This window comes from Pedobacter sp. PF22-3, assembly GCF_026239555.1.
GTDB lineage: Bacteria > Bacteroidota > Bacteroidia > Sphingobacteriales > Sphingobacteriaceae > Pedobacter.
Genome location: NZ_JAPIVP010000002.1, coordinates 1 through 57671, shown reverse-complemented (window position 1 = coordinate 57671; position 57671 = coordinate 1). Strand labels below are relative to the sequence as shown.

General features: G+C 38.5%; 54 protein-coding genes and 1 tRNA gene. 26 read left to right on the top strand and 29 right to left on the bottom strand.

Annotation, left to right across the window (positions count from 1 at the left end; translation table 11 throughout):
- Positions 1-29: 29 nt before the first annotated feature.
- From OQX63_RS03390 to OQX63_RS03375, 4 genes are all read left to right on the top strand, one after another.
- Positions 30-326 carry a hypothetical protein gene (locus tag OQX63_RS03390; protein WP_090499133.1) on the top strand — a complete coding sequence of 99 codons (297 nt, stop codon included), beginning with the start codon at positions 30-32 and terminating at the stop codon, positions 324-326.
- Positions 327-339: 13 nt separating this feature from the next.
- Entirely contained in the window at positions 340-930 is a 591-nt protein-coding gene (locus tag OQX63_RS03385; protein WP_265849478.1) for a porin family protein, read from the top strand.
- Between the two features lie 159 nt (positions 931-1089).
- Positions 1090-1509, top strand: a complete 420-nt coding sequence (locus tag OQX63_RS03380) for an organic hydroperoxide resistance protein (protein ID WP_265849477.1) — start codon at positions 1090-1092, stop codon at positions 1507-1509.
- 191 nt (positions 1510-1700) lie between these two features.
- On the top strand, positions 1701-2135 hold the full coding sequence (locus OQX63_RS03375) for a MarR family winged helix-turn-helix transcriptional regulator (RefSeq protein WP_265849476.1): 435 nt from the start codon (positions 1701-1703) through the stop codon (positions 2133-2135).
- 6 nt (positions 2136-2141) lie between these two features.
- Here OQX63_RS03375 and OQX63_RS03370 read toward each other — a convergent pair whose 3' ends face one another.
- The 4 genes from OQX63_RS03370 to OQX63_RS03355 all read right to left on the bottom strand — a co-directional run bounded on the left by OQX63_RS03370 (position 2142) and on the right by OQX63_RS03355 (position 4139).
- The gene (locus OQX63_RS03370; protein ID WP_265849475.1) at positions 2142-3068 is read right to left on the bottom strand and encodes a YihY/virulence factor BrkB family protein; all 927 of its coding nucleotides are present in this window, start codon (positions 3066-3068) and stop codon (positions 2142-2144) included.
- Between the two features lie 74 nt (positions 3069-3142).
- Positions 3143-3541, bottom strand: a complete 399-nt coding sequence (locus tag OQX63_RS03365; protein ID WP_265849474.1) for an META domain-containing protein — start codon at positions 3539-3541, stop codon at positions 3143-3145.
- 74 nt (positions 3542-3615) lie between these two features.
- Positions 3616-3792 (bottom strand): GNAT family N-acetyltransferase, encoded by a 177-nt coding sequence (locus OQX63_RS03360; RefSeq protein WP_265849804.1) that lies wholly within the window; start codon positions 3790-3792, stop codon positions 3616-3618.
- Positions 3789-4139, bottom strand: a complete 351-nt coding sequence (locus tag OQX63_RS03355) for a GNAT family N-acetyltransferase (RefSeq protein ID WP_265849473.1) — start codon at positions 4137-4139, stop codon at positions 3789-3791. Before OQX63_RS03355 ends, OQX63_RS03360 begins: the two co-directional genes overlap by 4 nt.
- 326 nt (positions 4140-4465) lie before the next feature.
- Between OQX63_RS03355 and OQX63_RS03350 the strand changes: the two genes are divergently transcribed.
- From OQX63_RS03350 to OQX63_RS03325, 6 genes are all read left to right on the top strand, one after another.
- Entirely contained in the window at positions 4466-5143 is a 678-nt protein-coding gene (locus tag OQX63_RS03350) for a TolC family protein (protein ID WP_265849472.1), read from the top strand.
- A gap of 6 nt (positions 5144-5149) precedes the next feature.
- Positions 5150-7297, top strand: coding sequence for a GumC family protein (locus OQX63_RS03345; RefSeq protein ID WP_265849471.1), 2148 nt, complete (start codon positions 5150-5152; stop codon positions 7295-7297).
- 15 nt (positions 7298-7312) lie between these two features.
- Positions 7313-8767 (top strand): O-antigen ligase family protein, encoded by a 1455-nt coding sequence (locus OQX63_RS03340; RefSeq protein ID WP_265849470.1) that lies wholly within the window; start codon positions 7313-7315, stop codon positions 8765-8767.
- Positions 8751-9950: a glycosyltransferase family 2 protein gene (locus OQX63_RS03335; protein ID WP_265849469.1), complete on the top strand. Its 1200-nt coding sequence runs from the start codon at positions 8751-8753 to the stop codon at positions 9948-9950. The genes OQX63_RS03340 and OQX63_RS03335 overlap by 17 nt, the downstream gene beginning before the upstream one ends.
- A gap of 96 nt (positions 9951-10046) precedes the next feature.
- On the top strand, positions 10047-11267 hold the full coding sequence (locus OQX63_RS03330) for a glycosyltransferase (RefSeq protein WP_265849468.1): 1221 nt from the start codon (positions 10047-10049) through the stop codon (positions 11265-11267).
- A 45-nt stretch (positions 11268-11312) separates the two neighbouring features.
- Entirely contained in the window at positions 11313-12227 is a 915-nt protein-coding gene (locus OQX63_RS03325) for a glycosyltransferase family 2 protein (protein WP_265849467.1), read from the top strand.
- 4 nt (positions 12228-12231) lie between these two features.
- Here the strand turns inward: OQX63_RS03325 and OQX63_RS03320 are convergent, their stop codons facing one another.
- The gene (locus OQX63_RS03320) at positions 12232-12981 is read right to left on the bottom strand and encodes a glycosyltransferase family 2 protein (protein WP_265849466.1); all 750 of its coding nucleotides are present in this window, start codon (positions 12979-12981) and stop codon (positions 12232-12234) included.
- Between the two features lie 113 nt (positions 12982-13094).
- On the opposite strand from OQX63_RS03320, the gene OQX63_RS03315 reads away from it, so the two are divergent.
- Positions 13095-14621, top strand: coding sequence for a lipopolysaccharide biosynthesis protein (locus OQX63_RS03315; protein WP_265849465.1), 1527 nt, complete (start codon positions 13095-13097; stop codon positions 14619-14621).
- Positions 14618-15352 carry a glycosyltransferase family 32 protein gene (locus OQX63_RS03310; protein ID WP_265849464.1) on the top strand — a complete coding sequence of 245 codons (735 nt, stop codon included), beginning with the start codon at positions 14618-14620 and terminating at the stop codon, positions 15350-15352. Before OQX63_RS03315 ends, OQX63_RS03310 begins: the two co-directional genes overlap by 4 nt.
- A gap of 10 nt (positions 15353-15362) precedes the next feature.
- Here OQX63_RS03310 and OQX63_RS03305 read toward each other — a convergent pair whose 3' ends face one another.
- Positions 15363-17624 carry an ATP-binding protein gene (locus tag OQX63_RS03305; RefSeq protein ID WP_265849463.1) on the bottom strand — a complete coding sequence of 754 codons (2262 nt, stop codon included), beginning with the start codon at positions 17622-17624 and terminating at the stop codon, positions 15363-15365.
- Between the two features lie 394 nt (positions 17625-18018).
- Here OQX63_RS03305 and OQX63_RS03300 point away from each other — a divergent pair, with 394 nt between their 5' ends.
- The 3 genes from OQX63_RS03300 to OQX63_RS03290 all read left to right on the top strand — a co-directional run bounded on the left by OQX63_RS03300 (position 18019) and on the right by OQX63_RS03290 (position 24194).
- Positions 18019-18423: a response regulator transcription factor gene (locus OQX63_RS03300; RefSeq protein WP_265849462.1), complete on the top strand. Its 405-nt coding sequence runs from the start codon at positions 18019-18021 to the stop codon at positions 18421-18423.
- Entirely contained in the window at positions 18423-19625 is a 1203-nt protein-coding gene (locus OQX63_RS03295; RefSeq protein ID WP_265849461.1) for a sugar transferase, read from the top strand. The genes OQX63_RS03300 and OQX63_RS03295 overlap by 1 nt, the downstream gene beginning before the upstream one ends.
- A 231-nt stretch (positions 19626-19856) precedes the next feature.
- Entirely contained in the window at positions 19857-24194 is a 4338-nt protein-coding gene (locus tag OQX63_RS03290; protein ID WP_265849460.1) for a PAS domain S-box protein, read from the top strand.
- A 39-nt stretch (positions 24195-24233) separates the two neighbouring features.
- On the opposite strand, the gene OQX63_RS03285 is transcribed toward OQX63_RS03290, so the two are convergent.
- A complete protein-coding gene (locus OQX63_RS03285) occupies positions 24234-24602 on the bottom strand; it encodes a hypothetical protein (protein ID WP_265849459.1) in 369 nt (122 codons plus the stop codon).
- A 441-nt stretch (positions 24603-25043) separates the two neighbouring features.
- Between OQX63_RS03285 and OQX63_RS03280 the strand changes: the two genes are divergently transcribed.
- A complete protein-coding gene (locus tag OQX63_RS03280; RefSeq protein ID WP_265849458.1) occupies positions 25044-25835 on the top strand; it encodes a hypothetical protein in 792 nt (263 codons plus the stop codon).
- Between the two features lie 298 nt (positions 25836-26133).
- Here OQX63_RS03280 and OQX63_RS03275 read toward each other — a convergent pair whose 3' ends face one another.
- The 6 genes from OQX63_RS03275 to OQX63_RS03250 all read right to left on the bottom strand — a co-directional run bounded on the left by OQX63_RS03275 (position 26134) and on the right by OQX63_RS03250 (position 29263).
- Positions 26134-26742, bottom strand: coding sequence for an alpha-ketoglutarate-dependent dioxygenase AlkB family protein (locus tag OQX63_RS03275; RefSeq protein WP_265849457.1), 609 nt, complete (start codon positions 26740-26742; stop codon positions 26134-26136).
- A complete protein-coding gene (locus OQX63_RS03270) occupies positions 26718-26966 on the bottom strand; it encodes an Ada metal-binding domain-containing protein (RefSeq protein WP_265849456.1) in 249 nt (82 codons plus the stop codon). The genes OQX63_RS03275 and OQX63_RS03270 overlap by 25 nt, the downstream gene beginning before the upstream one ends.
- Positions 26963-27811 (bottom strand): bifunctional helix-turn-helix domain-containing protein/methylated-DNA--[protein]-cysteine S-methyltransferase, encoded by an 849-nt coding sequence (locus OQX63_RS03265; RefSeq protein ID WP_265849455.1) that lies wholly within the window; start codon positions 27809-27811, stop codon positions 26963-26965. Before OQX63_RS03265 ends, OQX63_RS03270 begins: the two co-directional genes overlap by 4 nt.
- A gap of 92 nt (positions 27812-27903) precedes the next feature.
- On the bottom strand, positions 27904-28437 hold the full coding sequence (locus OQX63_RS03260) for a MepB family protein (RefSeq protein WP_265849454.1): 534 nt from the start codon (positions 28435-28437) through the stop codon (positions 27904-27906).
- 28 nt (positions 28438-28465) lie between these two features.
- A complete protein-coding gene (locus OQX63_RS03255) occupies positions 28466-28804 on the bottom strand; it encodes a n-acetylglutamate synthase (RefSeq protein WP_265849453.1) in 339 nt (112 codons plus the stop codon).
- Positions 28805-28903: 99 nt separating this feature from the next.
- Positions 28904-29263 carry a hypothetical protein gene (locus OQX63_RS03250; RefSeq protein ID WP_265849452.1) on the bottom strand — a complete coding sequence of 120 codons (360 nt, stop codon included), beginning with the start codon at positions 29261-29263 and terminating at the stop codon, positions 28904-28906.
- A gap of 236 nt (positions 29264-29499) precedes the next feature.
- Between OQX63_RS03250 and OQX63_RS03245 the strand changes: the two genes are divergently transcribed.
- Positions 29500-29847, top strand: a complete 348-nt coding sequence (locus OQX63_RS03245) for a single-stranded DNA-binding protein (RefSeq protein ID WP_265849451.1) — start codon at positions 29500-29502, stop codon at positions 29845-29847.
- Between the two features lie 55 nt (positions 29848-29902).
- On the opposite strand, the gene OQX63_RS03240 is transcribed toward OQX63_RS03245, so the two are convergent.
- From OQX63_RS03240 to OQX63_RS03220, 5 genes are all read right to left on the bottom strand, one after another.
- On the bottom strand, positions 29903-31954 hold the full coding sequence (locus OQX63_RS03240; RefSeq protein ID WP_265849450.1) for a TonB-dependent receptor: 2052 nt from the start codon (positions 31952-31954) through the stop codon (positions 29903-29905).
- 80 nt (positions 31955-32034) lie between these two features.
- Positions 32035-33354 (bottom strand): PQQ-dependent sugar dehydrogenase, encoded by a 1320-nt coding sequence (locus OQX63_RS03235; RefSeq protein WP_265849449.1) that lies wholly within the window; start codon positions 33352-33354, stop codon positions 32035-32037.
- 404 nt (positions 33355-33758) lie between these two features.
- Positions 33759-34331, bottom strand: coding sequence for a hypothetical protein (locus OQX63_RS03230; protein ID WP_265849448.1), 573 nt, complete (start codon positions 34329-34331; stop codon positions 33759-33761).
- Between the two features lie 330 nt (positions 34332-34661).
- The gene (locus OQX63_RS03225) at positions 34662-36014 is read right to left on the bottom strand and encodes an ankyrin repeat domain-containing protein (protein WP_265849447.1); all 1353 of its coding nucleotides are present in this window, start codon (positions 36012-36014) and stop codon (positions 34662-34664) included.
- A gap of 2 nt (positions 36015-36016) precedes the next feature.
- On the bottom strand, positions 36017-37261 hold the full coding sequence (locus tag OQX63_RS03220; protein ID WP_265849446.1) for an ankyrin repeat domain-containing protein: 1245 nt from the start codon (positions 37259-37261) through the stop codon (positions 36017-36019).
- 850 nt (positions 37262-38111) lie between these two features.
- Between OQX63_RS03220 and OQX63_RS03215 the strand changes: the two genes are divergently transcribed.
- Complete coding sequence (locus tag OQX63_RS03215) at positions 38112-40331, top strand: NADP-dependent isocitrate dehydrogenase (protein ID WP_265849445.1); 2220 nt, start codon at positions 38112-38114, stop codon at positions 40329-40331.
- Positions 40332-41476: 1145 nt separating this feature from the next.
- Positions 41477-41884, top strand: coding sequence for a hypothetical protein (locus OQX63_RS03210; protein ID WP_265849444.1), 408 nt, complete (start codon positions 41477-41479; stop codon positions 41882-41884).
- Positions 41885-41962: 78 nt separating this feature from the next.
- Here OQX63_RS03210 and OQX63_RS03205 read toward each other — a convergent pair whose 3' ends face one another.
- Positions 41963-43789 (bottom strand): DNA polymerase III subunit gamma/tau, encoded by a 1827-nt coding sequence (locus OQX63_RS03205; protein ID WP_265849443.1) that lies wholly within the window; start codon positions 43787-43789, stop codon positions 41963-41965.
- A gap of 221 nt (positions 43790-44010) precedes the next feature.
- Complete coding sequence (locus OQX63_RS03200) at positions 44011-44874, bottom strand: AraC family transcriptional regulator (RefSeq protein WP_265849442.1); 864 nt, start codon at positions 44872-44874, stop codon at positions 44011-44013.
- A 182-nt stretch (positions 44875-45056) separates the two neighbouring features.
- Here OQX63_RS03200 and OQX63_RS03195 point away from each other — a divergent pair, with 182 nt between their 5' ends.
- From OQX63_RS03195 to rplI, 4 genes are all read left to right on the top strand, one after another.
- Positions 45057-45650, top strand: coding sequence for a hypothetical protein (locus OQX63_RS03195; RefSeq protein ID WP_265849441.1), 594 nt, complete (start codon positions 45057-45059; stop codon positions 45648-45650).
- Positions 45651-45888: 238 nt separating this feature from the next.
- Positions 45889-46245, top strand: a complete 357-nt coding sequence (rpsF, locus tag OQX63_RS03190) for a 30S ribosomal protein S6 (RefSeq protein WP_086545075.1) — start codon at positions 45889-45891, stop codon at positions 46243-46245.
- Positions 46245-46508: a 30S ribosomal protein S18 gene (gene rpsR / locus OQX63_RS03185; RefSeq protein WP_010599582.1), complete on the top strand. Its 264-nt coding sequence runs from the start codon at positions 46245-46247 to the stop codon at positions 46506-46508. The genes rpsF and rpsR overlap by 1 nt, the downstream gene beginning before the upstream one ends.
- Positions 46509-46520: 12 nt before the next feature.
- On the top strand, positions 46521-46964 hold the full coding sequence (gene rplI, locus OQX63_RS03180) for a 50S ribosomal protein L9 (RefSeq protein ID WP_265849440.1): 444 nt from the start codon (positions 46521-46523) through the stop codon (positions 46962-46964).
- A gap of 91 nt (positions 46965-47055) precedes the next feature.
- On the opposite strand, the gene OQX63_RS03175 is transcribed toward rplI, so the two are convergent.
- The 4 genes from OQX63_RS03175 to OQX63_RS03160 all read right to left on the bottom strand — a co-directional run bounded on the left by OQX63_RS03175 (position 47056) and on the right by OQX63_RS03160 (position 49449).
- Positions 47056-47325 (bottom strand): hypothetical protein, encoded by a 270-nt coding sequence (locus OQX63_RS03175; protein WP_265849439.1) that lies wholly within the window; start codon positions 47323-47325, stop codon positions 47056-47058.
- A gap of 238 nt (positions 47326-47563) precedes the next feature.
- Positions 47564-48262, bottom strand: a complete 699-nt coding sequence (locus tag OQX63_RS03170; RefSeq protein ID WP_265849438.1) for an SDR family oxidoreductase — start codon at positions 48260-48262, stop codon at positions 47564-47566.
- A 30-nt stretch (positions 48263-48292) separates the two neighbouring features.
- Positions 48293-49102 carry a 3-keto-disaccharide hydrolase gene (locus OQX63_RS03165; protein ID WP_265849437.1) on the bottom strand — a complete coding sequence of 270 codons (810 nt, stop codon included), beginning with the start codon at positions 49100-49102 and terminating at the stop codon, positions 48293-48295.
- Between the two features lie 122 nt (positions 49103-49224).
- The gene (locus OQX63_RS03160; protein WP_265849807.1) at positions 49225-49449 is read right to left on the bottom strand and encodes a hypothetical protein; all 225 of its coding nucleotides are present in this window, start codon (positions 49447-49449) and stop codon (positions 49225-49227) included.
- On the opposite strand from OQX63_RS03160, the gene mtgA reads away from it, so the two are divergent.
- Positions 49382-50041, top strand: a complete 660-nt coding sequence (mtgA, locus tag OQX63_RS03155) for a monofunctional biosynthetic peptidoglycan transglycosylase (protein WP_265849803.1) — start codon at positions 49382-49384, stop codon at positions 50039-50041. The genes OQX63_RS03160 and mtgA overlap by 68 nt on opposite strands.
- Positions 50042-50115: 74 nt before the next feature.
- Here mtgA and OQX63_RS03150 read toward each other — a convergent pair whose 3' ends face one another.
- The 3 genes from OQX63_RS03150 to OQX63_RS03140 all read right to left on the bottom strand — a co-directional run bounded on the left by OQX63_RS03150 (position 50116) and on the right by OQX63_RS03140 (position 53398).
- Positions 50116-52527: an AsmA family protein gene (locus OQX63_RS03150; RefSeq protein ID WP_265849436.1), complete on the bottom strand. Its 2412-nt coding sequence runs from the start codon at positions 52525-52527 to the stop codon at positions 50116-50118.
- 99 nt (positions 52528-52626) lie between these two features.
- Entirely contained in the window at positions 52627-52914 is a 288-nt protein-coding gene (locus OQX63_RS03145) for a YciI family protein (RefSeq protein ID WP_138820569.1), read from the bottom strand.
- A gap of 4 nt (positions 52915-52918) precedes the next feature.
- Entirely contained in the window at positions 52919-53398 is a 480-nt protein-coding gene (locus tag OQX63_RS03140; protein WP_265849435.1) for an ABC transporter ATPase, read from the bottom strand.
- 50 nt (positions 53399-53448) lie between these two features.
- Between OQX63_RS03140 and OQX63_RS03135 the strand changes: the two genes are divergently transcribed.
- Positions 53449-53910, top strand: coding sequence for a hypothetical protein (locus tag OQX63_RS03135; protein WP_265849434.1), 462 nt, complete (start codon positions 53449-53451; stop codon positions 53908-53910).
- 1183 nt (positions 53911-55093) lie between these two features.
- Here the strand turns inward: OQX63_RS03135 and OQX63_RS03130 are convergent.
- A complete protein-coding gene (locus OQX63_RS03130; RefSeq protein WP_265849433.1) occupies positions 55094-55882 on the bottom strand; it encodes a (Fe-S)-binding protein in 789 nt (262 codons plus the stop codon).
- A 92-nt stretch (positions 55883-55974) separates the two neighbouring features.
- Complete coding sequence (locus OQX63_RS03125; RefSeq protein WP_265849432.1) at positions 55975-57270, bottom strand: (Fe-S)-binding protein; 1296 nt, start codon at positions 57268-57270, stop codon at positions 55975-55977.
- Positions 57271-57497: 227 nt separating this feature from the next.
- On the opposite strand from OQX63_RS03125, the gene OQX63_RS03120 reads away from it, so the two are divergent.
- Positions 57498-57570: transfer RNA gene (locus tag OQX63_RS03120), tRNA-Phe, on the top strand.
- The last annotated feature ends 101 nt before the right edge of the window (positions 57571-57671 follow it).

Genomic DNA, 57671 nt, shown 5'->3' with positions numbered 1-57671 from the left:
AGGAATAGTTTAACTAAAAATAAGAACCTATGAATACTTTAAAGAAGTTTGAATTAATGGAAAAGATTGTGCGTGAATTGGAAGATTTACAAAATTCTAAACAGGCACTTATTCAGAAAATTGCTAAAATTGAAGTAGATAATATCGAATTGGGCGACAGTCGTCTGGAAAAAGATTTACCGGATATTCATCAAAATTTAGCTGATAACTTAGATACTATCTCAGGAATTTTAGATTACTTTGCAGGTAAAACACAAAACTTTGGTGATAAAAACAATGTTGATGCTTTAAAAGAACAGGAAGCCATTAACAATGCCACCAGCTAATATTTAACCGCATATGAAATATTTATCTTTAACCATTGCCTTTTTGCTGGTTGGCTTATTTGCCAGCGCACAGGTACTACCGTCATTCCAGCTGGGTGTTAAAGCTGGTGCAAATTTTTCGAAATTTGATAGTGAAAACACTTTCAACAGTAATAACCGCACTGGTTTTTATGGCGGCCTTTGGGCCAGGGTAGGTGCTGCAGGCGTTTATTTCCAACCCGAACTTTACGTATCAGGAAAAAAAGCAGATTTGGTAAGTGATGCAACAGGAGAGGTAAATAAAGTGCGTTTTACGAGTTTGGATGTACCTTTATTGGTAGGCACAAAATTTGGTGCCGCTGGTGTAGGACTTCGTTTAAACACCGGACCAATGTTCTCATTGATATTGGACGAAAACCAAAGTTTTGGTCAGGCAGCAGGAAACGTTTTCCGTGCCGACTTTAAAAACCAGGCTTTAGCCTGGCAGTTTGGAGCAGGCTTAGACCTTAAAAAACTAAGCTTTGATGCACGTTATGAACTCGGCCTATCAAAGATTAACAAATCTGGTTATCCAGGTACTAAGCTTAATTTATTTACAGTTGGTTTAGGTTATAGGATTTTGTAATAAAAATCAATTAAAACAGAAAGGTGTTCATTTTTAATGAACACCTTTTTTTATGCTTAAGATTTTGTTTTCGAAGATTAATTTGTTTTTTTTAAATAGTTCTCTATATTTGTATCGCTAACGATATAATCGTTTGCGATACAAATTAAATTAAGATATATGAAAACGTTATATGAAACAAGCGCTACAGTAACTGGCGGACGTAATGGAAAAATAACAAGTGAAAATGGTGTTTTAGAACTTGAAGTGAGAATGCCAAAAGAACTGGGCGGTACTGGCGATGGGTTTACCAATCCAGAACAGCTTTTTGCTGCGGGTTATGCAGCTTGCTTTGATAGTGCATTAAACCTGGTGATGCATCAGGATAAGGTTAAACCTGAACAGCCATCTTCGGTTAAAGCGAATGTATCGCTACATGCTAATGAAAAAGGTGGCTTCAAATTAGGCGTATCTTTACAAGTGCACATCCCTGGAATAGAGACCACGCAGGCTCAACAACTGGTAGAGAAAGCACATGCGATATGTCCATACTCAAATGCGACACGTGGTAATATTGATGTTAAATTGGAAGTGATTTAATTATTGAATTCATCGGGAAATGATAGGTAGGTGGGGCGTCATTTTGACCGCAGCGGAGAAATCTTTATAATAGCTTAAAGATTTCTCTGCTCTGTTCCATCTAAATTAACCAATCTTTGTATTCAACAGTAAGTTTCGGAGAAAATGATTTACTTAGCTGAATATTTTTATTGTTAAAGAAAAACAGTGCGATGGAAAGAGATGAGTCTTTAAAACTGGAAAATCAGTTGTGTTTTCCGCTTTATGCTGCTTCGAGGTTAGTAACCAGATGTTATCAGCCTGTGTTAGATATCTTGGGCATCACCTATCCGCAATATCTGGTTTTAATGGTGTTGTGGGAAAATGATTCCGTTAATTTAAGCCTGCTTTCTGAGAAATTAATGCTGCAATCGAATACCTTAACCCCACTGCTTAAGCGGATGCAGGAAACTGGTCTTGTAGCGCGAGTGAGATCGTTAAAAGATGAGAGAAGCATCGTCATATCACTTACAGAAAAGGGAAAGGCATTAAAAGAAAAAGCACCAGCTTTACGTGCTCAGCTTGGAGAACAGCTAGGGATAAGCCCTGAAGAAATTATCCAGTTAAAAAGCCTGCTTGATAAATTGATCCAAAACCTGGCTGTATAACGCCAGTTAGTCTTCTTCTTTTTCCTGTTCAACTTCGGTCAGCTCATAAGCAAAAGACCCGTTTTTTGGTACAATAGGGGTGGCGCGTCCAACGCTCAATGCTTTTATAAATGAAGCGCCAAAATAGAATATCAATGAAGAGTAAAATACAAAAAGCATAATAACGATAATGGATCCTGCTGATCCATAAATGTTGCTGATATTACTCAACGGCAATAAAATTCTTAAAATGTATTTTCCGGCAGTAAACAGGCATCCGGTTAACAAGCCTCCTGAAATGGCTGCCCGCCAGGTAGGGCGACCATTGGTTAAATACCTGAAAAGTATGGTAAACCAGGTGGTTACGATGATTACAAAAACGAATTGATTAATAATCGAAGTTAAAATTAACCCAAAAGAAGGGGATCCGTTTTTTAGAAAAGCACCTATGTAGGCCTGCACACTATCGGCCAGTAGACCTATAAAAAATAATATGCCAGCCAATAAAATAATGGTAACAGATATTGCTCTTGATTTAAGGGTACTAATAATTCCTTTTTTATCTTTCTGGCCAATATTCCAGATTTGTTCTAAAGAGTTTTTAATCACATTAAACAATGTGGTGGCTACAAAAAGAAAAAAGATAAAACTAAACAAAGTAACATACCAGGCTTGATCGATCCCCCGGATGTTTCTTAAGGTAGTTCTGATCTGCTGGATACTTTCATGATCAAGAATATTCGCCAATCGTTCAAACAGGTGCGTAGCCAACAACCTTCGATCGGTAAACATGCCGAAAAGCCTAATCAGGATGATTAATATTGGAGGTAAGGCGAAATTGGTAAAAAAAGCAGTCGCACCGGCCAAACGTAAAGGATCATTCTGCTGAAATAAATTAAATGCTTTTCTTATGGTCGAGAAAAAAAACTTCAGATCTGGTATTATCGATGGCATTACTCCTGCGTTAAACTCAAAGGGCCGAAAATAGTAAAAATACTTTATTCAGCCTTTTTATGATTGTAAAGATTCTAGTTCGTTTTAGTAAAAACCATTATGGTTTTATCGCCATTTAACAAATGTAGCTTATTGTCTGCTATTTTAGCACCATTAACCTGGTTAAGGGCATGTAAGTAGGCACGTTCAGCAGCATCAGTTTCCTGGCAAAACATTTTTGTGCTAAAAACATTTTTAACGGTTATTGTACGATCAGCAATTTCTGCTTGTCCGCCATAATTGTTGCAGAATGATTTTCCGCTGATTTTAAGGCTGTCAGCAAAGTTTAGGGTTGCTTTTGCGGTTAAAGGCAAAGTTAACCCAGGCAGCGAGGTTAATTCCCATTTGGTATTGGTAAAATTTGCCGGATCTAATTTTTCTTTGCAAGAACTGAATAATAAGATCAATATTCCACAGTAGATAAGATTTTTCATAACAAAAGGTTTATATAATTTTCTTTTTATCATCAAAAACTAAACCAATAAAGGTAAATCCGCTATTGATAAAGCTAAACTGACTTTTCAATCTTCATCCAGTGGTGTTTTTTACCATGGTAATCGAAAATGGAGATCCGTTTTAGTCCCACTTTTTCCAGCACATGGATAGACCCAAGGTTATGAATATCTGCAATACCAATTAGCTCATTCAATTTGAGTTCATTAAAACCATAGTCTCGCGCTGCTATTGCAGTTTCTGTAGCATAACCTTTTCCCCAAATCGTTTACTAAACCGGTAACCCAGATCGTAATAATTAACATGGTTGTTGGTGGTTTCTCTTATAAGTTTTAAACCAGACCAACCCACAAAATTACCTGTTGCTTTTTCGATAACAGCCCATCTGCCAATGCCATTTTTAGTATATTGTGCGCTGATAAATTCAATTTCGGCTATACTTTGCTCAATAGACTTTACAGGCCTGTTGCCAAGATAAAGATGCACCTCGGGGTCGCGGTCCATTTCAAACATGCCCTCCGCATCAGTAGGCATTAATTCGCGTAAAATTAAGCGTTCAGTTTCAGCAAAAATCTCCATTGTCAGATCAGGATTTGTTTTTGTGTTGATACATCCTGCTTTTAAAAATCAGCAAAAATATTGAAATTCTATATTTTCTTTCATGATCAAAAAGTATGCACTTAAATCCGTCAGAAACCACATCAGTCGACCATTTTGCAAGCATACCTTGTTCCATCATGCACTTCACTTATATTTTATGGTCAGTTTATACCATCAAAACCATAATACCGGCAAGTTGTAAAAAAAAAATTGCCTGTTCTAAAAAAAAAAGATTTCATTTAATTAGCTTTGAAATGTATCCGAAAAAATATTCCTCTTAAGCAGGAAACTTTTATACTTTGTCAATGATCAGGACTTTCCTATTTTTTATATTTCTTTTTGCTTCAGTAAATGTTATTCAGGCTCAAGAGAGCTTTATTGGAGATATCAACTATCAACTGCTAGAAAAATACGTTGATCTGGCCTTGAAAAATTATCCAAAGCGAAAAATGTATAAAGCTAGTGAACTTAGTGCGAAGGCAAAAATCGGCGTTGCAAAGGCAACTTACCTGGATGCATTTACTGCTTCTTATAATTACAGCCCTAACAATGCGGCCAGGTACAATACTGCAAATCCTTACACGCTAAATGGTATACAGTTAGGAATTTATTTTAACCTCGGCATCCTATTCCGCACACCGTCACTGGTACGACAGGCTAAAGAAGAACATAATGAGAAGTTTTACCAGGCCCAGGAATATGATATCCTGCTAAAGTCTGAAGTTAAGAAAACCTATTTCGAATACCTTCGAGAGAATGCCGATTTACGGGTTAAAGCCAAAACCTATATCGATAATAAGGCCGCCAGCGATGGCCTGCGATATAAATTCGAAAAAGGAGAGGTGAGCTTGGATGATTACACCAAGGCCAAAACCTTAACCTCCTATGCTAATTCTGAAAGGCTGCTGGCAGAACTTAATCTTTTAAAAGCTAAAGAAGAGTTGGAAGCACTGATTGGTGAAGAATTGAAAAACGTGAAATAATACAAAATGAATATACAGAGATCCTTAGAAACCGTAAACAGATACAAGTGGATTATCATCGTTATCTTCATTTTAACTGTGGTTGTTGGTTTTTTCGTGCTGAGAAACCTGCCAAAAGACTATAAATCTGAAGCCAAACTTTCAACTGGTTTGCTAGATCCGTCCAGACAGCTGGCACCAGATGGAGCAAGTTATACCGGGCCAGATATCATCATTAAACTCAATCAGCAGTTTTCAACAATTATGGACATCATGAGGATGCCCAAGAATATCAGTTTGCTTTCGTACCGTTTGATTTTGCACGACCTGAAAGATCAAAAAACCTCGTTTAAACCCTGGAGTGCTGAAATGAAAGCGCTAACCGATACACAGCGGCAGGAAGCGATTGCACAGTTTGAAACCCGGTTAAACCAAAAACAGGTACTTACACCGCTGGATAATGGAAAGCTAAAACTTTACCAGCTGGTTACTTCAATGGGTTATGATGAAAAGAGCCTCAATAAAAAGCTGGATATTAACCACGAGCAAAATAGCGACTTTATCTCAGTAGCCTATACCTCTAACAATACGCTGCTTTCGGTTTTTGTGGTCAATACACTCTCTAAAGATTTTATTAACAACTATAGTCTGGAGCAGATTCTGAATAAAAATACAGCCATTGTAGTGCTTGATTCCCTTTTGAAAAAGAAAGAGGCTATAATGAACGATAGGATAAACCAGTTAAAAGACTACAAAATCCGTAACGGTGTATTGAACCTCGATAAACAATCGCAGATTGTTTACCAGCAAATTACCGATAATGAGAACAGGAGGAATCAGGCCCTGATCGACAAGCAGGCAGCCCAGGCGGCGTTAAAGAGTGTAAATGATAAATTGGCGAGCAGAACAAGCGATAAATACCTGGGGGCAGAAGTGATTGAAGATAACCGGGCCATTATCACTTTAAAGAATAGCGTTCAGGCTGCCGAAGACAATTATTTGCATAACGGTTACAGGCCTGCTGATAAGAAAACAGTAGACTCTTTGCAGGCTTTGCTGAGTTCAAGGTTACTCAGATCTAATGATCAGTATGTAAGTGATCCGCTTATAGCCAAACAGAGTCTTGTTCAGCGTCGTATTTCGCTTGGAATCGAAGTTGACAAAGCTACCGCTGGAATAAACGATATTGATAAGGAACTGGCCAAACTGAATGCTAAATTTACCGGGATGGTACCTTTTGATGCGGGCGTACAAGATCATGAACGCAATGCGGATGTAGCGACAAAAGAATACCTCGAAATTTTAGCCCGTTATAACCAAACCAGCCTTGATAAAAACATCGGTTTACGCCTGCAACTTGTACAGGAAGGAATACCTACGCTTCCTGAATCGTCAAAAAAACTGATATACATTGCGCTGAGTGCTATTGCCAGTTTCGCAATCTGCTTTTGTACCTTATTTCTGATATCTGTTTTAGACCGCTCGGTTAATAATGGTGCAGAACTGAAGTCGGCTTTAAACGCAAATATTATTGGTGAGCTGGGTTATATCGGGCCCGATAACGAAAGCATAGCTAAGCTATGGTCAGAACAGGATTCCGGAAGCGAATCTGTGGCTTTTAAGAATCAATTACGCTCCTTACGTTTTGAGCTCGATAATAAGTTTTTCAATGATAACCAAAAAGTATTTGGAATTACCGGCTTTGGTTCAGCTTCAACCCAGGCATTTACCATATTAAATTTAGCATATGCCTTTGGGCAAATGAATAAAAAAGTATTATTGATTGGGAACCAGGAGGTAGCCTTAGCTTTGCAAAAATTAAACATGCCTGTAGATCAATCTATAAGAGCTGTGTTGCAGGGGGCCAATGTTACCCAAAGCGAACCTTTTTCATTCGTTAAAAATGATCTCGACGGCCAGTCGCTACTTGAAATAAAAGACCGGAAGGCACTTTCGGAAATTTTTGGTACAATGAGGGATCGATTCGATTTAATCATTGTGACCCTCGATCCGCTGGGTGACGGTGCCGGGAACCGCGAATGGATGTCGCTTATTGAGCTATATACTGCAATATTTGTAGCCGGATCAACACTGCGTGATAAGGAGAAAGTAGTACTTGCCTCATTAAATGAGGATGAAAAGTTTGCCGGCTGGATAATTAGCGGAGTAAAATAAAGATTGGCAGCCACTATGCTTAAAAAATTAAATGCATATATCGTTGACCACAAGAAAAAGATTATTTTTTTTATGGTTTCCACGTGCCTTTCGGTTCTGGTAGCCGGGTCTACCTATTCGTTTGGGATTTTGGGACCATTACTGGTATTGGCTTTCGCTGCGCTGGGTATATTTTTGGTTGCACTTTTCCATAATCCACGCACAGGTTTTTGGGTGTATTTAACCTATTGCTTTATCCTTGGCTTTTTGGTCAAATCATTTTTAAATATTCCCGTTGGTCTTGCACTCGATGCAATATTAATACTTACCTGGGTAAGCGTACTGGTTAATATGAAGAGATTTGACTGGGACAAACTTAAAAATGAACATGTTATAATTGCGCTTGTTTGGTTTGTGATTAGTTTTTTGCAGCTCTTAAACCCCTATGGAGGTAGTGTTACAGCATGGTTTAACGAGTTAAGGTTTGCCGCTTTAAGCTGGCTGCTTGTTGCGCCGTTTGTATTTCTTTTGTTTAACCGAATAGCCGATTTGAACAGATTTATCCTGTCAGTACTGCTGCTTTCTTTTGTGGCTACTTTGTATGGTATGAAGCAATTGTACATAGGACTTTCGCCAGGCGAACAAACATGGCTAAATGCTGGTAATGCAGGTACACATATTATTAATGGTAAACTCCGGGTATTTTCCATGTATTCAGATGCTGGGCAATTTGGTGCCTCACAGGCAATTATGGCTGTTATTGCTTTAACCTTGGCTGCCGGACCTTTCAGCTTCATGAAAAAAATAATCTTTGCTCTTTTTGCCCTGGTTTTCCTTTATGGTATGGCTATATCCGGTACAAGGGGTGCTTTGTTTGCTTTGGCTGCCGGACTTTTTTCTGCACTTTTTTTAAGCAAAAATTTCAAAGTATTAATTGTAGGAGTAATATGCTGTGCAGTAAGCTTTAGTGTGTTAAAATATACTACCATCGGAGATCATATCTTTCAGGTTAACCGGCTTCGGAGCGCACTGAATCCAAACGATGCCTCACTGGCGGTTAGGCTGGACAACCAGCATAAACTACAAATTCTGCTCGACAATTTACCCTTTGGCGCCGGACTGGGCATGAGTGGGATGAATGGCACAACCTATAATTCGGATCGGCCTATAGCCAATATTCCACCAGATAGTTATTGGGTGAAGGTTTGGGTAATGTATGGCGTGGCGGGACTGGTTGTCTGGTTTGCCCTTACCAGTTATATTATCGGAAAATGTAGCGGGATTGCCTGGAAAATCCGCGATCCGAAGTTAAGGGTAAAAATGATTGCCCTTACGGCCGGCACGGTAGCTTGTTTTATTTGCAGTTATGGTAACGAAGTAATGAATGGGATGCCCTCATCGGTAATTATGTTTATGTCGTGGTCGTTCATTTTTATCGCACCAGGACTTGATCAACAAATGCAAGGAGAATCGGATGGAGCTAATATATAACATTTTACACTTGCTATTGTGGGTTATGGCCGTTTACCTGTCATTTAATTGCCTGTACCTGGCATTTTTTGCCCTTGCCGGACTTTTCCCTTTGGCCCGCGCAAAAAAATATGTCACTGGATATAAAAAAATGGTCGTGTTATTTCCTACCTATCATGCAGATGAAGTGATTATTGAAAGTGTACGTACCGCTATTGTACATGATTATAAAGGGGAGTTTGAAATTGTAGTCATTGCTGATGGACTAATGCCGCAAACCAACCAAATACTCAGGCAGACAGGCGCAGAGGTAATTGAAGTTTTTTTCGAGAAAAGTACTAAAGGCAAGGCACTGTTGCATGCTATGGATAACCTTAAAGACCGTGGTTTCGATATCGCTCTCGTGCTTGACGTAGATAATATAATGGGCTCCGACTGTCTGAACGCAGTAAATAGTGCATTTCAGCAAGGATATAAAGCTATCCAACTCCACCGCACGGCTAAGAACCTCAATACCAGCTTTGCTTTTCTGGATGCTTGCAATGAAGAAGTCAATAATCACATATACCGCAAGGGACAAGCAGTACTGGGACTTTCTCCTGCACTTATCGGCTCTGGAATGGCCTTTGATTACACCTATTTTCATTCACTGTTAAAAAATGTTGGCGATACGGTTGGTGAAGATAAAAAAATGGATTTCCTGATTGCTGGCGACAGGGTGAAAGTAGCCTACCTAAACGACATTTTTGTTTACGACGAAAAAGTGAGCAATGCCCATGTATTTACCACTCAACGAACTCGTTGGATAGCATCGCAAATTGAGTTCTTACGTACCTATACCACAAAGGGCATAAAAGAACTGTTCAAAGGGAATATAGAGTTTTTTAATAAAACCGTCCAAACCATGCTAATGCCTCGCATGTTACTACTGGGTTTGCTTTTTGTCATGGCACTTCAATCGTTTTTTAATCCTTTGGGGCCAGAAAAAGGATTATGGCTAACATTGTTTACCAGCATCTGTGTCACATTGCTAATTTCGGTTCCACGGCGGTTTTATATAGACAAAAGGCTCTATTTTGCCATCTGGCAGATCCCAAGAGCGATGATTGGTATGGTTATCGCCTTATTTAGCATCGGAAAGGTCAAAAAATCCAATTTAGCAACACCTCACCATAACACCAGCACCATAGACAACAAAACTTAAGTTATGCCAATATTATTACTGATTATTACCGGTACAATTGCCGGCATTTTTGGGTTTATCAGAGGGATAAGGACTTCAAAGCAAAAAAGATAACTAATGGCTATTCTAAATAACAGGGATATTATTATCGTAGGGCAACAGTCCTGGGATACGCCCATTGGCAGCAACTGTAAAGATTTAGCGCTTGAGTTTAGCAAAAATAATCGTGTTTTATATGTTAATGCGCCGTTGGATCGAAAAACCAGCCTTTTGCAACGTGATACCGAGAGTGTAAAAAAAAGGTTGCGCATTATTGCTGGTCAGGAAGAAGCGCTAACCGAAGTGGCTGAAAATTTTTGGGTTTATGATCCAACCGTTTTGATAGAATCAGTAAACTGGATCAGATTTAGTATACTATTTAGGTGGTTAAATAAAATTAACAATAGGAGGTTCTCCAGATCCATTCAGGATGCAGTTAAACAGCTTGATTTTAAAAACTTTATTCTGTTTAACGATAATGATATTTTCAGAAGCTTTCATTTAAAAGAGTTTTTAAAACCCGCCGTAAGCGTTTACTATTCGAGGGATAATGTTGTGGCTACGCCCTATTGGAAACGCCATGGCAGTTACCTGGAACCCGAATTGATTGCCAAAAGTGACCTATGCGTAGCCAATTCTGTTTATCTGGCAGGTTATTGCCGTAAATATAATCCCAACTCTTTTTATGTTGGGCAGGGTTGCGATTTACAACTTTTTAATGATGGCGGGGCTTTGGAGATTCCCATGGATCTTTCTGTGATAAAAAAACCGGTTTTAGGATACATTGGCGCACTGTTATCGATACGGCTCGACGAGAATATCCTGCTTCATCTCGCAAGAGAAAGACCAAACTGGAATATTGTACTGGTAGGGCCGGAAGATGAAGATTTTAAGAGGAGCGAGCTCCACAAACTAAGTAATGTATATTTTCTGGGACCTAAAAAGCCCGAAGATTTGGCCGCTTACATTAAGGGTTTCGATATTTGTCTTAATCCGCAAGTTATTAATCCGCTTACCATTGGTAACTATCCCCGCAAAATTGATGAATATCTGGCTATGGGCAAACCCACCCTGGCTACCAAAACCGAGGCGATGGATATCTTTGCAGATTATGTTTATCTGGCCGAGACGAAAGAAGACTATCTGCACTTAGCCGAAAAAGCCCTGGCAGAGGATAGTCTGGCACTGGCCCGGGAACGCATTGGCTTTGCGGCTACTCATACCTGGGAGGCCAACACACGCGAGATTTACAAAGCTATAAATGCTGTTGAAGGTAGTTTGAGTGCCAGAACTTTATAAAAACAGACAGTTCACATCAAAAAGTTGTAAATATTTAGGTAAACTATGCCATTAACTTCCATTATCACGGTTAATTTCCATCAAACAGGCGTAACCATAGCCTTGCTCGAGTCTGTAGGCAGGTGTTATAGTGCCAGCGATGTTGAGGTGATATTGGTAGATAATGGCGCCGCTCATGATCAGGCAGATTTATTTAGGCCTTATTTTGAGAACCTGAAATATATCCGCTCAGTGCAAAACCTGGGCTTTGCCGGCGGAAATAACCTAGGTATCAGACAGGCCAAAGGCGATTATATCCTGCTGTTAAATAACGACACTGAAATACCTGCCGGTTGCCTGGAGACGATGCAGGCAGAGCTAGACGCCAATGAAAAAATAGGATTGCTATCACCATTATTGCTTTACTTCGATCAAAAAGATCTGGTACAGTATGCCGGTTTTACCCCTTTAAATTATATAACAGGCAGGAATGAAAATATTGGTGCATTTGAGCACGATTATGGTCAGTTTAACAAAAGTTATGCAACAGGCTTTTGCCATGGGGCAGCAGTTATGTGCCGCAGAACAGACTTAGACAAAGCCGGACTGATGGACGAAAATTATTTTCTGTACTACGAGGAACTCGATTGGTGTGAAAAATTTAAACGGATAGGTAAAGAAATTTGGTTTACCGGTAAAACGAGCGTATATCATAAAGAATCGGTAAGTGTAGGGAAGGAGAGTCCGCTTAAGGTTTACTTCATGACCAGAAACCGAATGCTGTTTATCAGGAAAAATACAGGTTTTATCACTACTATTTTATTCGCCTTATACTATACATTTATCGCCTGCCCAAAAGCAATATTCAGTTATCTTCTGAAGGGACAGAAGAAGCTGGCGAGGGCTGTGCTTAAAGGGCTTTGGTGGAATTTTGCCCATGCAAAGCATAGTAAGCATTTGGGCTGGGCATTAAAAAACTAAAAGCTCATCTTAATCTTTTCAGGCTTGCAGAAATAGCATATCTTCCCAGCAGAATAACCGATTGGAGAAAACCAATGCCTTCGCTTTCACGGAATATTCTCCACGTATAACCAATTGCCTTAAGTTTGTTAGCAGAGACAGAGTTTTGTCTAACCCGATAAAAAGCCAGTAATTGGTTAATGCCATAACCCTGTCTGCATTGTTTTAACAGCTTAAGTAAAAAAATCCAGTCTTCGTGGCCGGCAAGGCTAAACTTTAAATCGCCAATCGCACTTTTTAGCATCATTGAAGTCGAAAATATCACCACATTGTGCGCAAGCAGCGCATCATAATTTACTGTAAGTGGAACAGGAACCTGACCAGAAATGACTTCCCCATTTTCATTAATACGTTTGTAGGCACAAAATGTAAGGGGCAGGAGTTCTTTTTCCATAAAACTTACCTGTTTGCTAAGTTTGTCTTTTAGCCAGACATCATCACTATCCAGAAATGAAATATATTTACCATTTGCAGCTGCCATACCTATATTCCTGGCATTTGATACCCCTCCGTTTTCCTTGAGTGCAATAAGTTTTATGCCTTGATGCCTCATTGCAAAAGTTTCCACAATCTGGCAGGTGTTATCGCCTGAGCAGTCATCTACAATAATCATTTCCCAGTTTTTATAGTCCTGGGCAATTACAGATTCCAGTGTTTCTGTTATAAAGGCAGCTGAATTATAACATGGCGTAACAATTGATACGAGTGGTTCCAATCTTTTTCGGGTTAAGTCTTTTGGTCTGACCAAAATAGCTAAAATTTTGCGATTAATACATTTGAGTATTCATGATATTCAAATAAAACCATTACTTTAGAGCAGCTATTGATATGGATAGAAGACGCTTTGTAGTTAACCTGGTCTCCAATTTTTTTAGTGCACTTTCGGGTGTAGGTATTTCGTTCTTTCTTACCCCGTATATCGTAACGCACCTTGGAAAAGAAGCTTATGGTTTCTTCCCCCTCTCTAATAATTTTGTAATGTACGCGGGTATTATTACAACTGCTTTAAACTCCATGTCGAGCAGGTATATTACTATTAGCCTGGAAAAAAAGGACATCAAAGAGGTCAATGTCTATTTCAATTCCATCCTGTTTGGCAATATGCTCATATCGCTGGGCTTCATTGTATTAAGTGTTTTATTCTGCCTGTTTATCAATAATATTCTTGATATTCCGCCAGGTCTTTTTCATGATGTACGCCTGCTATTTGTATTTATTCTTTTTAGCCTCGTCATTAATGTCTCTTCCGCTGTATTTTCGGTTGCAGCGTTTGCTGTTAACAGGTTCGATAAGCTTGCCTATATCAATATTATATCCAATTTGTTGAAACTGGCTGCGGTTGCCTTCCTGTTTTACCTCTTTAAGCCACAGATCTACTTTTTAGGTGTGGTAACGGTATTGACTGCAATTTATATGTGTTTTGCAAATTACAGGCTGACCAAAAAACTGTTGCCGGAAGTGGTGATTGATCGTTCTTTTTTTTCGTGGAGTGCCCTTTCACTGATTGCGGGTTTCGGTATGTGGAATTCGATCATTGCCTTGTCGAACGTAATTAATACGCAGTTGGATTTGTTGATTGCCAACCACTTTTTTGGCGCTTCGGGCATGGGTTTTCTTTCGTTAACCAAGTTTATACCCAATGCCATTTACATCCTGCTGGGAATTGTTGTGCCTATATTTTTGCCCGAAATGTTAAAGGCTTACGCGCAAGAAGACATGCATAAACTTAAAAACACCTTAAATCTCTCATTTAAGGCAATTTTCATAGTGGTATTACTGCCCCTGGCCGTATTTTTTGTTTACGGAGGCGATTTTTTTAGGCTATGGTTACCCACTCAGGATTCCACTGCGCTCCATTTGCTTTCGGTTATCACATTGCTGCCCTTTATTGTTCATGGGACTGTAGAAACGGTACACCATATTTTCATCATCACAAATAAGCTAAGGATTGCATCGATCTGGGGTATTTTTATAGCTGTACTCAATTTCGTAATGGTGATATTACTTTGCCTGTACAGTAGCCTGGGAATATATGCTATACCTGTTGCCGCGGCAATAAGCGGCGTGTTTAGCCACCTCACTTTTACACCAATTTATGCCGCACACTGCCTGAATGAAAAAAGGAGTTATTTCTTTTTAAAGATTATCCGTGGGCTGGCAGGTTTTACCTTCTTAATTGCAGTTACTTATGGCTGGAGAAGGGCAGATCTGATCACTGTTAATTCTTGGTTTACTTTTATCCTGAATTGCATTTGTATCGGACTGATTTTGCTTATTATTACGCTGTTTATGCAGTTTGATCGGGTAACGCTGGTTGATGGCTATAAGAAAATCCTAAAAAAAGTAAAGTTATGATCCCGAAAATAATCCACTATTGCTGGTTTGGTAAAGGAGAGAAACCAGAACTTGTGGTCAGCTGTTTGGCTTCTTGGCAAAAATACCTGCCCGACTACCGCATTGTGGAGTGGAATGAGGAGAACTTTGATATCAACAATTACCGGTACAGTGCAGAAGCTTATCGCGAGCGTAAATTTGCTTTTGTTTCTGATGTTTGCCGCCTATTCGCATTAAAAAGCGTGGGGGGGATTTACCTCGATACAGATGTTGAGTTCCTAAAGCCACTGGATAGCGCAATGCTCCGCAATGTGGCCTTTACTGGTTTTGAAGATAACCTTTTGCTTTCTTCTGCCATTATGGGAAGTGTGCAGGGTAGCCGCTGGATTGATGATTTGCTGGCTTATTATGATAACAGGAGTTTTTATTTGCCCAATGGAAAAGCGGATACCATGCCAAATACTGAAAGCATCACTGCCTTTATGAAAGCTGATAAAGGATTACAGTTAAATAATTCATTTCAACAACTTGATGGCTATTGTAGTATTTATCCCAGCGATTTTTTTAGCCCCAAAAGTTGGAAAACCCTTAAGATAAAAATTACGGAGAATACTTATTGCATACATCATTTCGCTGCCTCATGGATATCCGGTTTGGATTATAGCTTTATGGGTAAATTGTCTAACCGGTTGTTGGGTAAAAGGGTTTCCGATTTTTTAGCTAAAATATACAGGAATCTCATTGGAGGCTAAGATTCACGGCTTATTGATTTCTGACGGCAATTTCTTCCTTCAGTTCTGCCATCACCTGGTTTAGTATATCATTTACTTCTGCAATCATTTCAGCCAGTTTGGGGGCAGACACATTAGCCTCATTAGCCGCTTCAATTTCCCTTATGGTACGCTGAAGTGGTAAGATAGCAAGATGATCGATGGTTGATTTGAGTTTGTGCGCCAGTTTTGATACCTGTTCCAGATCGCCTTCACGCTGCGCCTGGTTGAGTTGATTTAAGGAGTCGGGCATTTGTCCGCAAAACATTTCGATCATTTTGGTCACAAAATCTTCCCTCCCCTTACTAATTACACGCAGGCCATCAAGACTATATAGTGGTAAAGGGGTAGCAGGAGCAATAACAGGCGCTGCCGTTTTTTGGATCCAGCTATCTAATACACTAATCAGCAGCTCCTCATTTATTGGTTTGGTAATGTAATCATTCATTCCGGCAGCTAAACATTTTTCTCTTTCGCCCTTAATGGCCGATGCAGTGAGTGCAATGATTACACCAGTATATCCGCGTGCTCTGAGCGCTTTAGTAGTATTATATCCATCAAGCACGGGCATCTGTATATCCATTAAAATAACATCATATATCTCCTCTTCCAACATTTCAAGGGCTATTGCTCCATCATCGGCAATCATTACCTGTGGGCCATAACCAAGTAGAACAGTACTGGCTACCAGCCTGTTCATTTCATTATCATCCACAATCAGGATTCGACGTCCTGCAAATAAATCTTCGTTGTGAACAATTTTGGTTTGTGCTGGTACGTCGTTAGTTTTCCCCTTCTCCAGTTTAATTACGAAAGAAATTTCAGAGCCCTGGCCTTTCTGGCTTTTCACCTTGAAATAACCACCCATTTGTGCAACCAGTTTTTGCGAAATGCTCATGCCTAAGCCCGTACCGCCATATTTACGTGTTACAGATTCATATTCCTGACTAAAATTATTGAACAAACGGCTTAAAAATTCAGGTTCCATTCCAATTCCTGTATCCTTAACCAGAATTTCAATTTCCTGATAGTTCAGCGCATCCTCCAACACAGTGGCTGTTAAGTCTACGGAACCTTTTTCAGTAAACTTAATCGCATTTGTCATCAGGTTCATCAGTACCTGTGTAATCCGGTAAGGGTCTCCCATTAAGATGGAGGATACGGTCCCCTCTTTAGGCGGAAGGTAGTTTAATTCCAGTCCGCGCTTTACAGCCTTGTGGGTAACTATCTGTATAACTTCGTTGAACAACATAGGAAGGCTAAAGCCAATGTGCTCGAATTTAAGTTTACCCTCATCAATCTTTGAAAGGTCTAAAATGTCATCAATGATGACCAAAAGATTTTTCGAAGCCGTCTGAACGGTTTGGACATAATAATCCTGTTCATCGGTAAGTGTTGTTTTGGAAAGCTGGTTAGCCATGCTGATAATGGCATTCATCGGGGTTCTGATCTCGTGACTCATATTGGCCAGAAACATCGCCTTAATGTTGGCTGTTTTTTCTGCCTCATTTTTGGCGCTTATCAGTTCCTGTCCAAATCTTTTGCACTTACTCACATTAAAACATATGCTTGACCAGCCTAAATTTTGGTTATTTTCATTGTAACTTACCCTTCGGCTTGCCATCCATAAACTTTGATTGCCCTGGGCATCGGTAAATACGATCTCATGCAATTCAGCATTCTTTTCTTCTGATTCCTGACTGATAGCTTCTTTTGAGAAAAAATCGTTGTTAAACAAGAGATCAGGCATTTGATTACGTATACTTGGCAAATCATATCCGGACATGTCGCAAAACCGATGATTGGCATAGCGTATTTTGCCTTCAGCATCCATTTCTATAAGGCCAAATCCAATATTGCCTAAAATCCCGTCGAAATCGTTGATATTGTGTAATGGTTGTGTATCTGCTCTGGTGTTATTGTTTTCATTTACCTCGCTGAGCCCATTTGAAGCGTAATTTAAGCCAGCGAAAAATAATAGAGTGTTGTTGGAATACTTTTCCCAGCTGCCACTTATTTTTCCATGTCCGTTTTTGAGCTTGATGTAGCTGGTTTTGCCTACAGCAAGTTGCCCATTGTCATTTAATTCCTGTAGTTCGAAATAGCTGTAGAGGTTTTTATTCTGGCAATCTTTACAAACATCCTGCAGCTTACTCCCAATATCTAATATCGTCATATCGCTATTCAGCAAGATAAAATAGGGGAAAAGCCTGTTCAATTGAGCAGAATCAAAAGATAAAGAAAAGCCGTTCATCAAGATAGATTTTATTATTGGCTAATTTACAAAAAAATAATCCCCGAAAACAGCACCTCTATAACTTTCGTATATAACAAATCCATTTTGATCATAAATACTCTGGCTATGTTCTATTAAATCAACACCTACAGGTTGTAATCACTAACAAATACGTCACATTATTGATTTTTGGTAAATTATATTGCTTGTTTTCAACGCTTTATTTATAACTTCAATGTTATAGAAAATAACATGGATTAATCTGATTTTTGTTTATAATTGTATACAGATAGTAATATTATCAATCTAGACTAAAGCCATTTAAATCATTTTCTTTTTGATTATAAAACTGGTCCTAGTAACTTTACAGATTGGTTTTATAAAAAATTCAATTGACAATTCATCTCTAATAATGACCCAGATCAACAATCCGAAAACTCGCTTACTCCTTGTTGAGGACGACGAATTTATGCAAGCGATACTCGAGGAAATTCTTACGGCAAACTACCATATTGATATCAGGCCTGATGGATTGAGTGCAATGTCATTTTTGCAGAGCGGAAACATACCAGACCTGATCATATCAGATCTCAATACACCCAATATGAACGGGCTGGAGTTAATCCAGCAACTTAAGGTAAGCGACTTCTTTCGCACCTTGCCGATTATGATCCTATCTGGAGAGGAGAGTTCTGATAAACGCATTAAATGCCTGGACGCCGGGGCGGATGATTTTGTAATTAAGCCTTTTAACCCTGCTGAGCTTGAAGCAAGGATAAAAATGGTATTAAGGCGCGCAGGTAAAAATCTGTTATAATGGAAAATGCTTTGAAGCTGGATCAAATGAATAATCCTATCATTGCTCTGGTAGGTTTTGAAAGGGATTTTCAGTATATTGATTTTGATGCATGTAATTTCGGCGATCTTAGGATCGTTCGATTTGAAAATGGATTAAGGTTTGTAGAGGAATGGACAGCGCAGCAGTTAAATATTGCAGCTGTTATTTCCCATAGCGAAATCCTGTCGGACGGTGGACTCTCTTTGATCGAAGTACTAAAAAAAAAACAAATGCCTTCTGTTCCATTTTTTCTGGTTGTAAGATATTTTAATGAAAATTTGAGAATATTGGCTTTGACGGCAGGTGTTTCTGATGTTTTCATGCTGCCAGTTGATAAAGAGCGCCTCGAAAAACGGCTGACTTTCTTTGTAAAGCACTGGAATTCATTAAACCGTGAAGTTAAGATTGCCAGCCGGCCAGTGTACCATATCGGATTTGCAAAGCGATTGTTCGATGTGTTTTTTGCCGGATTAGCCTTGATTTTATTGTTTCCCATATTTTTAGTGGTCGCTATATTGATATGGGTAGAGTCTAGGGGCCCTGTGTTTTACTATTCTTTAAGGAGTGGCACAGGATTTAAAGTATTTCGGTTTTACAAATTCAGGTCAATGTATGTTAACGCTGATCAGAAAATAAAAGACCTGAAACATTTAAATCAATATGATACAGATCAGGAAAAAAAAGAGGTTCGCAATGCAAAATTACAACTTTGCAGCTCCTGCATAGCATTAGGGAAATGCCAATATCCTATTTATGCCGATGGTGCTCAATGGTGTGAAAAGGATGATCTATACGTGTATTCGAAGAAGAGTGGATCGGCGTTTTTTAAAATAGCTAACGATCCGAGGGTAACCAGGATTGGCCATTTTATCCGGAATACCAGTATAGACGAGTTACCTCAACTTTGGAATGTGATAAAAGGGGATATGAGTATTGTTGGAAACAGGCCGTTACCTATTTATGAAGCAGAGAAACTAACCACTGATAAATATGTACTTAGGTTTGCAGCGCCAGCCGGAATAACGGGTTTGTGGCAGGTTGAAAAACGTGGCAGAGGTGAAATGAGCGAAGAAGAACGGTTAATACTCGATAATACCTATGCATTGAAACAAAGCTTCTGGAACGATATCAAACTTATTTTAAAAACGATACCAGCACTTTTCCAGAGAGAAAACGTATAACATAAAAACTGTAGGATGAGAATGTTCGTACATTCCCATTTATTTGGGAAAATAAAACCATAAAAAGAAAACCGGATATCTTATACGCACTTTTTTTGCGATAGTTAAGAACCAATCACTATTTATTAACCCAGGTACTATTAACAGCTGCAGATGTGCTGATATAGCTGGACGCTGACCCGACAAGTTGATTAGCTTAACTGAGCCATCGCCATTGAAAAAATATTTGGAATGCAAGAAAATTTAACCGCAAGTTTAAGGAAGTCCTATAGTTATGAGATAATAGGAAAGGACCGTGAAAGTGATTTTGATAGGATTGCCGAGATGGCTGCATTAATCTGCGAGTGCAGGATCGCCTTAATTTCCTTTTCAGATGGTACTGAATTGTGGCATAAAGCTATTAAGGGCCTTGAGATAAAGGAACTGGCTGGTGTTTCCTCTTTATACGAATATGCCTTAGCTTCCGGCGAAATTTTGATGGTAACAGATATTTTTCTTGATGAGCGTTTTAAAGAGCAGCCAGCAGTAGGTGATGGTGAAAAAATAAGGAGTTACATATCCTACCCATTAAAGGATGGCAGTGGCGTTGTGCTGGGAGCATTAATGGTGATAGATACAGCGCCTAAAAGCATTGGTGGTACGCAGCAGAAATTGCTTGCCTTGCTGGTTGAGGAAATCAGTTCAATTATTCAGGAGCGGGGAAAAAAAGCTGAATACAAACATATAGGCCTGCTCTTTGAACATTCAGACGATCTGATCTGTATCCTGGATAAAGATTTGAGATTTAAACGGATGAACGCCAGTTTTGGTGCTAAGCTGAGCTGGACTGAGCAGGAACTACGGGAGAGAACAATTTTCGATATTGTTCCGGAAAAAGAGCTGGAGCAAGCCCGTGTAATATGGGGAAATCTGAAAAAGCACTTGCAGCCCGAAGACCCTACCCACCAGCTAGCAATAAAGGGTGGTGGATTTAAGATGATTGAGTGGACCGCCACTGTTGAGGAAAGTGATGACGGCGATATATTCGCAATTGGCAGGGACGTAACTGCCGAAATGGAAAAAAACCATGCCCTAAAGGTTAGCGAGCAGAAATTAAAGGCGTTTTTTGAAAGCTCGCAGGGATTGATGTGTACGCACGATCTGGAAGGAAATCTAATTTCGCTGAATCCTGCCGGTGCCAGATCACTCGGCTACCGTCGGTCGGAATTGGTTAAAAAAAGCCTTTTCGATATCATTCCTGTTGAAAGACATCCAAATTTGCTCAACTATTTGAAAGATGTAGTAGAAAAGGGTCATTCAACAGGCTATATGATTATTAAGCGTAAATCGGGAGAGGAACGCTTGTGGTTATATTCTAATACCCTTCAGAAAGACCTGCAAGGTGAACCGTATATTGTTGGTAATGCGGTAGATATCACTGACCAGAAAAAACTGGAAGCCGATTTGATCCACACCAAAGATTTGCTGGAAGAAACAAGTAGTTTGGCAAGAATTGGGGGCTGGGAGTTCAACCTTAAAGATCAACAGGTTCATTGGTCAAAAATAACCCGCGAAATCCACGGGGTGCCTGAAGGCTTTATTCCCACGGCAGATAGTGCCATTGATTTTTATCTGCCAGGTGACAATAGAGATAGGTTAAAGCATGCTATTGAAGAATGCCTGAGCAGTGGAAAGATGTATGATGAGGAGCTTCAGATTACCGATTTCAACGGCCGTGAAATCTGGGTGCGGGCTATCGGTAAAGTGGAAATGGAAAATGGGGTTCCGGTAAGGCTATATGGCACCTTTCAGGATATTGATGTACATAAACGTGCACAGCTTGCAGTTGTAGAATCTAAAAAACTGCTCGATAAAATACTCTCGGCGGCTACAGGAATGAGTATTATTGCAACTGATCTGAAAGGAACAATTACAGTATTTAACAGGGGGTCCGAACGGATGCTCGGCTATACAGCCGATGAAATGGTTGGTAAACAATCCCCGATTATGTTTCATGATGAGAAGGAGATATCCGACATTTGCGCTGATTTCAGTTCTGCTAATGACATTGAAATTTCGGGATTTGATTTTTATGTACAATGTGCAAATAGCCCTGAAAGGGAAAGGATTTTTACCTTTATTACCAAAGATTCAAAACGGTTGAGGGTATCTTTGTCCATTACTTCAATAAGGGATCGTAATGATAAGGTTATTGGTTACCTCGGCATATCAACCGATGTTACACAGAAGGAGGCCATTCAACAAGAGCTATCCCTGGAAAAAGCATTATTAATCGCTTTCATTGAGAATGCTCCCGCATCGGTGGCGATGGTTGATAATGATATGCGGTTTTTGAACGCCAGCAGGACATGGATAAAGGCCTATACCCAAATCGAGGGCAGTATCAAAGGTTATTTATATTACGATGTTTTTCCGGGACTGTCTCAGGAACGGAAAGATGTACATCAGCAGGTTTTGAGCGGCCAAACTGTTAAAAAGGATGAAGATATTTACATCGCCTCGGAAAGTAATGCCATTCATCATATCTCCTGGGAGATGACCCCATGGTATAAAGCAGACGGGACTATCGGCGGAATGATGATTTTTACACACGATATCTCTGCTGCAGTGAATCATCGGCAGGAGCTTACGGCAGCCAGGCTCCGCGCGGATTTTGCCAATTTTGCTAAATCCGAATTCCTGGCCAATATGAGCCATGAGATCAGGACGCCGCTTAACGGAGTGATTGGTTTTACTGATCTGGTATTGAAAACGCAGCTGAACAGCAACCAGGAGCAGTATCTCAAAATTGTCCATCAATCAGCCAACGCACTATTAGGAATTATTAATGATATTCTGGATTTCTCAAAAATAGAGGCCGGTAAGTTTGAATTGGATGTAGACCGCTGCGATCTTTATGAGCTGGCCTTTCAAGCCAGTGATATTACGAATTATCAGATCCATACCAAAAACCTGGAAATGTTGTTAAACCTCCAGCCTGATTTACCAAGGTTTATTTGGGCGGACGCAATGCGACTGAAACAGGTTTTGATCAATCTACTCGGTAATGCCGCAAAATTCACAACCAAAGGAGAAATTGAGCTCAAGATAGAATCTTTGCAGGATGATGGCAATACCCACCTGTTGAGATTTTCCGTTCGTGATACCGGAATAGGCATTGCTAAATTGAAACAGCAAAAAATCTTTGAAGCATTTTCGCAGGAAGATTCTTCAACGACTAAAAAATATGGTGGAACAGGCTTAGGTTTGACTATTTCCAATAAGCTTTTAAATATGATGGATAGTCGCCTTAATCTTCAGAGTGAGCCCGGTGAGGGCAGTACGTTTTACTTTGATGTAAATCTGCGTGCAGAGCAAGGCGGCCTGATTGAGTGGATGGGAATGGAAGATATAAGCAGGGTGTTAATCGTGGATGATAATGATAATAATAGAAATATCCTGACTGACATGCTCGCACTAAAAAACATTGTTTCTGTTCAGGCTAAAAATGGTTTTGAGGCACTGCAGTTGCTGGCTTCAGGAGAAACCTATGATGTTATTTTACTTGATTACCATATGCAATATATGGATGGGTTGGAAACCGCTGCTAAAATCAGGAAGAATTTCTCGTCTGGTGAGGCGGAGATTCCACTTATCCTGCTACATAGCTCTTCAGATGACAGTAGGATTATCAAGGCTTGTAATGATCTTCATATTGATAACAGGTTGCTCAAACCAATCAAAATGAACGATTTGTATTTAGCCCTGACGAGGATAAGAACAAGAGAAACGGTTGATCAGCAGCTGCAGTTGTTTACCCCGACTTCTAAGCGCGAGGATTATCAGTATAGATTTTTAGTGATCGAGGATAATGCAGTCAACAGATTCCTAATCCGTTCGCTGGTGGAAGAGCTGCGTCCTGGAAGTACGGTAACGGAAGCGGAGAATGGTGTTTTAGGTGCAGAGATTTACGGGAGTCAGCCATTTGACCTCATTTTTATGGATATACAGATGCCCGAAATGAATGGTTATGAGTGTACTGCAAAAATAAGATCACAGGAAACCGGCTCAAGAGTTCCTATCATTGCCCTTACTGCGGCAAATTTAATTGGAGAGAGAGAAAAAAGCATTGCCGCGGGCATGGATGATTTTACCACCAAACCTGTGCTGGAGGAGCATATAGTAACCATACTAGATAAGTGGTTGATAAAACCAATAGATTCCGTCGACGGCAATGTGGGAGATGGCAGTGGCAAAAAATCTCATTTTAATATCGATAAGCTGAATCTTTATTTTAAAGGCGACCATATAAAACTGGGAAAGATCATTGGTATAACGATTAACCAGCTTCAGGCTGTAGCTGACCAATTGGATAAGGATATCCAACCAGAGGATTATGATATGCTCATTTCCCTAGCGCACAGGCTTTATGGGATGTCTGCTTCCGCGGGACTGGATAATCTGGCCGATATAAGCAGAAGACTTCAAATTATTTCACATAACGATTTTACTGCTGTTGTAGCGTTGGTAGAAGAGCTGAAAGCTGGTATCAAGGACCTTTTTCCATTACTGAAAGCGCACGTTCAATAGATAGATAATTTACTGTGATATCGAACTATTACCTTGATTCTAGGCTCCTGCGGTTGATGCTGCACTTGGTTTCCTTTTCAAAATGAGTGCGGCTATCAGCGAAACCAATATGCCTACAGGCAATATTTCCATATAGGTAAAGAAAACAACCATAACCGGATTTTTATACATTTCCTGATTGCTCAATCCCTCCGACATCAATTGTAAAACTTCCAATTCTCTTTTGCTGATGTTGAGCCTTATCATTTCTTTTTCATTAATGACAAATGTTTCTGGTTTTTCGGCAAAAACTTCTTTTTCAATCAGAATAGTTTTTGGTTTCGTTAATTTTAAGGCCAGCCAAATGCCTAAGCCTATAAAAATGAATGCAATAGCACCTGCATAAATTTCTAACGCATGATTGATCATGATGAACCTTAGCTCTAACCATTTCAATAAAAAGAGCATTATAGCCAAAAATAACCCATATAGGATAATACTTTTGTTTTTGGTTAGAAAATTTGTTTAGCCTGGCATTGGATAATAATCGTTTGTCTAAAGTAGGAAATTTAGTTTTAAGTAAGATGTTGAATGTGTAATGGTTAGGCTGAGGGGAGGACCAATGATGTAATACGGAAGATGGAATAGGTAGGTAACGCTACAATGTGATGTGGAATCCGCAGGGGATGATCTAAACTTGTTCCCAGGCTATGTTTTTTTTATTCTAAAGCCATTTTCTGCTTAGCCGATAAAAGATCTTCAAACACGCTGCAAATCAAACTTATAACCTAAACAGGTAATTTTCTGGTGATTTTATAATAGAAACGCAATAAAGGTTTTAAATTAGCACAAAATATAAATAGCTGAACCATGAAAATCACGCTTTATGCGCTCTTATTATCCGTTGTTTTATTTGACTGCGGAGGCAATTCGGAAAAAACTTTTAAAGCACGTGCATTTGCTGCAGGTGATGATTTCAATGTATTTCCAAAATCACCAAAAAACATATTAACCATAGTAAAAACTGATTCAGGAAAGATAGCTGCTGCCGATCGTTTTATCATTAAATCTAAGGATACGGCCATTATTGTAGATGATGCGCCAAATGCTGAAACAAAGAAATTTAAAATAGCTTCCTTTATCAATACACAAAAAACTGCAGTATTGGTTCAGGGCGACAGTGGAAAGGATAAAATGGATCCTTTTTATATCATTTATGTAAATGGCGGACAAACAGAAGTGGTAAGTCTGAACAAGCCATCAAAAGGTGCTGATGATAAAAAATATACAAACGGATTAGAAGAGTTAACCAGAAGCAATCTGTTGGTGAACAACGATTTTTTTATCACTACAATCAATTCAAGGGTTTATCCGATTAAACGTCAAAAAGAGGATGAACGTATCCAGGGGAAATTCTTTATGTATTCTAGCGATAAAACAACCTTGGCATTTTTGACGGCAAATTCCTTATACCAGGTAAATACCAAAACCGGAGAAACTTTTAATCTACCTTTGCCTGCATCATTAACCAGTCAGCCTGAAACCTTGGTAGCAAATATCCAAAGAGACTACACTTGGGTGCCAAATGAGCACGGAACCTCTTTCTTAAAGAAAAATGCTGACGACGACCGCATTGTAGATATCAAAGAATTTAACCACTAAGATTTTTTGAAGTTTTATTGGTTAGGATTATAACTGTGCCTAAACTCAATTAAACTCATTTGTCAATGTGAGGGATAATTTATTGTATAAAAATCGATATAAATTACAAGAGGTTATTCGATTTGAGGTATCGTCATTTCCGTAGTGGAGAAATCTTTAAATTTGATTTCAATAACATAGTTTAAAGATCTCTCCACTCCGCTGTGCTTCGGTCGAGATGACGATTTTTCTATTGGATTTGAGCCTGTTGAAGGACAAATATTTTGTTTGTTTTCCTTTTAAGTAGATTCCATTTAACCTAAACCACCATCGTTCTAAAGGTGAGATTTACCCTTGGCTGATTTACTTTTTTAGTAGGGGGAAGGCGGTGAAGCCAATTCGTTTGCGTTTCATCTTTCATCACCAGTAAACTTCCATTTTCTAAAAACAGGGTTACCGTTTCTTTGGTTTTTTTATGTTTGAATAGAAATCTTCTCTCCGCACCAAAACTTAGCGATGCAATGGCAGCATCTTTTGCCAGGTCTTTCTCGTCGTCACTATGGTAAGCCATTCCTTCATCACCATTGTGGTATAAATTGAGTAAACAAGAATTAAACGTTGTACCTGTTTGTTCCTCTGATATCTTTTTCAGTTCCTGTAACTCCTTTGTCCAGGGCAGGGCCATTTTCGATTTATTAGAATAGGTATAAGAATAGGCTTCATCTCCATACCAGGCAACTTTTCTTTTAGTGATGATGTGTTTGCCCATGATAAAGGCTTCGTCGTTTTTCCATTCAATAGTTTTCATCAGCGCATCAAAATAATGACTGGCTTCTGCTTGCTGGAATAATTTGCCATAATAATTTACTGTTCCATCATATGGGAGCAGGTTTTTGCTACTATCTATTGTGGTGTTGAATAAATCCATTGTTTATATGTTGTTTTTAAGCAATGTCCACACGGACGATAGCCCATGTTTATTGCTTCTTCTTCGGAGTGGAAAAATACACGGTTTTCTTTTTTCATCCGCTTTCCCGATCTACATTTGAGTAGTCCGTAAATTTTCAACCTGGCATTTCCGCCGAAGCAAATATTTTTGTTTTTAAAATGCTTTTTTAATTCTTCAGTTGAAATATCTACATGTTTAATCATAAAACCATGTTATTGGCTTTTGCTGCTTCCCAACCTATCATGGCTGTTTTTCGGTTCACTCCCCAGTGGTAGCCGCCCAAAGCCCCGCTTGATTGTATTACACGATGACAGGGAATGAGAAAAGCCACAGGATTATCGCCAATGGCAGTACCCACTGCTCTTGATGCATTCGGATTTTGCAATTGTTTAGCAATGCTGCCATAAGTTGATAATTTGCCCATAGGGATTTTTAATAAAGCTTCCCAAACCTTTAACTGGAAGTCGGTACCTTTTAAATGGAGTTTGATCTGCAGTAATTTGCTCCAATCGAAACCAAAAATAGTTAAAGCGTTTTGCTGTTCCTCATCTAAGATTTGTTGGTATTGCGCCGCTGGGAACTGGTGTTTTAGATTTGCCAAAGCAATATTTTCATCTTCATAAAATGCAATGTGGCAGATCCCTTTTGTGGTGCTGGCTACGATGATATGTCCAAACGGACTTTCTGCAAAACTATAATTGATACAAAGCTTTTCGCCGCCGTTTTTATATTCGCCAGGTGTCATCCCTTCAATATTTATAAAAAGATCGTGCAGCCTGCTCGTTCCGGATAAGCCGGTTGCTAATGCGGTATCGAATAAACTTTGGTCTTCTTTCAACATTTCTTTGGCATAACCAATGCTGATGTATTGTAAAAAACGTTTAGGGGTAGTGCCTGCCCATTCGCTAAATAATCTTTGGAAATGAAAGGGACTTAAGTTTACTTTTTCTGCAATTTCTGCTAAACCGGGCTGTGTTTTAAAATTTGTTTTGATATAGCTGATGGCTTCAGCTATCCGGTTGAAATTGATTTCTTCTTGTGCTTTCATGGTATTGAATAATTTACATCCCAAAAGTAGTTTGGAAAGAACAGGCAAACCACCCGAAACTTGCTAAGTTTAACTAGATTTTGATCGCCTGTTTATTTAATTCCGTTGCCAATTAATTTCTCTGCCCTTGCAAGATCTGTATTTCCATTGATGTCTATCTGAAGAAAATAAGGCGCTTGCCATTGTTGGGTTTTCTGGGCCTGTTTATTTGCGGCTACATCCCAGGGGGGATAAATTCTGATTCCCCTTTTACCTTCTACTCCATTTGCAGTGATAATTTTATGCTGTACCAAAATTGCTTTTGGGAAAATGAACTGTCCGGATCGAGCAGTATCATTAACAGATATGATCAACAGGTCAAATTCATCCTGATCAGTAAAAGGAACCGTAATTCCAGCTTCATTCCGTTTCCAGATAGTTACAAACTGCCCCGCCTTGGTTGGTGTAATTTTAGAAAGGCGTTGTTTGATTTTTAATTTATTTAATTCAAAAGTACAGGCGGCATATTCCTGACTTTCTTTTTCTATTTTCAAGTTGCTTATTTGATAACCTAGCTGACTGTAAACTAAATCGGATGCATTTCTTACTATAGATGAAATACGGTCTGTAACATTTCCTAATTGCATATGGCGTCTATGAGTTGGTAAGCGAAACTTATTGCTCTTCAATAATAGATTGTCCTTTCGATTGATCTCCTGATGTCCATTGCCAGGTTTCATGAAGTCTAATTTTGCCATTGGCCAATAACTCTGGCTTTGAGCTACAGGTCCCAGTCATTAATTCACCTTGTTTGTTTACCTGATGATAGCGCATTTCGATGTTCCCATCATGATCTACCAAGCCAATCAAATGACCAGAAATAATTTTTCCCCCCTTATATTCGGCAGTGAGTATATTTCCTGTTTGTTTATATCTAAAAATGGTTTCATCCGATGTTTCGCCATTTTCCGTATTGGTTACAGGTTTAAAAATCTTGTTGTCGTAATTTATCATCAGTTGATAAAACTAATCATCTCCGTTTGAATAAAAAAATCCGTGAAGGACTTCGCAAACCTTAAGTGTTTAGCTTAAACCAAAGTATTCATAAATAGCTTAGCTCAAACTTTCTTCTCTTTTTACCAGCAGATAGCTATCATCATTTAACATTAAGTAACCGTATTCATAACAGAAAACATAGCTATTCCCATTTTGGGTTTCGTACCTGGAGGTATGAAATTCAAAATTAAAGCCCGCCGAAACCAGCTTTTTACGAATGACCTTTGTTTTACCGTTTGGATTTAGCGTAGCAAGAATAGTACGATTCTTTTTTAGAATGTTATTTACCCTTTTAATCACAAGGTTATCCTCAATCTTTAAACGATTGTTGTAATTGCTGCGACAAGAATCATCGCAGTATTTTTTATCGGCCCTGCCTTTTATCAGGGTGCCGCAGTCTAAGCATAAACGTTCCATAATAATTTCTTTTTTTATTATGGGATGATGCTCTAATTTATAAAATAAAATGGTGAATAAAAAAAATAAAATGGCATATGAAGCTTCGAGTGTATATTATCCGTTTATAAACGTTTATAAACGACTATAAATGTTTACCATCCGAATAATTTTTGATGCTGTTTGCAACTTTGTCCTGTCGGTCATCGAGGTGATGATTGTTCGTTAAACATTTAGAAACTTAAAATTTAAAAATTATGGAAAGTGCAGTTAACAAAGTAGTATTGAGTGGATTTGCAGGAGCAGATGCAGAAATTAAAAATTTTGGAAGTCAAAAATTAGCAAAGGTTAACCTGGCTATAAATGAGAACTACAGAAATTCATCCGGTGAAGAAGTAAAAAGAGTACAATGGTTTAATTTAATTTTCTGGAATTCGAAAGCCGAGCTTGCAGAAGCGCAGGTTAAAAAGGGTACAGCTTTAACCGTTGAAGGCAGGTTACAAACCAATAGTTATGATGGTGCAGACGGGAAAAAGCGCTATGCAATTGAAATAGTTGTTGGTGATATCATAATTAAAGAAAAAGAACCGAAAGAGGCCTTTTAGCATATAGCGTAATCGCATCATGTATATAAACAATTTACATGATGCGATTTAATAATTATAATTGGATAGAAAGGCCTGTATAAAAATTAATGCCTGGAGCTGGGTTAAAAGATCTTCCATTTGCTGCATTTAAGTCATTGCCTAAACTATATTTTACATTAAGTAGATTGTTTACGCCTGCAAAAAGGTCTAAATGGATTTTTTTGATGCTTACATTTCTGAAACCCAATTTGCTTTCAACCAGGTGATATCTTTTCGCAAAAACGGTATTGGCATCATTCAAAGGAATTGAAGAAGTGTAATTATGTTGCAGAAAAAGGTAAATGGCCTTTGGAAAGTTAAACTCTAAACTATTGATTAAAACATTCTCTGGCACTCCGGTAAGTTTGTTGCCGCTAAATGTGCTCGTGCCACTTGTAAAATTTTCGAATCTAAAATGGCTATAAGTATAATTGGTTCTCCAATGTAAACCTGATAAAAAGGAGGCTTTATTTCTGATGATCCAAATGGCAGTTTCCAATTCAATCCCTTGTTGCCTGGTGCCGCCGGCATTGGTAAAGTACTCGGTGTCGTTTTGATTTAATCTTCTAACAATAGCATTTTCCAAATGATAACTGAATAGGTTAGCACTGGCATAAAGGCGGTTGTTTTTAGTTTTATAACGTAAACCTAATTCATAATTCCAGCCAAGTTCGGCCTGCAGGTCATTATTAATATTGTTGTCTGATGCCCTCACTTCTGCAATAGTTGGTGGTGAATAGCCTTTGCTGATCGAAGCCCTGGCTGAAAAATCAGAAGTGATGAGATAGGATATTGCTGCCTTTGGCATAAACTGGATATCGAATTTTCGTTGTTTCGAGGCAATAAAAACTGGGAAATAACTCTCGTAATCGTATCTGTAGAAATTTAAACTCGAAGCAAGCTCAATCAGGAATTTATTGTTGATGTCGAAGTTTAACCTAAAATAAGCAAAATCCTGACTTGCCTTTAATCGGTCTGAAGCCTGCATTGCGGTAGCTTCACCGCCATTGTTATTAAAATTTTTAATCTGGCTTTTGGTGGCTGAACTTTCTAATCCAATCTGAGCGTTAAACCTTAAATCCTCTTTCACCTGTGCATAATCCAGAAAAGTTCGCAATCCAAGTGTACTTTCGTAGCGTTGCTCGTAATTGGTAATAAAAGGGTTCTTGAAATCCGTATATGAGGTAAATAAAGCTATTACGTGTTTCAATCGCTTGTTGATTTGATAGGCATTCGATATTCCACCGAAGATGGTTTTATTATAAATAGCAGCTTGCTGCGAAATGGCTCCAGGTAATGTTGAGGTTGCCGGACGTGCCAGTCTGGGATTTTGATCTAATTGCAAAGCCGTTAATCCACCTGGTGTTTGGTACTTTAAATTGCTATAGAAAATAAAAGCCTTTAAACTACCTGCATGGCTATAATCCCATTGCTGCAATGTCTGAAAATATTTTCTATTCATTGCACTGTTCTCCCGGTAGCCATCACTTCTTTGATATCCTTCGCTAAAACTGAAGCGATAATTTTTGTATTGCTGTTTGATGGATGCAGTTTGATGGAATAGGCCGTAAGAACCGCCAGTAGCCGAAAAATTAACTTCATTGCGATTGATAACGGGCATATTAATTAAAATAGCACCACCTGTATTTGCACCAAAAATATTGGCTTCCGGGCCTTTATAGATTTCCATCATACCTATTGCAGAAGCATCTAAAGCATTTAAGTAAGTGTTTCCCCCTGCATCGGTTAAAGGAAAATCATCAATGTAAATTTTAATATTTCGTATACCAAAAGGAGAGCGAAGTAAACTGCCACGGAGCGATAGACGGTAGCTGCCTGGCGAGCGTTCCTCCATGCGTACTCCTGGTACCGTATTCAACATACTTACTAGTGAACTGTTGGGTTGATTTTTTATCAAGCTGCTATCTATCAGGTTTACAGCAGATACTGATCTTAATAAAGTTTGGTGGTTATAATAACCTTTTACGGTAACTTCTTCGAGTTTTTTGATCGAATCGGGTTTGATGGTCTGCGCTAAGGCCGTAGAAAAAACTAAGGTAAACAATAAGGTAAAGTTCGATTTCAAAGTATAAGAAGGTTAGTATTGAGCCACAGATTAGCGAATAAAATTACGGCATATTCTGCTAATCTGTGGCTAATTTTAAATTATTTTGCAGCAACTTTCCAGATCACGCCACTAACATCGTCTGCCACTAATAAGGCGCCATCAGGTGTTAAAGTAACGCCAACCGGGCGACCATATACTTCTGCCTTATCTTTGTCAGCAACAAAACCAGTTAAAAAATCTTCTATTTTTCCACTTGGTTTTCCATCTTTAAAAGGTACAAAAGCTACTTTGTAACCAGAAATAGCCGATCGGTTCCACGAGCCATGTTGTCCTATAAATGCGCCTCCCTGGTATTTCTGCGGAAACTTTTTACCTTTATAGAAGGCCAGTCCTAAGGATGCGGTATGCGCACCAACCGCAACATCCGGAGCAATAGCTTTTTTAACCATTTCCGGGTTTTGGCCTTTTAAGCGGGGATCTTCATTCTGTCCATAATAGGAATACGGCCAGCCGTAAAATGCGCCTTGTTTAACACTTGTAATGTAATCTGGAACCAGATCGTCGCCTAATCCATCGCGTTCGTTAACAGCTGTCCAGAGCATATTTGTGGATGGTGCCCAATCTATCCCAACAGGATTTCGCAAACCACTGGCATAAATTTTTTCGCCGGTTCCATCTGGATTAATTTCTAAGATATTGGCTCTTCTTACTTCATTTTCCATTCCGTTCTCACCTACATTACTGCCCGATCCTACAGTTACGTAAATCTTGCTATTATCTGCATTGGAAATCAGGTTTCTTGTCCAGTGGTTGTTATAACCACCTGCCGGGAGACTCAGGATCTTTTTACCTGTTGCAGTTATTTTGGTGTCTCCGGTTTTATAAGGGTATTGCCACAAACCATCGGTATTGGCTACATAAAATGAATTGCCAATAATCAGCATGCCGAAGGGCTGGTTCAAACCATTTAAAAAAGTGGTTACCATTTCGGGTTTACCATCTTTATTTTCATCACGGTAGAGGAGAATGGTATTGGCACTTTTTCCTGGTACTTCAGATTTTGCCTTACCTGTTACTGTATTGGCAACTGCTTCTACGGTACTTCTTTCTGAATTGGAGAGCACTACCAATATATCGCCATTGGGTGTGATGTAGGTATTCCTTGGACTTTTAATGTTGGCTGCAAATTTGGTTACCACAAAGCCTGCTGGCGCAATAGGTGTTTTTCCATCTGGCCAACCAATTACCTTGCTGAATTTATTTTTAGCGGCATTGGTATCCGGAGCTGGCAAATCTACTGCTCCGGCTTTAGTAGTTACAGTGGTATCTTCTCCTTGTTTTTGCGATTTAGAATTGGATTGGCATCCAAATAGGAAAGCTGTAGAAAGCACTGATGCGTAAAAAATCTTGTTTTTCATGTTAACCGGTTTTGATTAAGGTTTTTATCTTAAAAAATATAACATCGAAAAAGGAGAGAAGTTTTTAGCGCTGGTATAATTGCCGCAAGACTGAATAATAAAAGGAAAGCACCCGAGAGCACCTTCCTGGAGAGCGCGTATTATTTCCCCTGTTTTAATGCTATAATGATAGCAGGGAAGTATTTTTATAGTCCTTTAAATTAATTTCTTGATTGATATAGAAAAATCAGGTCATCAAACGATGATATAATTTGAGCTTGTGGGAGCGGAGTAAAGGAATTTGATCATAAATTTTCCAGCGTTATTTTGAAAGCGATTAATTAGAACTAAATTACAGTATTACACCTAATTTTTTAGTTAAATTTTGTTAAATCATTTTTAACGCTAACTGATTTTTCTGGTATTTATCTGACCAGGTTTTCCTGTAATTTTAGTTCGATGTCTTTTGCATTTAATATCAACGCAGAAAATTGTGGATCTGATTTTACCAGTAGAAATTTTCCGTCAGGGAGAATTATGGCTGATGTTCCGCAAGTAGTAATTTCTTTAAATAATAATTTTCTTAGAAAACCCGAATCGGTTTCTATTTCTAAGCCTTTCGATTTAATAGGGCTGAAGCTTTCTCCTTTTTCACGGTACTGGTAAATGACAACTTTTGGCCTGGCCTCGGCTTTTTCCTGAATGTTCTTTTGAAAAGCCCATCTTACATTGTTCAGGAATTCTGCATTTTGGTAGCTAAGGTCTTTCCAGCAATCGTCTTTATTGAAGTCGTATTTGATAATAATGGTGTCTTTTAAAGCAAGCCTTTCATTTTGTTTTAAAAAAGCATGCAGCGAATCAATCTGTGTCTCGGATAATGTACCCGCCTGATAACGTTTATTTTCATCTACATACAATTTGGGCGAACAGGCATATACCAAGGTTAAAAGAAAGGGAAGAGTAAATGCCTGAAGTTTGATTTTAGAGATACGTTTCATTTGTGTGAGCATTATATTGTCGAATAAATTTAGAACTAAAAATTTATCCGACAATATTTTTCACTAGAAATTTCGCCATTGCTAAGCGTAATCGATTCGATGAAAGAAGCTTTTTGCAATGGCTATAGTTTAAAGTCAATCAGGTATGTTAGACTTTAATTTGAGTTCAATTATTCACTGAATATAAATGGTTATCTTAAATACTATAAAGTATGCGATCATCAAGCTGAATTTATTTTACATGTAGAATAGACTCTGAAATAAATTAAGGGCGACGACCTGAAAATAAAACATTCATAAAACATTTTCAGAATAGATTATTCAGTAACCTCAACCTTTCAAAATCTTCGCTTTCTCCATATCAAATTCTTCCTGCGATAAAATTCCGGCATCCAATAGTTCCTTTAAATCCAATAAGGCCTGTTTTTTTGCAGCCATATCATTTTTTGGAGCTTCAGCAGTACTTTCTGTTGATGGTGGACTTGTAACCTGTAAATTAGAATTAGCCGCAGGGCCATATTTCAATAAGAGTTCAGTGATTTCATTAAAGCCTTTGATGTTCGAATAATCAATTGCCTTTTGCTCTTTCACATTTACGATGCAGGGATCGGCAGATTTTTCGAGCAAAAACTTAACGGCATCTTTTTTACCATTTGCTGCGGCATAATGTAATGCTGTATTTCCGCTTTCATCCTGAATATTCACGTTAGCGCCTTTTTCTATCAGCAGCTTTAACATACTTAAATGACCACTCTTGGCGGCTACATGCAACATGCTTTCGCCTCCGTAATTGTAGTTGTTATCAAAAGAGAAACTGGCCGAAATGGAAATGTTGTTGGCTGTTTCTACCCATTCCAGATACGAATACATGGAATCATCATTGCCTGAAAGTGGTTTGGCATAATTTACATCCACACCATTAGCCAAAAATAAATCGACAATTTCTTTCTGGTTATTGGCGCAGGCATACCAGATAGGGGATAAGCCATTTTTTGAAGATACAAAAACGTCTGCACCATTTTCTACCAATGTTTTGGTTAACATCCGGTTAGCATCGTAACAGGCCAGTAATAATGCCGATTCGCCAGCGTGATTAATGTGGTTGATATTGCCTCCTTTTTCGAGGATAAGCGTTACCATTGGTACATTTTTAGATTTTACCGCAAAAATCAGCGGAGAATCTCCATTTTTATTGGTGGTGTTAATATTGGCGCCAAAGTCCAGTAGTTTTTGGACAATTTCTTTATTTCTCCAGGCCGATGCGATAAGCAGGGGCGTTTCTGCCTCGTTATTTTCATTATCAACATCCAGGCCTTTATCGAGCAGCTTTTCTAGAACTTCAATCTGCCCGTTTTGGGCAGTTAAATGTAATAGACTATTGCCTTTAAGGTCTTTAATGTCAACCCTGGCGCCTTGATCCAATAAATAAAGCGCCGTTTGTTTCTGTTTTTGCAAGCAGGCAAAATAAAAAGGTGTTTCGCCATCGTGGTCTTCGTAATCTAAATCTGCACCCTGTTCGATTAAAATTTTTACCAGATCCAAATATCCATGATGTGCAGCATAATGTAGTGCAGTACGGCCTTTCTCATCCGTATAACCTACTTCTACTTCATTATTGGATAGTAAGAGTTCGGCTATTTTCCGTTTGCCGCTTTCGCAGGCAATAATAAATGACATCGACATATTTAAGATTGTTTCATGAGCAGTTCAACAGTTTTTATTTTCAGGTTATCATCCGAAGCCAGCATTAATGCTGTTTGATCCTGATCATTACTTAGCGTAGTATCCGCACCATTTTCGATCAGGAGTTTCACTTTCCGGTAAGTTTCTTTTGCTTTTTCAGGTTCGTAATTTACATTGCATGCGCAAACTTTGTGCAATAAAGTATTTCCCTGGTCATCAGTTCTGTTAATATCTACCTGTCCGCTTTCTAAAACAGCCTCCAAAATACCAGCCTTGTTTTCAGCAATTACATCTAACGGGGTTTTTTCTTTACTGTACCAGGTACTTGGCTGATATAAATCGGCACCATCATTTAGCAGTTTTTTAAGGAAGTTGATGCTGCTTTCACTGTCAGACATCATACGCACGTATTCAAACAACAATGTTTCCCCTTTTTTGTTAACCTGATCAAACGCTGGGGAATCAAAGTTGCGCAGGGTGTCATACATACTTTCACTTTGAGCATGTGCCACGGCATAAAAGAAAGCTGAATTACCGTCGCGATCGATATGGTTCGGGTCTGCACCGTTTTCTAGCAAGTGTTCGATTAAATTTTTCTTGTTAAACTTTACTGCAATAATCAAAGGGGTTTCCTGTACAATATTGCCTTCATTAATATCAACACCTTCGTTAAGCAGAATATCGATGTACCCTTTAATTAAATCGGTGGTTTGTTCATCATTCAGGTTATACCTGCGCAGATTGCTTTTTACTACCTGGTGGATGTAGTTTTCTTCGGCATTGTTTTTAAAATTAGTCGTGCATCCAGCATCAATACAGGCTTTTATTACGCCTAAACCAATTCCATTTTCGAAGAGATAGCTCAATAAAGTTTTTGCATTTACTTCATCGTTCAGGTTATCGAAGTGGCCAATAAATTCGTTGAAGAAAGCAATATCTTCATCTTCGTTGCCCAAATGGCGTACAATACTCTGGAAAATACTTTTATCAAAATTGTCGAATTCATAAATATCGGTTTCGATGGTTTTATCCTTTACCATCATATTTAGAATTTCGTACTGCTTTTCTTTGATGAGGTTATCGAAAATTGATGATTTCTGATGATCCTGTAGGTTTTTGGAGAGTTTTTCGCCGTTTTGCATTAAGCTTTTGGCTTCGTCAAATTTTCGGGCATTTAACTGTTGATCTAAGGTAGTTTCGGTCATTTCAATTAAAATTTTTAAAATAGATAGATATATTTGTTTCACGCTACAAAAGTTTAGCCAAATAGTTTGCTTAAATAAAAATTATCTGGAATGTTGCAGAGAATCAGAATGATAAAGAATGTCTTGTTAGTCTCTTATTTTTTGGAAAGCAATTGAAGTGTTCTATAGGTTAATTTCTTCCTGCTCTACCTCCTGCCATGAAAAATGGCATCCGTTCGATCAGGTTTAGCTTGGTCGTTTTACTGCTACTATGCCGGTTTTCCGTGCCACAGCCCCAAGTTTATAGCCCTGATCGGAGCGGGCATCCTGATTTTTCCATCGGGATAAAGCGGAGAGCAGGACTACCTTTAAAAATAGCGAACGACATTGCGCTCCAAGAAGAATAGATAAGCTTAATATTTACTTAATCTAATATCAACCTGCACGTTAAATAATATTACGGTTGACGTCTCTTATTTTTTGGAAAGCAATTGAAGTGTTCTATAGGTTATTTTCTTCCTGCTCTACCTTCTGCCATGAAAAATGGCATCCGTTCGATCAGGTTTAGCTTGGTCGTTTTACTGCTACTAGGCTGGTTTTCCGTGCTACATCCCCAACTTTATAGCCCTGATCGGAGCGGGCATACTGATTTTTCCATCGGGATAAAGCGGGGGAGCAGGAGTAACTTTAAATATAGTAAATGACCTGTCTTTCCCTGAAACAATAAGTATGTTATATTATTATTTCTCTATGATGAAGATTACTGATTTTTAATAAATGAATTGCTAACCCAAACCAGAAATAACATTACGATGTTCCTTAATTCATCCGATTCTTTTATCTTTAGGCGATTTTAAAAAGATTGATTTAAACCAGTCTAATAATTAAACGTAATAAGCAAAATCAATATAACATGTCAAATACATCAAAAATTATCTACACCAAAACCGATGAGGCGCCAATGTTGGCAACCTACTCACTTTTACCTATCGTACAAGCTTTTACCGCATCAGCGGGTATTGATGTAGAAACCAGAGATATTTCTTTAGCAGGAAGAATTTTGGCCAACTTTCCGGAGTATTTAAAAGACGATCAAAAAATTGGTGATGCGCTGGCAGAACTTGGTACTTTAGCTACCACTCCAGAGGCAAACATTATCAAATTACCAAATATTTCTGCTTCTATCCCACAATTGGTAGGTGCAATTACTGAGCTTCAGGCACAGGGCTTTGCTATTCCGAATTATCCTGATAATGCACAGAGTGATGAAGAAAAAGCAATAAAAGCTAAATATGCCAAAGTTTTAGGCTCGGCTGTAAACCCGGTTTTACGTGAAGGTAACTCCGATCGTAGGGCACCTAAAGCGGTTAAAAACTATGCTAAGCAAAACCCGCACTCGATGGGTAAATGGTCTGCAGATTCGAAAACCAAAGTGGCCAGTATGACTGAAGGCGATTTTTATGCTTCAGAAAAGTCTACCACTGTTGCTGAGGCAAGTCAGTTTAAAATAGAATACGTAGCTGCAGATGGTACGGTAACCGAATTAAAAGCTTTATCGCCACTAAAGGCAGGCGAGGTGATTGATAGTTCGGCGTTAAGCTTATCGGCTTTGAAAACTTTTGTAGCTAAAGAAATTACTGAAGCCAAAGCTGCTGGTGTGTTATTATCTGCACACTTAAAGGCAACTATGATGAAAGTGTCTGACCCGATTATTTTCGGAGCTATTGTTGAGGTTTATTTTGCAGATGTTTTTGCGAAATACGCAGACCTTTTCAAGGAATTAAATATTGATACCCGCAATGGTTTAGGTGATGTTTATGCTAAAATTGCAGGCAACCCTAAACAGGCTGAAGTAGAAGCTGCATTAGCACAAGCTATTGAAAATGGTCCGGCTTTGGCTATGGTAAATTCTGATAAAGGCATCACAAACTTACACGTGCCAAGTGATGTGATTGTTGATGCTTCTATGCCGGCAATGATCCGTACATCTGGCCAGATGTGGAACAAAGAGGGTAAACCTGAAGATACGATCGCTTTAATTCCAGACCGTTGTTATGCTGGTGTTTATACTGCAACCATTGATGACTGTAAAGCTAATGGAGCATTTGATGTAACTACCATTGGTTCGGTACCAAATGTGGGTTTAATGGCTCAGAAAGCTGAAGAGTATGGATCACATGATAAAACTTTCCAGGCTACTGGTTCAGGAACCATTCGCGTTACAGATGCTGATGGCAAAGTATTTTTCGACCAGAAAGTAGAAAAAGGCGATATCTTCCGCATGTGCCAAACCAAAGATGCACCCATTCAGGACTGGGTAAAATTAGCTGTAAACAGGGCACGTTTATCAGAAACCCCTGCGGTTTTCTGGTTAGATGAGCAAAGGGCACACGACAGAGAGATTATTGCAAAAGTAAATAATTATTTAAAAGATCACGATACTGCAGGTTTAGATATCCGCATTCTGGCTCCGATTGAGGCCACTAAATTTACTTTGGAGCGTATACGCAAAGGTTTAGATACCATTTCGGTTACTGGTAATGTTTTGCGTGATTATTTGACAGATTTATTCCCGATTTTAGAACTGGGAACATCTGCTAAAATGTTATCTATTGTGCCTTTAATGAATGGTGGTGGTTTGTTCGAAACCGGTGCAGGTGGTTCTGCTCCAAAGCATATTGAGCAGTTTATAGAGGAAGGTTATTTGCGTTGGGATTCGTTAGGTGAGTTCCTGGCGCTTCAAGCTTCTTTAGAGCATTTATCGCAAACCCAAAACAATGCAAAAGCCCAGGTATTGGCTGATGCTTTGGATGAGGCTAATGCTAAATTTTTGGCAACAGATAAATCGCCGGGCAGAAAATTAGGTACTATTGATAACCGCGGTTCTCACTTTTACTTAGCTTTATATTGGGCTGAAGCGTTAGCGGCTCAGAGCAAAGATGCAGATCTGAAAGCAAGATTTGCGCCATTGGCTAAAACTTTGTTAGAAAACGAAGCTAAAATTAATGAAGAGTTGATCGGCGCACAAGGCAAACCTCAAAACATTGGCGGTTACTACAACCCTAACGATGAACTGGCTAGTAAAGCTATGCGCCCTAGTGAAACATTAAATACATCTTTGGCTTCTTTGTAAGCTAAATTTGACTTGTCAACTTTGATAAACTCCTAGTATGGAAGTTGACAAATCTTAAAAAGTTTAAGCGTCCCGATATAAAATCGGGACGCTTTTTTTATGGATAGTAATCTTTAATGTGTTGGTTTATTGATAGTTGATAATCCTTTTTTAGGGATAATCGCAACAATATCCTCCATTTTTGTAAATTATTAAAAAAATTAATATCGTCCTGAAGAATAGTTTATTTTAATAAAAATCACAGTAGGATTTAATGGGAATAAACCTCCACGAGGGATCGTCATTGCGAGTAATCATCAGGGGTCTTACCTGAAAAAAATGGGCATGACGCTTTAAACTTATATGCTCTCATATGTCCTATATGGCAAAAAAAAATATATTGATTATCAGTCTTTTATATAAACGTCATTATAAGAAGTCTTTTTCAGCCGACGAAGCAGTCTTATAAGAATCATTAGCATTATAATCTGAATTCGATAATTGTTTAATTAAAAATCACTTCATAAGCGCGCCATAACTAGACGAATTCGTTATGCTGAATTCATTTTACAAGTAGAAATGATGTTTTCAATTGCCTTGTAGCTACTTCGTGGTCAGCATCTTTTAGCAAGAAAGACCCTGAAATAAATTCAGGGTGACGACAACTTTAAATTAAAAGCCGGCTTAAGCTACTAAAAAAGTAATATTAACTATCGAACTCAGGTTTATAGATTGCCAGCCTGTTGCCGGCAGGCTTCGTCGTTCTTCCTCGCAAATGACGATGTTTTGGAGTCTATCAATGATAGTCAGCCGAAGCTTCGGCAAAAGTTGACAAAGAACAAATATTTTATTTTGAATTAATAATGGTCTTCGACAGGCTCAGACCGACAATGCCTATGCTAATCCCTCGATATATGTCTTCACAGATCTAAAAAATGTATCCAAATGATTTTCATGACTTAAGTAATTATGTTCGCTTTGCATGCGTGAGGGATAGCAACGGAAAGCCCACAGCCATGAGAAACGAATGGCGAGGACTTGAAGTGTATAGCCCGACCCTTGCGCAGCTTGGGGCACGCCCTGATAATTGTAAGATTCTCTTTCAACAAACAAACCTTATCCATATCATTTTGTTATATTCATATAAATTATAGGAGACCAATACCATGGCAATTAACGAAAATAAAGGATCACAGGATAAAATACACAGCACTACAGAAAATAGCGAAATCAATAAAGAAAATCTCGCTTATGATGAAAATAAGCAGAGTTACGAGCTTGATGTAAAGGGAACGGATAAAGAATACGATCATCCGATGGGATATGAAACTGTTGCTGCAGGTGCAAGAGATGATGATTCTACATATGATGAGGCAAACCCTTATGTTGGCGATGAATATGCACGAGATGAGGAGATTGCTGAAGATAATTTAGAGGAACTTGGCATGCATGTCGATAACGGTGAAAGTGTAAAACTTAGTCCGGAGGATGAAATTCTTGCCCGTACACCAGAAGATAACCGTGATGATCTGGATGAAGAAGGTTATCCAATCAATGATTCACCAAAAGACTAAGTTACGAGTTTTCAGTTGGCATCTTTCAGTTCCCTGTATTTAAGAACTGCCAACTGAAAACTATAAACTTCAAACTGATTAGGGATTAATATCTAGATTAAACCTTCTCCTCAGTTCATCCAATTTGGGGTTTTTATTAACCAGGTAATCATACTTTTCGCGATTACCGTAAAGCCTGTTTTCTATCTTGCGCTCGGTTAACTTATAAGTAACCTCGATACCAAAATTTCTAAGTTCGTTCCGTAAGAAGTTTAAAAGTTCAACAGATTCTTGTTGTACAAGGTGTTCCTGCGTTTTACTCTCTACCGAAATTTCGATCATTTCAGGATTTAAAAGTTTTGGTGCAAAATTATTTAAGATTGTGAAAAGGTTAATCTTATCGGCAGCCTTCATTTTCTGCGTAAAGGTGTTCCATACTTCCAGCAAACGGTCGTAACTAAAAGGCTCCCGGGCTTCGCCAGTTGCTTTTTTCGGTCCCTTATCTTCTTCTTCCTTTGCGATACGATCAAAATCATTCAAAGACGGAATGAGCATACTTGTTGCATTGGTCTTTGGGATATTGATGCTGATGGAAGTTGTTGATGGGGGAGGAATGCTCACCCTCGGGCTTTCTTTCGCTTTTTCTTCTACCGGAATACCGGGCTGTACAGGGGCATTTACAGCAGGTGCTTGTACGGGAATAGTCTTTTCGCTTTCAGCTGTCAGCTTTGAACTTTCAGCCTGTTCAGCTACGACATTAGTTTTTTTTTTATCCTGATCTACGTCAGTTGCTGTGTTATTAAGGCTTAAAGGCTGTTGTGCTAAATTGACGACCGAACGGATATGGCACATTTTAATCAATGCCAACTCTACCTGTAAACGCTGGTTTTTAGAGTTTTTGTAATTTAAATCGCAGGTGTTGGCTAAATTAAGCGCTGTTAACAGAAATGATAATTCTGTTTGTCTGCACTGATCCAGGTATTTTTGTTTAATGTTTTCGCTAACTTCTAATAATTTAATGGTAGCGGCATCTTTACCTACCAATAAATTACGGAAGTGACTGGCCAAACCATTGATGAAATTGTTGCCATCAAAACCATTGTTCAAAATTTCATCGAACAGGAGCAGGGTCTGACTAACTTCTGCTGCGGTTAAATAGGAGGTAAGCTTGAAAAAATAATCGTAATCTAAAATATTGAGGTTATCGATTACTGCTTTATAAGTGATGTTCTTATTGGCATAACTGGCAATCTGATCGAACATCGAAAGCGCATCACGCAATCCACCATCAGCTTTTTGAGCAATAATGTGTAAACCATCACTTTCGAAAGCAATGTTTTCGCGTTGGGCAATGGTTGACAGGTGACTGGCGATATCTTCTACCTGGATCCGGTTGAAATCAAAAATCTGGCAACGTGATAAAATGGTTGGCAGGATTTTATGTTTCTCGGTAGTGGCCAGGATAAAAATGGCATAAGAAGGTGGTTCTTCCAATGTTTTCAGAAAGGCATTAAATGCACTTTGCGATAACATGTGAACCTCATCAATAATATAGATTTTGTACTTTCCGGCTTGCGGTGGTATTCTAACCTGCTCAATTAAACTACGGATATCATCAACAGAGTTGTTTGAAGCCGCATCTAATTCGTGCACATTAAACGAATGTCCGTTCTGGAAAGATAAACAATTGTCGCATTGGCCACAAGCTTCCATATCGGCTGTAGGGTTGGTACAGTTAATGGTTTTGGCAAGGATACGTGCGCAGGTCGTTTTACCCACTCCACGTGGCCCGCAAAATAGAAATGCCTGGGCAAGCTGATTGTTTTTAATGGCATTTTTTAACGTGCCGGTAATATGCTGCTGGCCAACAACGGTTTCGAAGGTGGCTGGGCGGTATTTACGGGCAGAAACGATAAAATTTTCCATCGGCACGAAAATAGGAAAAATTTAGGTGTTGTGAGATTGAAATGTTGGATTGTGGAAAAGTTGAAATATGATGAGACTTTTGGTTTAAAAGATGAAGCTATTTATAGCAACCAGTAAACCAGCTTGGGGTTCACAAAGGCTATATTCAAATTATCATTTATACTTCTAATTGTATACAGAGATTTGTGCACTATAAAAAGTCAGCTGGTCGTTCTAGGCATTTACTTAATCACTGATTTCAGTTCATTCCGATATTCCGAGGCACTTTTGCCCGTAAACTCCTTAAATAATTTATTAAAATGGCTAAAATTGTTAAATCCGCTTTCGTAGGAGATATTGGCAATGCTGGTTTGTTTTTCAGCCAAAAGTTTAGAGGCATGCACCACGCGGTATTCGTTTACAAAATGTGTAAATGTTTTCTTCGTAATCTTTTTAAAGTAACGGCAAAAGGACGGAACGGTCATGCTCGACATTTCGGCGATATACTGTAAGCTGATCTGTTCCTGGAAATGATCTTTTACATAGTTAAAAATCATGTTAATGCGGTCGTTATCCTGTACCTGCATTTCCATCGAAAATCCATCGGCATTTAAAATCTTATAGTCTTTTGCATGTTCGAGTTCCTTTAATACACTGAGCAAGGATAAAAGCCTTTCAAAAGGGGGCTGATCGTCCATCATTTCTATTTTATTGCCTACCGCGCGCATGGTTTCAGCGCCAAAGGCAATCCCCGCCTTCGATTTATCGAACAATTCCTGTATTCCTTTAATCTCCTGCAGGCCCAAAAAAATGCTGCCTAAAAAATCGGGTTTCATCTGGATTACCGTTTCGTTTTTATTTCCGGTATTGGTATCAGTAAAGCCGCAATGAGGAAGGTTGCTGCCAATCAGGATCAAGTCGCCTTCAGTATAATAAGAAACGTGACTGCCGATCTGTCGTTTTCCAGCTCCGCCGTTAACAAACACCATTTCAATTTCAGGATGGTAATGCCAAAGGTGGGCCATGTTATTGGCATTTTCTACATATTTAGAATAATAAAATGAACTTCCGAAAGAAGGTTCAACAACCTCAAAACTTGGCTTCATATTCTGCTAAATTATTAGGCTAAAATACATAAAAAATATGCTTTATTATGGTTTTTGTTAAAATGTGCTACTATTAAGGGTAATATAGCATAGATATTGGAAAATATGCAATCACCTATCTATCAGATGCCTCTGTACCTTAGTGATGTCATATAATGATTAACTCTTTAAAAATATTGGTTATGAAAAAGTTCTTAAAAATCGGTTTAATAGCAGCGTTGTTTTTTACTGCTACGGGTGTTCACGCTAACGATGGTGATTTTACGTTAAAAGTAAAAGGTGAAAAGGAAAAATTTATCCGTTTTTCTGTAGATAAAGCAGAAAATATTAATTTATCGCTAATTGATGCGGATGATGAAGTATTGTTTGAAGAAACCATTCATGCTTTGGCTGCTTCCAGCAAAATCTATGATCTGAACGAACTTCCTGATGGAAAGTATACGCTTAAAGCAGAATCGGATGAAAAAGTTGCTAAATACAATGTTGTGATTAAAAATGGTGAAGCAATTGTTTCTGAGCCAAAAGTATCTAATATATTCAAGCCTGTTTATACTAAAAAAGATCAGGTAATTACCCTTAACCTTGAAAACCTGGATAATAATCCGGTAGAAGTTATGGTGTATAATGAATACAATGATGTGGTTTACAATGAGGTATTCAAAGATAAATCTCAACTGGCAAAAAAATTCAATATCAGCAAAACAGATTCAAAAGAATTAACCTTTGTGGTTAAGTACAATGATGATAGTTTTGTGAAAACGATACAAACATATTAAACCTTACAGCTAATTGATATAGGGAGATTGTCGGATAGATAGTCTCCCTTTTTTATATGTTAGATGGATGATGTGAGATGCATCGTTTTCCATCTTCCATTATCCATGTTCCTTTTTACCTTATTATATTATGTCTCATAAATTCTTATTAATCGTTTGATTTTAAGAAATATATTGTTACTTTTGCATCCCCGTAATATACATCGGGATTAAAAAATTAAAAACATAATTTATAACAATGAATCAGTACGAAACTGTTATCGTTCTAACCCCGTTGTTATCTGAAGAGGCTGCGAAAGAGGCATTAGCTAAATTCAAAGCAGTTCTAACTGATAACGGAGCCGAAATTATCCAGGAAGATAATTGGGGTTTGAGAAAATTAGCGTATCCAATTGAGAAAAAATCAAATGGATTCTTCAACTTAACTGAATACAAAGCTTCAGGAGATTTGATCGCAAAATTAGAGCTTGAATTAAAACGCGATGAGCGTGTGTTACGTTTCTTAACTATCCGTTTAGACAAACACGCTGTTGCTTACAATGAGAAAAAGCGTAGTGGTGCTTTTAACAAAAAAACTAAGGAGGTTGCAGCGTAATGGCAAGAGAACAAATACAATACGTAACAGCCCCTAAAGTAGAGGATAACCGTAAAAAATATTGCCGTTTCAAGAAAAACGGAATTAAATACATCGATTACAAGGATGCAAACTTCTTGTTGAAATTCATTAACGATCAAGGTAAATTATTACCACGCCGTTTAACTGGTACTTCGTTAAAATTCCAACGTAAAGTGGCTCAGGCCGTTAAACGTGCCCGTCATATCGGTTTGTTACCTTTCGTTGCTGATCAATTAAAATAGGAGGCTAGAGATATGGAAATTATTTTAAAACAAGATATTAAAGGCCTTGGTGAGAAAGATGATGTAGTTACAGTAAAGCCAGGTTTTGGCCGTAACTATTTAATCCCTCAAGGATTTGCAGCACTAGCTACTTCTTCTGCTAAAAAAGTATTGGCAGAAAACTTAAAGCAAGCTGCTTTTAAACAAGATAAAATTAAGAAAGATGCTGAAGGTGTTGCTGAGCGTTTAGCTGATGTTAAACTTTCAATCGGTGCTAAAGCTGGCGAAAGCGGAAAAATCTTCGGAGCGGTTAACACCATCCAGATCGCTGAAGCATTAAAAGTACAAGGCTTTGATGTAGACCGTCGTCGTATTACTTTCGAAACTGAACCTAAATTTGTTGGCGAATATGTAGCTAACTTAAACTTACACAAAGAAGTTAAAGTTCAGGTTCCTTTCGAAGTAATTGCTGAATAAGCATTTCTTTAAAGAATCAATAAAAAGTCCCGATGAAAATCGGGACTTTTTTTATGGAAAATGGATAAGGTAAGCGGGATGATGGAGTGATTTACAGAGACTGATTTGTTAACCATTCGGCATATTCTGCTATACGCGTTCCCAGGTAGTACGGAAGGTTTAATAATAAATAAGACTTACCTGATGGTGTAATTGTTTTTTCTAGCTTAAACTCGCCTCCATATACTCTAATGGCAAAGGGATGTGCTGGGATATCTATGAATTGATGAAGTGATCTTAAGCTTCCCGTACTGCCCGATTTTATTTCAATCGGTATTACAATTTTTTTATAGGCATAAATTAAATCAACTTCTTGTAACAAAGTCAGGGCATTTATTTTTGTTTTTGTAACAAAGTCAACCCAAATAGTTCCATTTTTTGTAACAAAGTCAGGGTATTTATATTGTCAATTAGTAATTAATAATATAAAATAGGCTAACATGAAGTTAAATTAGCAAAGTCTACAGGAAGCAATTAACGCTTCCCGTAGTAAAAAATAAGAATAATTTGTTCATGTCGTAGAATTAACTAGATCTTCCATCTCAGATCTTCTACCCTTACTATCCTTTTGGTGTTGTTGGTCTGATTTCTATCTTGCTCGGTAAAGTCCGGGCTGGCATGGCCAATAAATCAACAATCAGTTTGCCCATGTCTTCTGGCTGGATTTTCCAGGCATCATCTTCAGTATTGGGTTGGTGATCGTTGAAATGGCTCGCTACCGATCCTGGCATAATGGTACTTACCTTTACGCCATACTTTCTTAAATCAAGCATAACCGATTGCGTAAAACCTGTTAAGCCGAATTTACTGGCATTATAAGCCGATCCTCCTGCAAAGAAGTTTGTACCTGCCAAACTGGAAATGGTAAAAATATGCCCCTTAGTCTTTTTGATTTCCTCAACAGAGGCTTTGATGCTGTAGAAAACACCAGTTAAATTGGTGTCAATGGTTTCTTTCCATAAATTAATGTCCAATTCATCAACTGGTGCAAAATGACCAATTCCTGCATTGGCAATGAGTACATCCAATTGTCCCCATTTTTCGATGATCAGATTTACAGCATCCTGCTGAGATTTAAAATCTACAACATCTGCTTCAATAGCCAACACATCACCATGTGTTACCAACTGAGCTGCCGCTTGATTTGCGCTGGCAATCGTTCTGCTTGTAATGGCTACTTTATAGCCTTCATTTAAAAGTGATTCGGCAATGCCGAAACCAATTCCTTTGCTTCCGCCTGTAATTAATGCAACTTTCATGTTCTCTTAACGTATATCTGTTAAAAATGTTTACTTAGATTTTGAAGTGGCTGGTATAGGAAGCTGTCTGATTTCGATATCTTTAAAATCGACAGGTTGCCCTTCGCTTTGTAAAGCAATAAAACCAGATTTAAGTACTTTGCCATCTATTTTAATTTTCGGGTCATAACGGTTGGCCACATCTCCGCCAATTTGGGGTTTGCTATATTGTAGCACCGTATCGCCATTGATAATGTGTGTAACCAATGAATCGCCTAATACGATCAATTCTGCAGATACCCATTGGTCGCCGTCGTATGTTTTAGATTTAGAGTCCAGGCAATGCCCGTCATACAACTTTCCTTGATAAAAAATATCAGTACCCGGTGAGCACATATTTCCTGTTGGGCGGGGCCGACCATCGCTCAAACCACCTAAAAACTGCATTTCGATTGAAATTGGCCAGTCTTGTTCCTTGGGCATCGTTTTAGGATCCTGGGAATGGAACATCACACCACTATTGCGTAACGTATAACCAGGTGCGCCTTTTTGCAATTCGCCTACGAAACGGTATTTTAACTTTAAATGATAATATGAAAAAGGTGTTTTATAATAAAGGTGGCCGAACTGATCATTAAAATCGCCATATTGATCATACCGCACCTTAATAATGCCATCTTCAACCCTAAAAGTATTGCCGTAATTTACATTGTAATCGTGGTGATGGATTTTAACATTCCAATCCTTAATGTCTTTACCATTAAAAAGTGTGATCCACTTTTCTGATTGGTTATTAATGTTTTTAGTGGTGCTGCAGCCCCATAAGCTAAGGGCAAGAAATAGGTAGGTAAGTTTTTTCATTTGGTTAATGATTCGTGGTTCCAATATTCGGTTTTTCTTGTGGTTAGAGAATGAGAACAGTTGATTCTCAGTGTTGGTCTAAAATACATAAACAAACTTATTTATCAGCAAAAATAACCCTGTTATGTGTATTTGCTGAATATCAATATCGGCGCAATAAAGGCCGTCATTGTCGCTTCATTTTCCATCTCTTTAATTACCTTTGCGCTTATGGCAAAAACGCGGGCAACCAAGACCAAAAGCAGATCAAAACATCCTCTGCTAAAGAAGATTACCAATGTGGCTACAAAAGTATTTATATATTTTTTATTGGTTTCTGTGTTTTGGGTCATTGCACTTCGTTTCATCAATCCACCTATTACCCTTTTAATGGTACTGCGGAACATTGAGCGTAAAGCGGATGGAAAACCTTTTAAAACAGAAAAAAAATGGGTCAAATTTGATGATATTTCTGATAATATGAAAAGGGCTGCAGTTTCTGCAGAAGATCAACTTTTTTTGACACATATTGGTTTTGATATGAAAGCTATTGAAAAAGCTTTTGCCAGTAACGCCAAAGGGAAAAAGGTAAAGGGTGGAAGTACAATTTCGCAACAAACGGCTAAAAATGTTTTTCTTTGGCCCGGCCGATCATGGATCAGAAAAGGTTTTGAAGCTTATTTTACTTTACTCATAGAACTGTTTTGGAGTAAAGAAAGAATATTGGAAGTTTACCTGAACGTAATCGAAATGGGCGATGGAATTTATGGTGCCGAGGCCGCTGCACAGGCGTATTATGGTAAATCCTGTACAAAACTGACCAAGAAACAAGCCGCTTTAATTGCTTCCTGTTTTCCAAACCCCAGAAGGTGGACACCCAAAAATGCAACCCCATACATCAGGCACCGCCAATACCTGATTTTAAGAAATATGAACAGGTTAGGGCCGCTTGATTTTTAGTCAACAGTCCAAAGTCCTTAGTCTTCAGCCCATTTATCGACTAAGGATTCTGGACTTCAGACTTGGGACTAAAACTAGTCATGATCCTTATTCCACCTGATCTTTATCCCTCCTTTTTCATCATCAATCGCTTTTAAATGCAATACGATGCCACGCATACGGGCTTCTCTTTTTTCTGATTTATTCAGGTTCTCATCACCCTTTGGATTTCTGAGTGGAATGTCCATCTGTACATTTGTGCCATTTCCTAAAGCATAAGTACCTTTTACGTTAAAGTTTAAAGCACTTGAATTGATCTGCATCGGACTGATTTCTACCTTATCGCCATGGATATTAAGGGTTCCATCAAGGTTTTTGATTTCTACATTTGATAGGTTCCTGTTGGCAAAAGCAAATTTCCCTACCTTAACCATCGGCTCGAAATTAACCAATGCAGCATTGTTTAGATTGAACACTACTTTGCCATTGATTGATCTTGGCATAATTTTTCCTGCGTGCGATATCTTACCCGAAATGCTAACCAACGATGATAAATAACCTTTTAAATTTTTGTTGGTTATGGTATTTTGACCGAAGTTATCAAACGAATAAAAGAAGTCTTTTACGCTTACATGGCTAATCTTAGAATTCACCTTAAAGGTATTTGAGGCAGCTTCCTGCATAATATTCCCATCAAGTGATAACTGACCGCCAGCATGCATGACACTTATTTTGTTAAAGAATATACCTCCACCACGTAAAGAGATGTCAGCATCCAGGTTTTTGGCCAGGAAATTATCATAAATGGCTTTGTCTACGGTTAAACGGATGTTCATTTTGGAGAGCTCCAGCACATTGCTCAGCTCTTTAGAAACGACTTGTTTATTACTACTCGGCTTTTTCTTGGCCGTTCTTGGTCCTAAGAAAGGTAAAAACTCTTTTAGGTAGAGCTGAGGGCTCGACATTTTTAAATTCACCAATATTTTTTCCGGAGCGGTATAATACAGGTTGGCAAAATTGGCGATGCTACAGCTTACATTAAGTTCGCTTTTGCCCAATTGGAAATGCCCATTCTGTATGGATAAATCATTTTGGTTGAAATCTATATTTAAGGCACTTCTTACCAGATGGAGTTTTCTCGGGATGTAAAGAATGTCGGCATCGGCAATCTGTATTTTACCGGAAACAACGGGTTTGGTAAACCTGAAATTATCAATATCAGCCTTGCAATATAACCTTAAGTTGGCTGTTCCGTTTTTAAATTCAAAATCGTTTGTGCCTAATGAATTGTTTAAGTTAGTTAACGGGAATTGCGAGGTTACTAATCCGGTGGCAATCGGACGAGCTAAATTGTTTACCGTGAAGGTGTCTATTTTAAGCGGCGCATTGAAATATTTTGCCGTGAGCCTATGGAATTTGATAGACGAGTTTTCGTCGCCAATAATGCCGCCAATGGTATCACGATTAGTAAAGGATCCATCAAAATTACAGGCTGTTAATTTGCCTGCCGGAATAGAAACCACATTATCTCTCACGGTTATGCCTACTTTGATCAATGGATCTCCATATTTTCCTGATCCGTCGTCAACGATATTTCCCCTGATATTAATCGGTTTTTCAATGCCAAATTTCAGAAGTTTTGAGGAGATGTTAGGTGATAGAAGTAAAGCAACATCTCTGAACAAAATATCATCAACAGCAATGCTAATGGCAAAAGCAGATTTAGCCAATTCTATTTTGGCGCCGATTTTAAAAGGGTGACCGCCAATGTTCAGTATTTCGGGACTCAGTATAATCGCATCCAGATCACGGCTATAATGTGCCTTTAAGGTTCCTTCTAAAGTTTTATCTTTCAAAAAGCTACCTTTACGTGTATTAAAGGCAAAGCTGTTTACTTTAGTCTGTAACTTAATTTTACCTGTCCAGCCACTATCCGGGTATTCCATTCTGCCCTGAATCTGATCGATGTTAAAATTGAACAGTTTAAATCTTTTCTTATTGTCCAATACCAAACTTACCTGGTTAAAATCAATCTTTTTAACTTCCAGCGCGGAGGATTTTGGCGATGATTTTTTATCGGTTTTAGGCTTGCTTTTAAAAATACTGGTGTTGCTATAACCTGTAGAATCGGTATAGATATAAATGGAAGCATTATTGATGGCAATCTGCTTAATATTGATATTGCCTACAATAAGCGAGAGTACATTTAAGGATACATCAATATCCTGTGCTTTTAACAGATCGTGTTTATGCTGCGCCCATAAACTATCCCTTAACAAAACGCCATTTAACGAAACAGAAACACCCGGAAAGCTTTTTAGCAGCGTTGGCTCCATGCTGGCAGCGGTAATCTGACCGTTTAAATTTTTATTCAGTTGCGAAAGGATAGAAGCCAATACTTCTTTTTTATTTCTACTGATGTAAAAAGCGCCTGCCAACCAGGTTAAGATAATCAGGATAACTAAAACCGATACGATTTTTAAAGAGATTTTAAGCCAGCGCTTCATACACATTATTTGATTTAAGCAATATAATGTTTTTTGTTAGCTAATTGTTTGGCTTACAATAAAAAATAGCTGCAATAGGAGCAGCTCTAATAAATCAATTTAGCCTAAAAGTGATTCCAGGTCAGGATGGTATTGTGAGGTGAGGAAATGTGTAATGGTGAAATCGGCCAATCGGTGTTTATAAAAGGGGTCTTCCATCAGAATTTTCTTTAATTCAGCCTCATCTTTAGCCAGGGCCAAAATAATTCCACCTGTTCGGGGTACCTTTCTGCCCGAAGCCACAAAAATATTTTTCTTATAGTATTTCTTTAAATACTGCACGTGGGCTTCCATATGCGCATCTAACTCGGTTAGCGGAACAATATATTTAAGATCTACTATGAACATGGGTTTACAATAAATGTGCAAAGACTGTAGAATGCCAGCTGTTTTTAAAAGGAACTTCCCACTTCGTTTCAAGCTCAGCCAGGTTTTGAACCATATTGTTAAATACAATCGTTTCTGGCGTGACCTGTTTTATATTGACCAGAGTTTCAAAGTCTTCCTTACTGTTTACCACCACTTCTTCATTTACTTTATAGGCAATGTTAAAACGGTTAAAAAGATCTACATGGTATTCCTGCTCAATTTCTTTAATGAGGCGAACGGAGCTATCAATAGAGCAACCGGTAACACCCGCCTGACTTTCATCTACGGTTAGGATAATAAAAAAGCCATAACGGATTTCTGCTTTTGCAAGCAATTCATTTCCGTGTGCTTTCCACTGGTTAGTAAAAGCTGCCAATTTGTTTAAGATCTCAGTTTCTTCAGTAGAAGTAAATTTGCGATCGCTCTGGTATATCCAAACTCTTGATTGTGGAGAAAAACTCATATACAAATTTACGATTTTAATTAAATTGCTATGTTTAAAACGCTAACCCGATGAAAAAGTTTACACGCTGCTTGAAAATGTCCCTAATTCCGGCTTTTTGTATGTCTTTATGTGCTTTTTCCGATCCCGAATCCATGGAGCAGTGCGCCAGCTATCTCCATAAAACATTTACCGATCATTATGATAACAGCCAGGAAAGTGATCGGATAAAGCGCTACGAGCTAAATGTTACCAACAATGGCTTTTGCCGTTATAAGCGATATTTTAATAACGGTAAAACTGAGTATTTCGCATTCAAGCTGTCGAAATTTAAAGATCTGGATTACTATGGTACAACCACTTCGGGTAAATTATATATTCATACCAAAGGGGATGATGTTATTGTGCAGACTTATAAAGACAGGGGAGGCGATGTTGATTCGATGGCTACACAGGTCGTTATTCCTGTAAAAAATATGGAGGCAGAAGATTTAAATCTCATCCGCGATAACCTGAATAGAATTAATCTCTAAAAGAGCTCATTTCAGAGACATTTTCAATTCAAAGTCGTCACCCTGAATTTATTTCAGGGTCTTTCCTGTTAAAAGATGCTGACCACGAAGTAGCTACAAGGCAATTGAAAACATCATTTCTACTTGTAAAATAAATTCAGCAAAACGAATAACGCTAAATCATTCACTTTTAAAGCACTATTTTTAGCAAATAATTATCGAATTCAGGTTATTAAGTTTGTCGATTTTTTTGGAGCGCAGGGTTATCCGCATTTATTAAGCTTTGTCCTGCTCTCCGCTTTATCCCGATGAAAAAATCGTGGATGCCGCTCCGATCAGGGCTATAAACTTAGTGCTGTGACACGGAAAACCGGCATAGTAGCAGAGAATAGTCAAACTAAACCTGATCGAACGGATGCCATTTTTCATGGCAGGAGGTAGAGCAGGATGAAATTAACCTATGGAAAACTGCAATTGCTTTCCTAAAAAATAAGAAACCATTACACCGTAATGTTGGCTGCGATGCATAAATAAAATATTAAAATTGTTGGTTGTTTTTTGGAGCGCAGGGTTATCCGCATTTTTTAAGGTTTGTCCTGCTCTTCGCTTTATCCCGATGAAAAAATCGGGGATGCCGCTCCGATCAGGGCTATAAACTTAGGGCTGTGGTACGGAAAACTGGCCTAGTAGAGAAAAGATCAACTACCAAGAGAATAAGAATACAAAGATTAGTGCTTTTGTGAATATATTAGCGGCCAAAAAATGAACCATTTAAGACCATAAGTTATGCATAAGCTCAACGCCTCATATGTTCTATATGGCAAAAAACATAGTAAAGTAAGACCCTGAAACAAGTTCAGGGTGAAGGACCAAGCACGTGACTATGATCCGAGAGCTATTGGATGAGGCTCACCGATTTAAGCATTAGTTTTTATCAACTATGGTATGCTTGCTTGTTTCACAGGTTTCATCGGTAGCGTAATCGAGAAATCTTTAAACTTTTCTGTAACATAGTTCAAAGATCTCTCCATTTCGCTGCGCTTCAGTCGAGATGACAATCTTTCTATTGGAGTCTGTCATTGATAGCTTGTCGACGGATCTGTTTAATTACAGATTTATACGTTTCGAGAGGCTCCACGTGACAGATCGAATAGAGATTAACGCTTATGATACCGCTTTTTATTAAGTCAATCTAAAATGATTGTTACAAGCCGTTTGCCCTTGCGGTAATCTCTGCAATATCCAATACCTTCACTTCCTGTTCTTTATCTTTTAACTTAATACCGTCACTTAACATCGTCATACAGAACGGGCAACCTGCTGCAATAACCTGTGGATTGGTTTCTAAAGCCTCATCAACACGTTCGACATTGATGTCTTTATTTCCTTTTTCTGGTTCTTTAAACATCTGTGCGCCACCTGCACCGCAACATAAGCCATTACTTTTGCAGCGTTTCATTTCTACCAACTGCGCATCAAGTACCTCTAAAGCTTTTCTAGGCGCTTCGTAAATTCCATTCCCGCGACCCAGATAACATGGATCATGGTAAGTTATTTTTTTGCCTTTGAAACTTTCGCCACCTTCGGCTTTGAGTTTCCCCTCGTTAATTAAATCTTGAATCAGTTGCGTGTGGTGGATCACTTCATAAGTGCCGCCTAAACCGGGATATTCATTTTTAATGGTATTGAAGCAATGCGGACAGCCTGTTACGATTTTTTTAATGTTATAAGCATTCAAAACTTCGATATTGGTCATGGCCTGCATCTGGAAAAGGAATTCATTGCCGGCTCTTTTGGCAGGATCTCCGGTGCAGCTTTCTTCTGTTCCTAAAACAGCATATTTAATACCTACATGATGTAAGATTTTACAAATGTCGCGGGTAATTTTCTGCGCTCTTTCATCGTAACTTCCAGCGCAGCCTACCCAAAATAATATTTCTGGTTCTTCACCTGCGGCCATTAACTCGGCCATTGTAGGGACTTTAAATTCCATTTGTCTATTATCTAGTATCAAGTATGAAGTATCGGGTATCAAGACTCGATGTAATTATTTTTAATTCATTGTCAACTGAAAACTGTCAATTGCTAACTTTCCTGTGCCCAGTTAAAACGATCAGCTGGAGAATATTTCCAAGGTGCCTGGTTATTCTCAATATTGCCCAGCATCGCATTAATACTTCCGGGTGCCTGCGATTCTTCCATCACAGCAAAACGGCGCAGCTCCATAATAATCTGTAATGGATCAATATTTACCGGGCAGGCCTCTACGCATGCATTACAACTGGTGCAGGCCCAGATCTCTTCTCTGCTGATGTAATCGTCAAGTAGTGATTTCCCATCCTGATGTTCTGCACCATGTTTGTCAATATTCTGGCCCACTTCGGTAATCCGGTCGCGGGTATCCATCATAATTTTTCTTGGCGATAAAAGTTTACCTGTAATATTTGCCGGGCATACAGAAGTACATCTTCCGCATTCGGTACAGGTATACGCATTCATTAGGTTTACCCAGCTTAAATCGGTTACATCTTTAGCGCCAAATTTACCCGGTTCGGTTTCAGCAGGAACAAAAGAAGGATCGAGCATTGCTTTTACCTCATTGGTAACCGAGGCCATATTGGTAAACTCCCCTTTAGGTTCCAGATTGGAAAAGTAGGTGTTTGGGAAAGCAAAAAGAATATGAAAATGTTTTGAATAGGGCAGGTAATTTAAGAATGCCAAAATACCTATGATGTGGAACCACCAACAGCTGCGTTCTATTATTACTAAAGCGCTTTCTGATGATGGCAGGATGTTCATTAAATACTGGCTTACTGGAAATGCGCCGGCATTAACATAATGGCTGGCGCCTAAAAGCTGTAGTTTTGAATCTGCTGCATTCATGAACAAAAAAGCACTCATTAATAAAATCTCGGTTATGAGAATATAGTTGGCATCAGATTTTGGCCAGCTTTTCATCTCTACGCCACTAAAGCGTTTAAGTTTTAGTATGTTTCTTCGGACAAGAAAAATAGCACAGGAGACCCAAACTGTAAAGGCCAGGATTTCGAAAGAGCCGATCAGAAAGTTATAAAGACCACCCAGACCATTAAAAATGCGGTGTGTGCCGAACAAGCCATCAATCATGATTTCCAACACTTCGATGTTGATAATGACGAAGCCGATGTAAACAAAAAAGTGGAGAAAGGCAGGGATAGGGCGAACAACCATTTTAGATTGCCCGAAAGCCACCTGAATCATGGTCATTAATCTTTTTTGCGGTTGATCTTGTCGATTAACCGGTTTGCCTAAGCGGATGTTGCGAATTATTTTACGCAAGTTAACTGTAAACAGCGCAATTGCTGCAAGCGTAAGTACTAGAAAAAGGATCTGTGCTACCATGCAATATTAGATTGTAATGCTAAAATAGGATATTAATCTAAATAAATTACTATGCATGCATAAAAAAATAATAAAAATATTTGTTTGTATTCATTCTAAAAAACGATTATGTCCCGCTTTTTTAAAAATAAAAAATTAATTAATTGATAATCAGCGTTACAATGAAATAATCGAAAAAAAGTTTTGCTTTTGAAAAAAGAACACTACATTTGCAATCCCAAACGGATGGTGCCATAGCTCAGTCGGTAGAGCAAAGGACTGAAAATCCTTGTGTCCCTGGTTCGAATCCAGGTGGCACCACTTCCAAAAGCCTTTCAGCAATGAAAGGCTTTTTTGGTTTTACGGGATTATTATTGAAATTGCCCTGGTTTATTTATTTGCAACAGATTACATCATAATAT

Bases quoted from the DNA above. Each gene is read 5' to 3' on its own strand.
- OQX63_RS03390 (WP_090499133.1), top strand. From the start codon at position 30: ATGAATACTTTAAAGAAGTTTGAATTAATGGAAAAGATTGTGCGTGAA.
- OQX63_RS03385 (WP_265849478.1), top strand. From the start codon at position 340: ATGAAATATTTATCTTTAACCATTGCCTTTTTGCTGGTTGGCTTATTT.
- OQX63_RS03380 (WP_265849477.1), top strand. From the start codon at position 1,090: ATGAAAACGTTATATGAAACAAGCGCTACAGTAACTGGCGGACGTAAT.
- OQX63_RS03375 (WP_265849476.1), top strand. From the start codon at position 1,701: ATGGAAAGAGATGAGTCTTTAAAACTGGAAAATCAGTTGTGTTTTCCG.
- OQX63_RS03370 (WP_265849475.1), bottom strand. From the start codon at position 3,068: ATGCCATCGATAATACCAGATCTGAAGTTTTTTTTCTCGACCATAAGA.
- OQX63_RS03365 (WP_265849474.1), bottom strand. From the start codon at position 3,541: ATGAAAAATCTTATCTACTGTGGAATATTGATCTTATTATTCAGTTCT.
- OQX63_RS03355 (WP_265849473.1), bottom strand. From the start codon at position 4,139: ATGGAGATTTTTGCTGAAACTGAACGCTTAATTTTACGCGAATTAATG.
- OQX63_RS03350 (WP_265849472.1), top strand. From the start codon at position 4,466: ATGATCAGGACTTTCCTATTTTTTATATTTCTTTTTGCTTCAGTAAAT.
- OQX63_RS03345 (WP_265849471.1), top strand. From the start codon at position 5,150: ATGAATATACAGAGATCCTTAGAAACCGTAAACAGATACAAGTGGATT.
- OQX63_RS03340 (WP_265849470.1), top strand. From the start codon at position 7,313: ATGCTTAAAAAATTAAATGCATATATCGTTGACCACAAGAAAAAGATT.
- OQX63_RS03335 (WP_265849469.1), top strand. From the start codon at position 8,751: ATGGAGCTAATATATAACATTTTACACTTGCTATTGTGGGTTATGGCC.
- OQX63_RS03330 (WP_265849468.1), top strand. From the start codon at position 10,047: ATGGCTATTCTAAATAACAGGGATATTATTATCGTAGGGCAACAGTCC.
- OQX63_RS03325 (WP_265849467.1), top strand. From the start codon at position 11,313: ATGCCATTAACTTCCATTATCACGGTTAATTTCCATCAAACAGGCGTA.
- OQX63_RS03315 (WP_265849465.1), top strand. From the start codon at position 13,095: ATGGATAGAAGACGCTTTGTAGTTAACCTGGTCTCCAATTTTTTTAGT.
- OQX63_RS03310 (WP_265849464.1), top strand. From the start codon at position 14,618: ATGATCCCGAAAATAATCCACTATTGCTGGTTTGGTAAAGGAGAGAAA.
- OQX63_RS03305 (WP_265849463.1), bottom strand. From the start codon at position 17,624: ATGAACGGCTTTTCTTTATCTTTTGATTCTGCTCAATTGAACAGGCTT.
- OQX63_RS03300 (WP_265849462.1), top strand. From the start codon at position 18,019: ATGACCCAGATCAACAATCCGAAAACTCGCTTACTCCTTGTTGAGGAC.
- OQX63_RS03295 (WP_265849461.1), top strand. From the start codon at position 18,423: ATGGAAAATGCTTTGAAGCTGGATCAAATGAATAATCCTATCATTGCT.
- OQX63_RS03290 (WP_265849460.1), top strand. From the start codon at position 19,857: ATGCAAGAAAATTTAACCGCAAGTTTAAGGAAGTCCTATAGTTATGAG.
- OQX63_RS03285 (WP_265849459.1), bottom strand. From the start codon at position 24,602: ATGATCAATCATGCGTTAGAAATTTATGCAGGTGCTATTGCATTCATT.
- OQX63_RS03280 (WP_265849458.1), top strand. From the start codon at position 25,044: ATGAAAATCACGCTTTATGCGCTCTTATTATCCGTTGTTTTATTTGAC.
- OQX63_RS03275 (WP_265849457.1), bottom strand. From the start codon at position 26,742: ATGGATTTATTCAACACCACAATAGATAGTAGCAAAAACCTGCTCCCA.
- OQX63_RS03270 (WP_265849456.1), bottom strand. From the start codon at position 26,966: ATGATTAAACATGTAGATATTTCAACTGAAGAATTAAAAAAGCATTTT.
- OQX63_RS03265 (WP_265849455.1), bottom strand. From the start codon at position 27,811: ATGAAAGCACAAGAAGAAATCAATTTCAACCGGATAGCTGAAGCCATC.
- OQX63_RS03260 (WP_265849454.1), bottom strand. From the start codon at position 28,437: ATGCAATTAGGAAATGTTACAGACCGTATTTCATCTATAGTAAGAAAT.
- OQX63_RS03255 (WP_265849453.1), bottom strand. From the start codon at position 28,804: ATGATAAATTACGACAACAAGATTTTTAAACCTGTAACCAATACGGAA.
- OQX63_RS03250 (WP_265849452.1), bottom strand. From the start codon at position 29,263: ATGGAACGTTTATGCTTAGACTGCGGCACCCTGATAAAAGGCAGGGCC.
- OQX63_RS03245 (WP_265849451.1), top strand. From the start codon at position 29,500: ATGGAAAGTGCAGTTAACAAAGTAGTATTGAGTGGATTTGCAGGAGCA.
- OQX63_RS03235 (WP_265849449.1), bottom strand. From the start codon at position 33,354: ATGAAAAACAAGATTTTTTACGCATCAGTGCTTTCTACAGCTTTCCTA.
- OQX63_RS03230 (WP_265849448.1), bottom strand. From the start codon at position 34,331: ATGAAACGTATCTCTAAAATCAAACTTCAGGCATTTACTCTTCCCTTT.
- OQX63_RS03225 (WP_265849447.1), bottom strand. From the start codon at position 36,014: ATGTCGATGTCATTTATTATTGCCTGCGAAAGCGGCAAACGGAAAATA.
- OQX63_RS03215 (WP_265849445.1), top strand. From the start codon at position 38,112: ATGTCAAATACATCAAAAATTATCTACACCAAAACCGATGAGGCGCCA.
- OQX63_RS03210 (WP_265849444.1), top strand. From the start codon at position 41,477: ATGGCAATTAACGAAAATAAAGGATCACAGGATAAAATACACAGCACT.
- OQX63_RS03205 (WP_265849443.1), bottom strand. From the start codon at position 43,789: ATGGAAAATTTTATCGTTTCTGCCCGTAAATACCGCCCAGCCACCTTC.
- OQX63_RS03200 (WP_265849442.1), bottom strand. From the start codon at position 44,874: ATGAAGCCAAGTTTTGAGGTTGTTGAACCTTCTTTCGGAAGTTCATTT.
- OQX63_RS03195 (WP_265849441.1), top strand. From the start codon at position 45,057: ATGAAAAAGTTCTTAAAAATCGGTTTAATAGCAGCGTTGTTTTTTACT.
- rpsF (WP_086545075.1), top strand. From the start codon at position 45,889: ATGAATCAGTACGAAACTGTTATCGTTCTAACCCCGTTGTTATCTGAA.
- rpsR (WP_010599582.1), top strand. From the start codon at position 46,245: ATGGCAAGAGAACAAATACAATACGTAACAGCCCCTAAAGTAGAGGAT.
- rplI (WP_265849440.1), top strand. From the start codon at position 46,521: ATGGAAATTATTTTAAAACAAGATATTAAAGGCCTTGGTGAGAAAGAT.
- OQX63_RS03170 (WP_265849438.1), bottom strand. From the start codon at position 48,262: ATGAAAGTTGCATTAATTACAGGCGGAAGCAAAGGAATTGGTTTCGGC.
- OQX63_RS03165 (WP_265849437.1), bottom strand. From the start codon at position 49,102: ATGAAAAAACTTACCTACCTATTTCTTGCCCTTAGCTTATGGGGCTGC.
- OQX63_RS03160 (WP_265849807.1), bottom strand. From the start codon at position 49,449: ATGAAACGAAGTGCAATGACCCAAAACACAGAAACCAATAAAAAATAT.
- OQX63_RS03150 (WP_265849436.1), bottom strand. From the start codon at position 52,527: ATGAAGCGCTGGCTTAAAATCTCTTTAAAAATCGTATCGGTTTTAGTT.
- OQX63_RS03145 (WP_138820569.1), bottom strand. From the start codon at position 52,914: ATGTTCATAGTAGATCTTAAATATATTGTTCCGCTAACCGAGTTAGAT.
- OQX63_RS03140 (WP_265849435.1), bottom strand. From the start codon at position 53,398: ATGAGTTTTTCTCCACAATCAAGAGTTTGGATATACCAGAGCGATCGC.
- OQX63_RS03135 (WP_265849434.1), top strand. From the start codon at position 53,449: ATGAAAAAGTTTACACGCTGCTTGAAAATGTCCCTAATTCCGGCTTTT.
- OQX63_RS03130 (WP_265849433.1), bottom strand. From the start codon at position 55,882: ATGGAATTTAAAGTCCCTACAATGGCCGAGTTAATGGCCGCAGGTGAA.
- OQX63_RS03125 (WP_265849432.1), bottom strand. From the start codon at position 57,270: ATGGTAGCACAGATCCTTTTTCTAGTACTTACGCTTGCAGCAATTGCG.